50 protein-coding genes and 1 pseudogene (1 of these 51 running past the window's edge) are annotated in these 56555 nt (G+C 59.0%); 27 read left to right on the top strand and 24 right to left on the bottom strand.

Going from position 1 to position 56555, the window contains the following annotated elements:
- The 3 genes in view from AC07YV_RS11725 to AC07YV_RS11715 are tightly spaced (at most 27 nt apart) and all read right to left on the bottom strand, a layout consistent with a single transcriptional unit that may run on beyond the window.
- On the bottom strand, positions 1-108 hold the 5' end (the start) of the coding sequence (locus tag AC07YV_RS11725) for a RidA family protein (protein ID WP_102699557.1). Its footprint begins 243 nt before the window's first position; the window shows 108 of its 351 coding nt (coding positions 1-108); the start codon lies at positions 106-108; the stop codon falls past the left edge of the window.
- A gap of 27 nt (positions 109-135) precedes the next feature.
- Positions 136-1380, bottom strand: a complete 1245-nt coding sequence (locus AC07YV_RS11720; RefSeq protein ID WP_102699558.1) for an NAD(P)/FAD-dependent oxidoreductase — start codon at positions 1378-1380, stop codon at positions 136-138.
- A 4-nt stretch (positions 1381-1384) separates the two neighbouring features.
- Positions 1385-2803, bottom strand: a complete 1419-nt coding sequence (locus AC07YV_RS11715; protein WP_102699559.1) for an aminotransferase-like domain-containing protein — start codon at positions 2801-2803, stop codon at positions 1385-1387.
- Positions 2804-3153: 350 nt separating this feature from the next.
- Between AC07YV_RS11715 and AC07YV_RS11710 the strand changes: the two genes are divergently transcribed.
- From AC07YV_RS11710 to AC07YV_RS11690, 5 genes are all read left to right on the top strand, one after another.
- Positions 3154-4587, top strand: coding sequence for an amino acid permease (locus AC07YV_RS11710; RefSeq protein WP_102699560.1), 1434 nt, complete (start codon positions 3154-3156; stop codon positions 4585-4587).
- Between the two features lie 84 nt (positions 4588-4671).
- Positions 4672-5637, top strand: a complete 966-nt coding sequence (locus AC07YV_RS11705; RefSeq protein ID WP_102699561.1) for an ABC transporter substrate-binding protein — start codon at positions 4672-4674, stop codon at positions 5635-5637.
- 16 nt (positions 5638-5653) lie between these two features.
- Positions 5654-6430, top strand: a complete 777-nt coding sequence (locus AC07YV_RS11700) for an amino acid ABC transporter ATP-binding protein (protein ID WP_102699562.1) — start codon at positions 5654-5656, stop codon at positions 6428-6430.
- 3 nt (positions 6431-6433) lie between these two features.
- Positions 6434-7114 (top strand): amino acid ABC transporter permease, encoded by a 681-nt coding sequence (locus AC07YV_RS11695; protein ID WP_102699563.1) that lies wholly within the window; start codon positions 6434-6436, stop codon positions 7112-7114.
- A 1-nt stretch (position 7115) separates the two neighbouring features.
- A complete protein-coding gene (locus AC07YV_RS11690; protein ID WP_102699564.1) occupies positions 7116-7763 on the top strand; it encodes an amino acid ABC transporter permease in 648 nt (215 codons plus the stop codon).
- Positions 7764-7765: 2 nt separating this feature from the next.
- Here the strand turns inward: AC07YV_RS11690 and AC07YV_RS11685 are convergent, their stop codons facing one another.
- Positions 7766-9043, bottom strand: coding sequence for an MFS transporter (locus AC07YV_RS11685; protein WP_102699565.1), 1278 nt, complete (start codon positions 9041-9043; stop codon positions 7766-7768).
- Between the two features lie 134 nt (positions 9044-9177).
- Here AC07YV_RS11685 and AC07YV_RS11680 point away from each other — a divergent pair, with 134 nt between their 5' ends.
- Positions 9178-9636: a winged helix-turn-helix transcriptional regulator gene (locus AC07YV_RS11680; protein ID WP_102699566.1), complete on the top strand. Its 459-nt coding sequence runs from the start codon at positions 9178-9180 to the stop codon at positions 9634-9636.
- A gap of 98 nt (positions 9637-9734) precedes the next feature.
- Here AC07YV_RS11680 and AC07YV_RS11675 read toward each other — a convergent pair whose 3' ends face one another.
- The 3 genes from AC07YV_RS11675 to AC07YV_RS11665 all read right to left on the bottom strand — a co-directional run bounded on the left by AC07YV_RS11675 (position 9735) and on the right by AC07YV_RS11665 (position 11528).
- Positions 9735-10193, bottom strand: coding sequence for a metallophosphoesterase family protein (locus AC07YV_RS11675; RefSeq protein WP_102699603.1), 459 nt, complete (start codon positions 10191-10193; stop codon positions 9735-9737).
- Positions 10194-10230: 37 nt separating this feature from the next.
- A complete protein-coding gene (locus AC07YV_RS11670) occupies positions 10231-10686 on the bottom strand; it encodes a glycine zipper 2TM domain-containing protein (protein WP_102699567.1) in 456 nt (151 codons plus the stop codon).
- Positions 10687-10829: 143 nt separating this feature from the next.
- On the bottom strand, positions 10830-11528 hold the full coding sequence (locus AC07YV_RS11665) for a potassium channel family protein (protein WP_102699568.1): 699 nt from the start codon (positions 11526-11528) through the stop codon (positions 10830-10832).
- Positions 11529-11765: 237 nt separating this feature from the next.
- Between AC07YV_RS11665 and AC07YV_RS11660 the strand changes: the two genes are divergently transcribed.
- Entirely contained in the window at positions 11766-12539 is a 774-nt protein-coding gene (locus tag AC07YV_RS11660; protein ID WP_102699569.1) for a ParA family protein, read from the top strand.
- A 57-nt stretch (positions 12540-12596) separates the two neighbouring features.
- Here the strand turns inward: AC07YV_RS11660 and AC07YV_RS11655 are convergent, their stop codons facing one another.
- Entirely contained in the window at positions 12597-13769 is a 1173-nt protein-coding gene (locus AC07YV_RS11655; RefSeq protein ID WP_102699570.1) for an acetyltransferase domain-containing protein, read from the bottom strand.
- 218 nt (positions 13770-13987) lie between these two features.
- Between AC07YV_RS11655 and AC07YV_RS11650 the strand changes: the two genes are divergently transcribed.
- Genes AC07YV_RS11650 through AC07YV_RS11640 form a run of 3 tightly spaced genes read left to right on the top strand, consistent with a single transcriptional unit; the run spans position 13988 to position 17071 of the window.
- Positions 13988-14809 (top strand): ABC transporter substrate-binding protein, encoded by an 822-nt coding sequence (locus AC07YV_RS11650; protein WP_102699571.1) that lies wholly within the window; start codon positions 13988-13990, stop codon positions 14807-14809.
- A complete protein-coding gene (locus tag AC07YV_RS11645; RefSeq protein WP_102699572.1) occupies positions 14806-15651 on the top strand; it encodes an amino acid ABC transporter permease in 846 nt (281 codons plus the stop codon). The genes AC07YV_RS11650 and AC07YV_RS11645 overlap by 4 nt, the downstream gene beginning before the upstream one ends.
- A gap of 37 nt (positions 15652-15688) precedes the next feature.
- Positions 15689-17071 (top strand): LLM class flavin-dependent oxidoreductase, encoded by a 1383-nt coding sequence (locus AC07YV_RS11640; protein ID WP_102699573.1) that lies wholly within the window; start codon positions 15689-15691, stop codon positions 17069-17071.
- A gap of 299 nt (positions 17072-17370) precedes the next feature.
- Here AC07YV_RS11640 and AC07YV_RS11635 read toward each other — a convergent pair whose 3' ends face one another.
- The gene (locus tag AC07YV_RS11635) at positions 17371-18144 is read right to left on the bottom strand and encodes a substrate-binding periplasmic protein (RefSeq protein ID WP_102699575.1); all 774 of its coding nucleotides are present in this window, start codon (positions 18142-18144) and stop codon (positions 17371-17373) included.
- Positions 18145-18328: 184 nt separating this feature from the next.
- Between AC07YV_RS11635 and AC07YV_RS11630 the strand changes: the two genes are divergently transcribed.
- Positions 18329-19204, top strand: coding sequence for an MliC family protein (locus AC07YV_RS11630; RefSeq protein ID WP_494990287.1), 876 nt, complete (start codon positions 18329-18331; stop codon positions 19202-19204).
- A gap of 66 nt (positions 19205-19270) precedes the next feature.
- On the opposite strand, the gene AC07YV_RS11625 is transcribed toward AC07YV_RS11630, so the two are convergent.
- The 5 genes from AC07YV_RS11625 to AC07YV_RS11605 form a co-directional block, all read right to left on the bottom strand.
- Complete coding sequence (locus AC07YV_RS11625) at positions 19271-19453, bottom strand: DUF1289 domain-containing protein (protein WP_102699576.1); 183 nt, start codon at positions 19451-19453, stop codon at positions 19271-19273.
- 2 nt (positions 19454-19455) lie between these two features.
- On the bottom strand, positions 19456-19827 hold the full coding sequence (locus tag AC07YV_RS11620; protein ID WP_102699577.1) for a hypothetical protein: 372 nt from the start codon (positions 19825-19827) through the stop codon (positions 19456-19458).
- A 39-nt stretch (positions 19828-19866) separates the two neighbouring features.
- The gene (gene dmeF, locus AC07YV_RS11615; RefSeq protein ID WP_102699578.1) at positions 19867-20808 is read right to left on the bottom strand and encodes a CDF family Co(II)/Ni(II) efflux transporter DmeF; all 942 of its coding nucleotides are present in this window, start codon (positions 20806-20808) and stop codon (positions 19867-19869) included.
- 19 nt (positions 20809-20827) lie between these two features.
- Positions 20828-21103, bottom strand: a complete 276-nt coding sequence (locus tag AC07YV_RS11610) for a metal/formaldehyde-sensitive transcriptional repressor (RefSeq protein WP_007974809.1) — start codon at positions 21101-21103, stop codon at positions 20828-20830.
- A 241-nt stretch (positions 21104-21344) separates the two neighbouring features.
- Complete coding sequence (locus AC07YV_RS11605) at positions 21345-22616, bottom strand: MFS transporter (RefSeq protein ID WP_102699579.1); 1272 nt, start codon at positions 22614-22616, stop codon at positions 21345-21347.
- Positions 22617-22917: 301 nt separating this feature from the next.
- Between AC07YV_RS11605 and AC07YV_RS11600 the strand changes: the two genes are divergently transcribed.
- Entirely contained in the window at positions 22918-24045 is a 1128-nt protein-coding gene (locus tag AC07YV_RS11600; RefSeq protein ID WP_102699580.1) for an MFS transporter, read from the top strand.
- 62 nt (positions 24046-24107) lie between these two features.
- A complete protein-coding gene (locus AC07YV_RS11595) occupies positions 24108-25202 on the top strand; it encodes a LacI family DNA-binding transcriptional regulator (protein WP_102699581.1) in 1095 nt (364 codons plus the stop codon).
- Positions 25203-25269: 67 nt separating this feature from the next.
- On the opposite strand, the gene AC07YV_RS11590 is transcribed toward AC07YV_RS11595, so the two are convergent.
- The 3 genes from AC07YV_RS11590 to AC07YV_RS11580 are packed head-to-tail and all read right to left on the bottom strand — an operon-like array spanning position 25270 to position 29407.
- Positions 25270-26880 carry an FAD-dependent oxidoreductase gene (locus AC07YV_RS11590; protein ID WP_102699582.1) on the bottom strand — a complete coding sequence of 537 codons (1611 nt, stop codon included), beginning with the start codon at positions 26878-26880 and terminating at the stop codon, positions 25270-25272.
- A 17-nt stretch (positions 26881-26897) separates the two neighbouring features.
- Positions 26898-28685 carry a thiamine pyrophosphate-binding protein gene (locus AC07YV_RS11585; RefSeq protein ID WP_102699583.1) on the bottom strand — a complete coding sequence of 596 codons (1788 nt, stop codon included), beginning with the start codon at positions 28683-28685 and terminating at the stop codon, positions 26898-26900.
- Positions 28682-29407, bottom strand: coding sequence for a ThuA domain-containing protein (locus AC07YV_RS11580; RefSeq protein ID WP_102699584.1), 726 nt, complete (start codon positions 29405-29407; stop codon positions 28682-28684). The genes AC07YV_RS11585 and AC07YV_RS11580 overlap by 4 nt, the downstream gene beginning before the upstream one ends.
- 396 nt (positions 29408-29803) lie before the next feature.
- Here AC07YV_RS11580 and hisD point away from each other — a divergent pair, with 396 nt between their 5' ends.
- The gene (gene hisD / locus AC07YV_RS11575; protein WP_102699585.1) at positions 29804-31087 is read left to right on the top strand and encodes a histidinol dehydrogenase; all 1284 of its coding nucleotides are present in this window, start codon (positions 29804-29806) and stop codon (positions 31085-31087) included.
- Between the two features lie 667 nt (positions 31088-31754).
- On the opposite strand, the gene AC07YV_RS11570 is transcribed toward hisD, so the two are convergent.
- From AC07YV_RS11570 to AC07YV_RS11550, 5 genes are all read right to left on the bottom strand, one after another.
- Positions 31755-33350, bottom strand: coding sequence for a GMC family oxidoreductase (locus AC07YV_RS11570; protein WP_102699587.1), 1596 nt, complete (start codon positions 33348-33350; stop codon positions 31755-31757).
- Between the two features lie 127 nt (positions 33351-33477).
- Positions 33478-34557 carry an ABC transporter ATP-binding protein gene (locus AC07YV_RS11565; RefSeq protein WP_007974792.1) on the bottom strand — a complete coding sequence of 360 codons (1080 nt, stop codon included), beginning with the start codon at positions 34555-34557 and terminating at the stop codon, positions 33478-33480.
- Positions 34558-34562: 5 nt separating this feature from the next.
- On the bottom strand, positions 34563-35354 hold the full coding sequence (locus AC07YV_RS11560) for an ABC transporter permease (RefSeq protein WP_007974790.1): 792 nt from the start codon (positions 35352-35354) through the stop codon (positions 34563-34565).
- Positions 35355-35382: 28 nt separating this feature from the next.
- A complete protein-coding gene (locus tag AC07YV_RS11555) occupies positions 35383-36318 on the bottom strand; it encodes an ABC transporter permease (protein ID WP_102699588.1) in 936 nt (311 codons plus the stop codon).
- A 117-nt stretch (positions 36319-36435) separates the two neighbouring features.
- On the bottom strand, positions 36436-37596 hold the full coding sequence (locus AC07YV_RS11550) for an ABC transporter substrate-binding protein (RefSeq protein WP_007974786.1): 1161 nt from the start codon (positions 37594-37596) through the stop codon (positions 36436-36438).
- Positions 37597-38125: 529 nt separating this feature from the next.
- Here AC07YV_RS11550 and AC07YV_RS11545 point away from each other — a divergent pair.
- Positions 38126-39298, top strand: coding sequence for a thiamine pyrophosphate-dependent enzyme (locus AC07YV_RS11545; protein ID WP_494990286.1), 1173 nt, complete (start codon positions 38126-38128; stop codon positions 39296-39298).
- A 96-nt stretch (positions 39299-39394) separates the two neighbouring features.
- Here AC07YV_RS11545 and AC07YV_RS11540 read toward each other — a convergent pair whose 3' ends face one another.
- Positions 39395-40261, bottom strand: coding sequence for a transcriptional regulator (locus AC07YV_RS11540; protein ID WP_102699590.1), 867 nt, complete (start codon positions 40259-40261; stop codon positions 39395-39397).
- Positions 40262-40804: 543 nt separating this feature from the next.
- Here AC07YV_RS11540 and AC07YV_RS11535 point away from each other — a divergent pair.
- The 5 genes from AC07YV_RS11535 (at position 40805) to AC07YV_RS11515 (ending at position 47248) form a co-directional block, all read left to right on the top strand.
- Positions 40805-41920 (top strand): Gfo/Idh/MocA family protein, encoded by a 1116-nt coding sequence (locus AC07YV_RS11535; RefSeq protein WP_102699591.1) that lies wholly within the window; start codon positions 40805-40807, stop codon positions 41918-41920.
- Between the two features lie 114 nt (positions 41921-42034).
- Complete coding sequence (locus tag AC07YV_RS11530; RefSeq protein ID WP_102699592.1) at positions 42035-43075, top strand: glycoside hydrolase family 3 N-terminal domain-containing protein; 1041 nt, start codon at positions 42035-42037, stop codon at positions 43073-43075.
- 275 nt (positions 43076-43350) lie between these two features.
- The gene (locus AC07YV_RS11525; RefSeq protein WP_256358922.1) at positions 43351-44172 is read left to right on the top strand and encodes a sugar phosphate isomerase/epimerase family protein; all 822 of its coding nucleotides are present in this window, start codon (positions 43351-43353) and stop codon (positions 44170-44172) included.
- A 154-nt stretch (positions 44173-44326) separates the two neighbouring features.
- Complete coding sequence (locus AC07YV_RS11520) at positions 44327-45913, top strand: GMC family oxidoreductase (protein WP_007974772.1); 1587 nt, start codon at positions 44327-44329, stop codon at positions 45911-45913.
- 426 nt (positions 45914-46339) lie between these two features.
- Entirely contained in the window at positions 46340-47248 is a 909-nt protein-coding gene (locus AC07YV_RS11515) for a LysR substrate-binding domain-containing protein (protein WP_102699594.1), read from the top strand.
- A gap of 97 nt (positions 47249-47345) precedes the next feature.
- Here AC07YV_RS11515 and AC07YV_RS11510 read toward each other — a convergent pair whose 3' ends face one another.
- Positions 47346-49046: a BCCT family transporter gene (locus tag AC07YV_RS11510; RefSeq protein WP_102699595.1), complete on the bottom strand. Its 1701-nt coding sequence runs from the start codon at positions 49044-49046 to the stop codon at positions 47346-47348.
- A gap of 406 nt (positions 49047-49452) precedes the next feature.
- Between AC07YV_RS11510 and AC07YV_RS11505 the strand changes: the two genes are divergently transcribed.
- From AC07YV_RS11505 to AC07YV_RS11475, 7 genes and pseudogenes are all read left to right on the top strand, one after another.
- Entirely contained in the window at positions 49453-50643 is a 1191-nt protein-coding gene (locus AC07YV_RS11505) for an aromatic ring-hydroxylating oxygenase subunit alpha (protein ID WP_102699596.1), read from the top strand.
- Positions 50644-50653: 10 nt separating this feature from the next.
- The gene (locus AC07YV_RS11500; protein ID WP_102699597.1) at positions 50654-52099 is read left to right on the top strand and encodes an aldehyde dehydrogenase family protein; all 1446 of its coding nucleotides are present in this window, start codon (positions 50654-50656) and stop codon (positions 52097-52099) included.
- Positions 52100-52111: 12 nt separating this feature from the next.
- A pseudogene (locus AC07YV_RS11495) lies at positions 52112-52273 on the top strand (rubredoxin); the annotation flags it as partial.
- The gene (locus AC07YV_RS11490) at positions 52262-53497 is read left to right on the top strand and encodes an FAD-dependent oxidoreductase (RefSeq protein ID WP_494990293.1); all 1236 of its coding nucleotides are present in this window, start codon (positions 52262-52264) and stop codon (positions 53495-53497) included. The pseudogene AC07YV_RS11495 and the gene AC07YV_RS11490, both read left to right, overlap by 12 nt.
- Positions 53498-53507: 10 nt before the next feature.
- Positions 53508-54836, top strand: coding sequence for an NAD(P)/FAD-dependent oxidoreductase (locus AC07YV_RS11485; protein WP_102699599.1), 1329 nt, complete (start codon positions 53508-53510; stop codon positions 54834-54836).
- The gene (locus AC07YV_RS11480; RefSeq protein ID WP_102699600.1) at positions 54833-55204 is read left to right on the top strand and encodes an ethanolamine utilization protein EutQ; all 372 of its coding nucleotides are present in this window, start codon (positions 54833-54835) and stop codon (positions 55202-55204) included. The genes AC07YV_RS11485 and AC07YV_RS11480 overlap by 4 nt, the downstream gene beginning before the upstream one ends.
- Before the next feature lie 15 nt (positions 55205-55219).
- Positions 55220-56377 (top strand): MFS transporter, encoded by a 1158-nt coding sequence (locus tag AC07YV_RS11475; RefSeq protein ID WP_102699601.1) that lies wholly within the window; start codon positions 55220-55222, stop codon positions 56375-56377.
- The last annotated feature ends 178 nt before the right edge of the window (positions 56378-56555 follow it).

Here is a 56555-nt window from a genome sequence, read left to right as displayed (position 1 = left end):
GATGTCGTGACGCGCTTCCCCCACTTGCCCGGCCAGGTACACCGTATTGCCGTGGATGACGATCTGGCTCATGCGCTGGTTGGTCTGCTTGCGTTCGATTGTTTGCATCAATTGCACTCCTTTGGAAGGCATTGCTCAGAAGCGTTGCACGGAAAAGCTGTCCAGCCATTGGGGCGCCTTGCCGGCGATACAGTCAGCCACCAACTGGCCCGTCGCGCCGGCCAGGGTCAGGCCCAGATGCTGATGACCGAAGGCATAGATCAATCGCGGTTCGTTGGGTGACGGTCCAATGACCGGCAACGAGTCAGGCAGGGAAGGGCGGAACCCGAGCCACTTGCGCGCGACCGGCTGGGTCAGGCCCATGACCCGGCGTACGTGGCGCTCCAGGTAGTCGAAGCGCTGCGGATTGGCCGGGTCATTGATCGAGCCAAGTTCCACCGTGCCCGCGACCCTCAGGCGTCCCGCCATGGGCGTCATGTAGAACGCACTTTCCACCGGGCAGCAGGGGCGGTTGAGCAGGGTGTCCTGCAGATCGAATTCGATGTGGTAGCCGCGTTCGGTGTCCAGTGGAATGTGATCTCCCACCTGACGCGCCAGTGCCGCGGACCAGGCGCCGCCACACAGCACGACGCGATCGGCGCGCCAGCTTTTCCCTTCGGCGCTGCCCAGGTACAGGCCGTCACTCTTGCGCTGCACGGTGGTGATCGTCGCCTGATGCACTGCGCCTTCGGCGACCAGTGGCGCGGCCAGCGCTTCGATGAAGGCGCGCGGGTCATCCATGTGCGACGACTCGGGAAACAGAATGCCGCCGACCGCCTTGCCTGCCAGCGCAGGCTCCAGTTGTTCGACATCCGCCGCGTTCAGCACTTGCTGGGCAATGCCCAGGGCGCGGCGCAGTTCGATCGCCGGTCGCGCACCGGCCAGACCTTGCTCGGTGCCGTAGGCATAGATGCAACCGTTGTGACGCAAATGCCGGTCGGCCAGCGGAGCGTCGGCCAGCAGCGGCGCATAGCCGCTGTAGGTGTGCTGGAGAATCCTGCTCAGGGCCTGGGTGTTGGCCTCGCAGCGCGAAGCGCGACATTCATTGAGAAACCGCAGCAGCCAGGGCATCAACCTTGGCAGGCGTGCCCAGTTGATGACGAAGGGCGACTCCCTGGAAAACAGCAGTGACGGAATTGCCTTCAGCAGCGACGGCTGGGCAATCGGCATCACGCCGTAGGGTGCCAGGGTGCCGGCATTGCCATAGGACGCGCCGCCGGCAATCGCATCGCGCTCCAGCAACACGACCTGGTAACCCTGGCGGCGCAGCCAGAGTGCGGTGGCAACGCCGACAACGCCGGCACCGATAACGGCAATTTCGCAATGAACGGGCTGTGTCATGTCCTCAGATCCGGTTGTGCATGTGGAGGTGACCCTGACGTGCCAACTGGCTGATGATGGTCAGGGCTTTGATCAACTGTTCCCGTGACAGGGCCGCGGAGATATTGATGCGTACCGCTTGCGGCGAGAGTTCCGGACGCAAGGTGAAGGCGCCGCCAGCCAGCAGCACCACACCGCGGTCCTGACACAGGCGGGCGAAACGCGAGCCGGTCCAGGGCTCCGGCAGTACCAGCCAGGCGTGGGTGCCGGTGGCGCTGTGCTGGAACTCCAGGCCTTCAAGGTGCGTGGCCAGCAGCGCCTGGCGAATGCGCAGTTCTTCGCGCTGTTCCGCCACCAATTGCTCGGCATGACCGTCCTCGATCAACCGGGCGGCGATCAGCGCCGTCAGGGGTGACGTACTCCAGCAGTCGATGCGCTGCATGGCGGCGATGTCCTGCACCAGGGGTTGCGGCGCCATGACAAACCCCATGCGCAGCCCCGGCGCGATGCATTTGGACAGGGCCGAGATATAGATCGTGCGTTCCGGCAGCAGCGCGGCGAAAGGCGCCGGCGACTTGTCCAGCAGGGGACGATAGACATCGTCTTCGATGACCAGCAGGCTGGTTTCCCGAATGACTGTCGCCAGTTCTTTGCGGCGCTCGGCATCGAGGGTGATGGCGGTCGGGTTATGGATCGACGGCACCAGAAACAACAGGCGTGGCTGATGTTCGACACAGGCCAGGCGCAGGGCTTCGGGGGACATGCCGCGTTCATCGGCGTCGACCCCCACCAGAATCAGCCCCAGCGAACGGCACAAGGCATTGATGCCTTGATACGTCACGCTGTCGGCCAGCACGGTATCGCCGCTGTTGGTCAGGCTGCGCAAGGTGCTGGCGATCCCGTGCTGGGCGCCTTCGCAAATCAGCATCTGCGAGGCCTGGGCCTCGACGCCGGTGTGGCGCAGCCATTGCGCCGCCGCTTCACGGGCCCACAGCGGACCTTCGGACGGGTGATAGTCCTTCATGTCGGCAAAACGCGGATCGCTGGCAAGGCGCGGCAACAGCTGCGCCAACACCCGATTGAAGCCATGGGTGGCGGGGCGATTGACGCTCAGGTCGACGGTGCCCGGGTCATTGCTGGGGGCCGACTGAAACTGCGCCGCCGGATGCCGCGGCTGTGCAACTTGCGTTCCGCGTCCCGGGCGGCTTTCCACCAGGCCTTTTTGCTGCAGCACGGCCATGGCTTTGGTGACCGTGGTGATGTTCACCCCCAGTGCGCTGGCGAAATCGCGATGGGGTGGCAGGCGTTCGCCCGGTTTGAGCTTGCCGTTGCCGATCGCTTCGGCCAGCGATTCGGCCAGCTGGGCATAAAGGGTTTCTGCCTTGTCGCGTTGCAACGCCGCGCTGGCTTTGAGTTCGTCCAGCAGTTGTTCGAATTGACTCATGGTGCTTTATCCCTGCTTGTCATGCTCTGAGCCAGACAATAAGCGAATTTGTATTGCTTTTTATCCGATACAAAGCCCATTGACAAGCTAAAAAACCGTGATTAGTGTGTGAGTTGTAATGCTTGTCATGCAACACAATAAGAAAATGGCTGGCGATGACCAGCCCAAACGGGTAAGCACATGACTCATAAAACTTTCCAGCCGGGCTCAGGCCTGGCTACCCGACACCAAAGCCTCTTGCCCCCGAGAGTGGGCGGCACAGAGTATCCGGTGAGTTGTCCCCCTCGCGCAAAGTCTTCGATGAATTTATCCGGTCGATCGACCCTATCCACCGCAGCGGAGGTCCTCCGATGAGCAACGCCCAGCCAAGCAAGACAACACCCGGCCAGCAACGCCTCAGCGGGGCACTGCGTCAACGCCATATCACCATGATCTCCCTGGGCGGCATCATTGGTGCCGGCCTGTTTGTCGGCAGCAGCGCTACGATCCAGGCAATCGGGCCCGCCGCCTTTCTCAGTTATCTCGCTGCCGGCATCGTGGTGATGCTGGTGATGCGCATGCTCGGTGAAATGGCCGTGGCGCTGCCCGGCGTCGGCTCCTTTACCGAATACGCACGTATCGGCCTGGGTAATTGGGTCGGGTTCACCAGCGGCTGGTTGTACTGGTACTTCTGGGTGATCGTGGTGGCGGTGGAAGCGGTGGTCGGCGCCAATATCCTTGAACAGTGGATACCGCTGCCGGCCTGGATGATCGGGCTAAGCCTGCTGGCGATCATGACCGCCATCAACTGCCTCTCGGTGAAGTCCTATGGCGAGTTCGAGTACTGGTTCGCCTCATTGAAGGTTTTCGCGATCATCGTCTTCATCTTTGTGGTGGGCGCCTACCTGTTCGGGTTCGCACCGAGCACCAGCGCGCTGCTGGGCAATCTGGTGAATGACCGCGGCTTCATGCCTTACGGCGTGAGTGCGATCCTGGCTGGCGTGCCTACGGTGATCTTCGCTGTCGGAGGCGCCGAGATTGCGACGATTGCCGCCGCCGAGTCCGACGATCCGTCGAAGAACGTCGCGAACATGACCCGTTCGGTGATCTTCCGTGTCATCACCTTTTATGTCGGTTCGATCTTCCTGATTGTCTGTGTGGTGCCCTGGGGCCAGATCGTCGCCGGTCATTCGCCGTTCGTGGCGGCGCTGGAGGTCATGCGCATTCCAGGGGCGGCGATGATCATGCAGGCGGTGGTGCTGGTTGCGGTGCTGTCGGCGCTGAACTCCGGGCTGTACGTGTCTTCGCGGATTCTGTTCGGCCTCAGCCAGCGCGGTGACGCCCCGGCAAAACTGTCGGTGCTGACCGGGCGCAAAGTGCCCAGGGCCGCTGTACTGCTCAGCAGTGTGATCGGCTACATCGCCATCATGGCGGCGATCATTTCTCCGCAGGGCGTGTTCCTGTTCCTGGTCAACGCTTCCGGTGCGGTGATGCTGTTCGTGTACCTGGCGGTGGCGCTGGCGCAGATCAGGGTACGCCGCCAGGTCGAAGCCACCGCGCCGGCGCGGCTGACCCTCAGGATGTGGCTGTTCCCATGGCTGTCCTATGCTGTGGTGGCAGTGATTGCGGGTGTTTTGGTGGCGATGGCGTTCCAGGAATCCTTGCGTACACAGTTCCTGGCGAGCCTCGTCAGCCTCGCCGTGGTGTCTGTCGCTTACCTGGTCCTCAGGCGCCAACGGCAAACCGCCGCCACCCCCCACGTCAATGCCATCGACATCCTCGCGGGTCTGCCGACACGGTCATAAATCACGGGAAGCATCGCGCCACGGACGGCGGTTGAGTAGCAAGGCTTGTACCGGTCACAACAATAATTTGCCTATAGGTGATGTATGTCCGACTTCAAGTTCAATACCCAGGGTGTTTCCCGGCGCGCAGTGCTCAAGGCCGCAGGCTACGGTTCACTGGCGGCAATGGCTGCCAGTGCCACGGGCCCGATGTCGTTCGCGTTCGCTGCCGACAAACCGATCAAGACCGTACGTCCCGGTTACCTGACAGCGGCCTGCCTGGGCGACATGCCCCTGGGCGCGCTGCGCGAAGGCGTCCCGGTCGGTACCGATCTGGAGTTGCTCAAGCTGATTGCCGACCGCCTCGAACTCAAGCTCGACGTACTGACCATGGGCTTCCCGGCGGTGGTCGAAGCCGTGCGGTCCGGGCGTGCCGACTGGTTCGGCGGCAACTTCGCCTGGAACCCCATGCGCTCGAAAATCCTGCTGTTGACCGACCCGGTGTTCTACACCGGTGCCTACGTGATCATGCGCGACAGCGAACCGTTCGATACCTCGATCACGGTCAATGATGTGAAGGGCCGTACCATCGGCGCCATCACCGGTTATTTCACCATCCCCGACATGAAGAAAATCGAGGGGGTGAAGGAGGTCAAACTCTACGACAACACCGATTCCTGCTTGCGCGACGTGCGCGCCGGGCGCCTGGATTTTGCCGTGCTGGATGCGCCGACCATCGACTACATGATCCTTCAGGACCCCAGCCTCAAGCTCAAGCAGATCCCCATGGCCTACGACGAGAAATTCCCCAGCCTGACCGCCAAGTTCGAGGCGATCTGGGGTGTCCATCCGCAGAACCAGGACCTGTTCGATGGGGTGAACCAGGGGCTGCGCTGGTTGAAAGCCACGGATCAGATCAAGCCGGTGCTGGCCAAGTACGGCATCAAGAACCCGGACTACCTCGTACCGCCCGCCAAGGACCCGCGCATCGGTGTGGACCGCGACGAGAAGGGCAATGTCATTGGACCCTTCGAGCATCCAGCCCGTGATTTCAGTCAGGCCTTTGCCTGAATCGAGGACCTGACCCATGGCTGAATCCACTCCACTGGTGCGTATCGAAGGGCTGCACAAGTCCTTCGGTAGCCTGGACGTTCTCAAAGGCATCGACCTCAACGTGCAGCAGGGCCAGAAAATCTCGCTCATCGGCCCCAGCGGCTCGGGCAAGACCACCTTGCTGCGTTGCGTCAACTACCTGGAAGAGCCGACCAAAGGCGACATCTACATTGACAACGAACTGATCGGCCAGCGCCTGGTGGGCAGCCGAAAAGTGCCCATGAGCGATAAGGAACTGGCGCGGATGCGCGCCGAAATCGGCATGGTGTTCCAGCGCTTCAACCTGTTCCCGCACCTGTCGGTGCTGGAAAACATCATCCTCGGTCCGCTCAAGGTGCAGCAGCGCAATCGCGCCGAAGCGGTGGAGCTGGCCGAGGACCTGCTGAACAAGGTCGGCATGTTCGCCAAGCGCGATGCCTTTCCCGAGCAACTGTCGGGCGGGCAGCAGCAACGGATCGCCATTGCCCGGGCGCTGGCGATGAAGCCCAAGTTGATGCTGTTCGACGAGGCGACCTCGGCACTGGACCCGGAGTTGGTCGGGGAAGTGCTGGGCGTGATGCGCAGGCTGGCGGAAGAGGGCATGACGATGATCATCGTCACCCACGAAATGAGCTTCGCCGAAAGCGTTTCCGACCAGGTGATCTTCATGGCTGACGGCAATATCGTCGAACAGGGTCCGCCGCGACAGATTTTCCGCGAGAGCCAGATCGAACGTACCCGCTCCTTCATCCGCGCCGTGCAGGAGCATTGATCGATGTTCGATACCACTGCGCTGAACAAAGCCATCGAGATGCTGCCGTACTTTCTGAACGTACTGGGCGTCGGGGCGCTGACTACCATCGGCCTGACGGCTGCTGCGTTTGTAGTAGCGGCGTTGCTGGGTTTTTGCCTGGCGTTGATGCGGCTTTCGCGCAGCCGCCTCCTGAGTCTGATCGCCAGCGTTTACCTGGAGATCTTTCGCAACATACCGATCCTGACCCAGTTGTTCATTCTGTACTTTGGCCTGACCTATATCGGTATTACCTTGCCGGCCATCGGCGCGGCGATCATCGGTTTCGGCCTGAACGGTGCGGCCATTCTGTCGGAGGTTTTCCGGTCGAGCATCCGCACCATTGACCGTGGCCAAAGCGAAGCGGCGTTCTCCATCGGCATGACCCGGTCTCTGGCGATGCGCATTATCGTGCTGCCACAGGCGTTCAAGGTGGCGATTCCGGGGATGGCCAACTTCGCCATCGGCCTGCTCAAGGACACCTCCCTGGCGTCGGCGGCAGCGGTGCCGGAATTGACGTTCAAGGCGAAAATGCTGGTCAGCGAAACCTACCAGACCAACCTGATCTACTTCCTGCTGGCGATGATCTACCTGATCCTGAGCCTGGTGCTTTCCCACTGGGCGGCGCGCACCGAACGCCGTCTCAAAGTCGTCAAGGAGAATTGAGATGGGCTATGGCGAGTTGTGGGACGCGACCCATGTAGAATTGCTGGCGGCCGCCTGGGCCACACTCCAGTTGGCGTTCGGTGCGTTGGTCATCGGCTTGATCGTCGGTTTGCTGGTGGCGCTGGCACGGCTTTCCGGCAACCGCGCATTGCGGCGCGCCGCGCTCTATTACATCGAGCTGTTTCGTGGCACCCCGGCGCTGGTGCAGTTGTTCATCGTCTATTTCAGCCTGACCGAAATCGGCGTTCACTTCAGCTCGTTCCAGGCCGCGATGATTGGCCTGGGACTGAACGCTGCAGCGTATCTGGCAGAGATCTACCGTGCGGGGCTCGAGGCCGTGCCCAAGGGGCAGGTGGAAGCGGCGAAAGCGATTGGCATGGCACGCCACAACGTGCTGCGTTGGGTCGTGTTGCCCCAGGCCATCCGCATCGTGCTGGCGCCCATAGGCAACGTCGCGATCTCGCTGTTGAAGGATACGTCCGTGGCTTCGCTGATCGCGGCACCGGACTTGATGCTGCGGGCGCAGGATCTGAGCTCGGTGTATTTCATGCCGCTGGAAATCTACATTCTGGTCGGCGCGATCTACTTTGCCCTGTGTTATCCGCTTTCACTTGGCGTGCGCATGCTCGAGCGCAAAACCAGGCACTGAGGTTATCTGGCGTAGCGCTGCCTGTGCCAACGCCAGGTGATCAACCACAGCACCAGGGCCGTCGCACTGATCGAGGCACCCAGCAGGCTGACGGCGATCCAGCCCCATTGCGCATACACCTGGGTCGCGGCCGCGGCCCCCAGTGCGCTGCCCACCGAGTAAAAGCACATGTAGGCGCCCACCATGCGGCTTTGGGCGTCGGGGCGTGCGGCAAAAATGAGGCTCTGGTTGGTGACGTGTACGGCTTGTACCGCGAAGTCGAGCAGGACCACTGCGCACACCAGCGCGATCAGTGATGTCTGCGCAAACGCGATGGGCAACCAGGACAGCGTCAGGATCACCAGCGAAATGCCGGTCACGCGTTGCCCCAGCCCCTGGTCGGCCCAGCGACCGGCTCTTCTGGCGGCGAGGGCACCGGCGACGCCGGCCAGACCGAACAGGCCGATGGCTGTGTGCGACAGCGACAGCGGAGGCGCGCTCAATGGCAGCACCATGGATGTCCACAACACCGAAAACGCGGCAAAGATCAGCAAGGCCAGCAGGCCCCGGATGCGCAAGACCGGTTCGGTCATGAACAGCCTGAACATCGAACGGATGAGTGCCGGGTAGGTGTTTCGGTTGCGTGGAGACACTGTGGCGGGAAGCACCTTCCAGAACACCGCCGCGAGGGCCAGCATCAAGCCCGACGAAACGAAATACACGGCGCGCCAGCCCGCCAGGTCGGCGATCAGCCCAGAGGTGAACCGCGCCAGGAGAATGCCCAGGACAATGCCGCTGGTGACGGTGCCCACGGCCTGGCCCCGTTGTGACGGCGTTGCCAGCACGGCGGTATAGGCCACCAGCACTTGAACCATCACCGCCAGCAATCCCACGATGACCATGGCGCCCAACAGGGTCAGCCATTGCTGCGCTGCACCGACTCCTGCCAGTGCAACCGCAGACAGCAGCACTTGCGTCAGGATCAACCCCTTGCGGTTCAACAAGTCACCCAGCGGGACGATGAACAGCAATCCCAGCGCGTAACCGACCTGGGTAGCCGTCACCACGATCCCGATCATCGATGAGGCAACCCCCAGGCTCTGAGCCATTGAGTCGAGCAGGGGTTGGGCGAAATACACGTTGGCGACTGCTAGCGCGCAGGTGACGGAAAACAACAGCGTAAGTGACGGAGAAAGCCCCGCAGCGCTGTCTGCGCGGGCGCTTTTCCCATTATCCGCATCGGGCAGGCCCGAAGCCTGCGATGTGAAAGGGCAGGTGGCTGAATCGGCATCGGCTGTCACATGAGCCTCCGTGGCGCTAAACTGGTTTCAATTAAAAACTTGATTTAATTGTTATCGGATCAGGTTTTAAATTGCAACCACTTTGCTCGGGACTGCAAGGCAGGCCGGCAATCCTTATCCGGAAGGTCAATACGATGGTCGAAGACACTTCACCGCACAGCAGCGAATGCCCGGTAGCCAGAACACTGGAGGCCATTGGGGATCGATGGTCGCTGATGATCATCCGCGACGCATTCGACGGCATTCGTCGATTCAGCGAATTTCAGAAAAGCCTGGGCGTGGCCAAGAACATTCTGGCATCGCGCTTGAAAACCCTGGTTGAGGTCGGTGTGTTCGACGTACAACCCGCGTCAGACGGCAGTGCCTACAAGGAGTACGTCCTTACGGAAAAAGGACGGGAGATCTTTCCGGTGGTGGTCAGCCTGCGGCAGTGGGGGGAACGTTTCTTGTTCAAGCGCGAAGAGACGCGTTCTGTGCTGCTGGACAATGAGCGCGGCCAGACCCTGATGCCGATTGAAGTTCGTTCCTCGAGCGGCCAGAAACTGGGGCCGGCCGACTGCCACAGGGTCAGAGTGGTTGCCGACGAGTCGTGAATCGATGGCCCATGCGTTCGAGGGGGCAGTCATTGTTCAATGTTTCAATTTTTCGGTTTGGCGCTGTATGACCCGTGCGCAGGTGCCTGGCAGATGAATCAGTCGAGCAGTGACACCAGCCGAGGTTCGATGGACTGTGCAGACAGGTCCAGCAGTGCCAGGGTGACCGGCAACTTGAAGCGTCGACGCCCGGCGCTGCCCGGATTCAGGAACAGTCGTTCGCCGCGCCATTCGATGCCTGGTTTATGGGAGTGGCCGGTGATCACCAGGTCGATACGCTCATCTGGATGGAATGCAAGGTCGGCGATGTCATGCACCAGCAGGACCTTCCAGCCGTTGAGGTCCAGGCGCAGACAGTCGGGCAGCTCGCGCGCCCAGGGCGCGTCCAGGTCGTTGTTGCCACGCACCCCGTGCACCGGGGCAATGGCCGCCAATTGCTCGAGGATGTGCGCGCTGCCGATGTCGCCGGCGTGAATGATGCAATCGCAGCCCAGCAGGGCGGCGATGGCTTCGGGGCGGAGCAGGCCGTGGGTGTCGGAGATGACACCGACTTTCATCGCGGGCGGGTCGAGCGGCATTCGGACGGTGCCGCCACTAACTTTGCGGCACTACCCGCGCTTCGTTACCGCTGCCCTCGACATAAACCTTCAGGCCTTTTGTCAGCGCCGGATTGATTGGCTGGGTCACCTGAACCAGTACGCCGCTTTGGGTCCGAACGATGATCTGCTGAGCGTCCACGGGCTGATCATACTTTTTCTTTTCGACGTAATTGCCGCCAACCCCGCCGGCGAGGGCACCGGCAACCATCGCCACATCCCGACCGGTTCCCTGGCCGACCAGGCTTCCCAAGGCTAAACCGCCAAGGCCGCCCAAAATGGCGCCGACGCCGCTATCGTGATTGGTCTGCATCTGGGTGAGGGAAATCTGCTCGATTTTCCCCGAACGAATCTGCGTCTCGCCAGCGCCTCCGCTCCCGGCACCGACCGCGGAACAGCCGCCGAGCACCAGCCCAAGAAACGTAACCGACAGCCAGGAAGCGATAGTTTTCATCGTCGAACTCCATTTTCAGGGGAATAGATCATGCAAACGCTTCAATTCACGTTAGACGAAAAAGCCTGATGCATTCGGTTCTTTTACCGGGCAAGGTCGGTAGCGGGGCTTGCGCAAGGCAGAGTTGACAGCTTCAACAGGCGTCACTTGGCCTGGTTCGAGGGATAAAGACCGGCGAACCGCGCTATCACCACACCCACGTAAAAAACGCCTGAAAATTCTTCGACCATCACCAGTGAGCGGGCATGGTTGGTCATCGGGATAAAATCACCGTAACCGGTGGTTGTGAGCGTCGTGAAGCTGAAATAAATCAGTTTGAAGAACGTGCCGGGTTGTTCGAAGTCGAAGTGGCCGGGGCCGAATGAACCAGCGCTGGATATCTCGACCAGGGCATATACGAAGGACCAGACGAAGGCCAGCATGATGTAACCCGCAAGCGCGCCATGCAGCTTGTCGGCAGAAACTGGCCCGCGATTGAGAATATAGCGAAGCACTCCGCTGAACGAGACGGCAAGAGACGCCGTATAAGCTATCCCGGCAAGGTTGAGAATCGCGATACTCTGAGCCCACAACGCCGTCCATTGAAGGCCAACCCCAAGCAACGCCAGGCCCAGCTTGAGAATGAATCCCCGCCGAGTCTGCCTGGTGACGAAAGCACCCACGAGCAGCACGATTGAAAACAGAATGCCAAGCAACGTACGAGCAAACAGACCTTGCTCAAGAAAGGGAAACAGCAGGATCAATCCCAGCAAGAGCAGCAATAGATAGGTGCAGGGACCTTTCCCCATGAGCATCTGAGCTAAACCCTCGTCGAATTCGGCTTTATCTTGCGGATTTGTCATATCGGTTTCCCAGAGACCTGAGTAAAACTTCAGGCCAGACGTCGCGCGGTTGAAATCAGACTTGGCTTCAGAATAGTCGGCAGTACGATTCAAGTCGTGAATGGGAGTTGGAATGCTCTAGTCCGTGCCTTCCGGCAACCACTGTCGTGAAACTGTAATATTGCGGTCATAGAATTGACATGACTGCTTACATTTACTACAGATGGCCTTTGGCCTTTTCATGGATGAGCAAGCCTTATGCGTCGTGTCGTATTCAATCAAAAAGGCGGCGTTGGTAAATCCAGCATCGCCTGCAATCTTGCCGCTGTGAGTGCTGCCGAAGGGTACCGAACGCTGCTGGTTGATCTCGATCCCCAGGCCAACTCGACTCACTACCTCACGGGGCTGAGCGACGAGCTTATTCCTGCAGGCATAGCCGATTTCTTCAAGCAGACGTTGTCCGGCGGTTTCGAAGGCAGACGCAATCGGGTTTCCATCACCGAGACCCATTACAACAACCTCCACCTGGTGACGGCGAGTCCCGATCTGGCAGACCTGCAATCAAGACTCGAGAGCAAGTTCAAGATCAACAAGCTGCGCAAGTTGCTGGTTGAACTGTCCGAGGATTATGAGCGCATCTATATCGATACGCCGCCTTCGCTGAACTTCTACACCTTCAGCGCTTTGGTGGCGGCAGACCGGGTGCTGATTCCATTCGATTGCGACAGCTTTTCTCGCCAGGCGATGTACCGGGTCATCGCTCAAGTCGAAGAACTGCGACTCGATCACAATGAGTCACTTGAAGTGGAAGGGGTGGTGGTGAACCAGTTCACCGGGCACACCGGGTTTCACCAGAGTCTCGTCAATGAGCTGCTGGCCGAAGGCTTGCCAGTGCTGCCGGTTTATCTCAGCAGTTCCGTCAAGATGCGCGAGTCTCACGAAGTGTCTGTTCCCATCGTGCATCTGGCCCCGCGCCACAAGCTCTCGCTGGAGTACGCGGGCTTGCTGGATGCACTGGAGCGGGCCGCCTGACAGCGAGTCGCTGTCTTCGCGCTGTTACCGGCCGCCCGCGGCGAACCTGTACCCCGATCAGAAGTATTTGAGCCAGCCAATATCACGACGACGAGCCTTCAATGCGGCAAACCAGCGCACGGGTAGATACAGCGTTGTAGCCAAGAGCACTGCCGTCAGCCACACCATCCACATGCTGTCGAAACCGAAGTAGTTGCCCTGATTCAAACCGAACAACGCCACATGGGTCAGATACAGCATTTTCAGCGCGTAAAGATGGAGCAGGTAGAAGAACATCGGCGCCGCGCCAAATACCGCCAGAGTGCTGATCCACTTGCATTGCCGAGCCCGCTCAAAACCAGGCAGAAGCAACAGGCCCACCCCTAGCGTCAGCGAGAGGAACAGCAGGGAAGGCGGGTACTTTGTGATGTTGAAGAAACTCATGAGGGTGTGTGTGGCGCTTTCATAGTGCACCCAATGTGCCTCGCCATAACCGTTAACCAGGCGCAGTGCGATGAAACCGGTCAATGCGCCGGCCCCGGCCAGCAGCAGATAGCGCTGACGCACGGTGGCCGAGGCTGAGCGTGCGAACCAGGGGCCGATGCAGTAACCCAGGGCGATGACACCGATCCACGGCAGCAGGGGATAGGAAGTGCGCAGGCGCAAGCTGTCGGAGAATTCGATCCAGCCGCGGTCATGCAAGATTGCCCAGGGCAGGTGCATCGCTGATCCGACCGGGAAGTGCAGGGGATCGAGCAGGTTGTGCCCGGCGACGATGACCAGGCCCAGCACACACAGGAACGGCCGAGGCAGCCAGACCAGTGCAGCGAGGGCCGTCATGCTCAGGCCGATCGCCCAGATCACCTGCAGGTAGATCACATTGGGCGGGAACTGGAATGTCCAGGCGAAATTCACCAGGGTGAACTCCAGCAGAACCAGGAATAGACCGCGCTTGAACAGGAACATCGACACGGCTTTCTTGCCCTGGTGTTTTTCGCCGTACAGATAGGCAGACAATCCGGTGAGCAGAACGAACACCGGCGCACATAAATGGGCGAGAGTCCGGCTGAAAAACAGCGCCGGCTCGGTGGTATCGATGACCATCGGGTCGGCTACCTGGCGGTGTAGAAAGAACGTCTCGCGCACGTGATCGAGCAGCATCAACAGGATCACCAATCCCCTGAGGGCATCGATGGATAGCAGGCGTTGGCTTACGCTCGTGGTGGGCGGAATCTGATTGAAGTGTGTCATCGAAAGTCGCAGGCAGGGAGTGGAGAGCTCTGCCAGTAGCCACCGACAGAGTACGATTGGTTACTGTATAACATAATATAGGCCTGCCCCGTGAACGTTCCGGCCATTGATTCGATATAGCCTGAAGCGAGCCTTATATTCCATAAAGAAAGTACAAATGCGTTTTATAGTGCGTTTTAATCTATTCAGGTTTTTTGAATTGATTGGAGCATTTGTCTTTGAAAACTATGGCGCTTCTACCCCTTGGCTTGGCGTTGCTAGCTACCTGTTCAACGGCCTTCGCGGGTGCGACCCTGGATCGCGTGACACAAAAAGGCGAGCTGACCGGCGTCCTGATGGAAAGTTATCCGCCGTTCTCGTTTCTCAATGATCAGAACCAACTTGACGGGTTTGACGTGGATGTTGCCAAGGCTGTTGCGCAACGCCTCGGGGTCAAACTCAAATTGGAAACACCGTCCTGGGATGTGATTGCTGCTGGCCGCTGGAGCGGGCGCTATGACATCTGCGTCTGCTCGATGACCCCGAGCAAGGCACGGGCCGAGGTGTTCGATTTTCCGGTCGAGTATTACCAGTCGCCGGCAGTGATCGTGGTAAATGCCAAGGACAAAGACATCACGGCGGGCAAAGACTTGTCCGGTAAAAAAGTCGGTGTGATCAGCGCGTCGACTTACGAAGCCTACTTGAACAAGGATCTGGTGATCGAGGGTGCCGAGGACAAGCCGTTGAACTATCCGTTCGATAACGTCCAGGTGGCCCCTTATGACAATGAAACAGTGGCCTTCCAGGACCTGGCGCTGGGCACAGGCGTGCGCCTTGATGCCATGGTCACCAACCTCATCACCGCTCGCGAGCGGATTGCCCAGGATCCACGCTTCAAAATAGCCGGCGAAACGCTGTATGCCGAACCGAACGTCGTGGCCATTGAAAAGGGTGACCCGCAATGGAATGCCAAAGTCACCGAGGTCATTACTCAACTCAAGACTGACGGTACGCTGAGCAAGATTTCGCAGAAGTGGATCGGTGCCGACATCAGCCAATGACAGCCCTCAACCCACACCCGGCCAAGGCAACTGCCGCCCCCGAAATCGAGACGCGCCGCCTTAGCCAATTGTTTGGATTTCGCACTCGCCTGTATTTGACCTGGGCGGCGTTGTCTGGATTGTGCGTCCTGTTCTTCATGAGCTTCGATTTGAAGTTTTCGATCATCCTGGAGAAATGGCCCAATCTGGTCGGCCTGCATCTTGGGCCAAACGGTTTCCTGCAAGGCGCCGCGCTGACGTTGTTCCTGTGTTTCTGTTCGATCTGGCTTTCATTGCTCCTTGGTTTTGTGACGGCGCTGGCGCGACTGTCACGCAGCGCAGTGGCATTCGGTATTGCCAGTTTCTATGCGTCTTTTTTTCGCGGTACACCGCTGCTGATCCAGATCCTGCTGATCTATCTGGGCTTGCCGCAGTTGGGCGTTGTACCCGGGGCAATCAGCGCGGGGATCATTGCGCTTTCGCTTAACTATGGTGCCTATCTGAGCGAGATCTTTCGCGCCGGCATCCTGGCGGTAGCACCCGGGCAGCGCGAAGCGGCGAAGGCGCTGGGGCTTGGGCCGAGGGCGACCTTTGTGCACATCATCTTGCCGCAAGCCATGCGCACGATCATTCCGCCGACAACCAGCCAGTTCATTTCAATGCTCAAGGACTCATCCCTGATTTCGGTGATGGGCGTGTGGGAGGTCATGTTTCTGGCGCAGTCCTATGGGCGGTCTTCCTATCGCTACATCGAAATGCTCACCACCGCAGCGGTCATCTATTGGTTGCTTTCCATCGGGCTGGAATTGATACAGCACCGCCTTGAGCGCCACTACGGCAAAGGTTTCAACAATCAGCGGTGAACCGCCGCGTTTAATGACTTTATCTACAGGAACCACGATGTCCGATCCAACACCTCTTTTGTTTGCGCTCTATGAGCAAGCCAGTGTGGGCTGTGGCGGCGCGCCAAGCCTTTGGACGCATCCCGCTGACGAACGACTGGCGATCAATTCCCTGGGCTATTGGTCGAACCTGGCGCGCATTGCCGATCAGGCTCACCTCGACATGTTGTTTTTTGGTGATGTGCTGGGCTTCTACGATGTATTTGGTGGCAACGCCGATGCGGCGATGAAGTGGGCCGTGGAAGCCCCGGCGAACGATCCGCTGATGATCATTCCGGCATTGGCCGCCGTTACGGAAAACCTGGCCTTTGGCGTTACCGTGACCACCAGCTACGAACATCCCTTTACCCATGCCCGACGCTTCAGCACGCTGGATCACCTCACCAACGGTCGGGTCGGCTGGAACATCGTCACCTCCTACCTGTCCAGCGCCGCCCGGAACTTCGGCCTGGAGCAGATGATCAAGCACGATGACCGCTATGAACGTGCCGAAGAGTTTCTTGATGTGGTCTACAAACTCTGGGAGGGCAGTTGGGCCGACGACGCCGTGGTCGCGGACAAGTCACGCCAGCTCTACGCTCGGGGCGAGCGCGTACGCCCGATCAATCATGTGGGTGAGCATTACCGGGTGGCCGGGCCGCATTTGACGTCCCCCTCGCCACAACGGACGCCTTTGTTGATTCAGGCGGGCTGGTCGGGGCGCGGTCGTGAGTTCGCAGCCAAGCACGCCGAATTGATCTTCATTGCCAAGTCCAACCCGCAGGAAATTCGCCTGGGGCTGGAGGAAATCTGGGCCAAGGCTCAGGCACGTGGCCGTCAGCGTGAGGATGTGAAGTCCCTGACAGTGCTGCGAATCGTCACCGCGAAAACCGAGATTGAGGCTCAGCGCAAGTACGACGAACTGCAAAGCAACTATCACTTGCAGGCGCAACTGGTCAGTTACGCGGGCGACACCGGCATTGATATCGGCCGCTATGCCGACAGTGAGGCGCTTTCCACCTACACCGAGGGCATGACCTCCTATGTGATGCATCCCGATGGCAGTGGCAAACCGTTGACGGCAGGCGACGTCAAACAGCGTTTTGCCAACGTCACCCGAGGCAGTGATCTTATTCTCGTGGGCACCCCTCAACAGGTGGCCGAGCGCATTGAGGAACACGCCAGAATTTCCGGTACCAGCGGTTACATGATCAATCCGCTGATCAGCCCGGGCAGTCTTGAGGACTTCGTAGAACTGGTGATCCCTGAATTGCAGAAACGTGGGCTCTACCGGACCCAACCGCAAAGCGGTACCTTTCGCTCGCGGTTAAGGGGTGACGGTTCGAACCATTTGCCAGCGTCGGCTTATGGCGCTTCGTTCCGTTTCAATGAAGGTTTGTAGTGGCCAGGCCTGGAGGTCACTTGTAGGCGCTGGCGAAGCCTGCGATGGTCGTTAAGGATAACGCGTGTGATCTGGATGAGCGCGGCGCGCTTGAGTCCATCGCCAGCAGGCTGGCTCCTACAGTTTTTCAGCGTGGACGCGGTCCTTTGTGGGAGCTGGCCTGCCAGCGATGGTCGTTAACGATAACGCGGGCGAACTGGATGAACGCGGCGCACTGGAGTCCATCGCCAGCAGGCTGGCTCCTACAGTTTTCCGGGGATGCGTGAAGAACCTCATTCCATGAAACACGGGGCAATTCACTACTCAGGAAACCAGCGCCGGTGAAGCCTCTCAAGCACACCGTTGGCCTCGATGCGTCGATAGCCCTCGTCATACATTTCCAGTGCTCGCAATCCGTCTGGATGGGACAGGCTAAAACCTATCGTCGAGTTCACCAGACCGCAATTGAAGGCGAAGCGCACGGTATCTTCTGTCCCTGACTGCTGAGCCTTTCGGTTTCTGACCTCGAGGTCATTGCTCATGATCACGGCTGCCTGAAAGCGTCGAGCAGCGAGTTTCTGGAGGCTGGTCAAGTCTGAGAGGGAGTTCTCGAACACGACCCCTGAGGTCTGGAGCGCGATGACCTGGGCTGAGTATTCGTAATCTCTGGTGATGCCGACGACGGTGCCGGGCGGCAAAATACATTGACCGTCCGGGGGCTTCGGCAAGGGCGCCTTGATGGATTCAAAAACATCGTTACTGACCTTGAATATCGGTCGCGTCGCCAGTTTGATCTTGCCCTGGAATTCGGGTTGCCAGCTCATGTTGAAGCAAGCGGCGACCTGGCCGCTGAGCACCATGTACTTACAGCGTGAATAGGGCACCACTTTTAACCTGGCCTCCACGGCCATCTCTTTGAAGGCGGCGAGGACCACGTCGTTGGCGTACCCTGTACCGTCGCTGTTTGACCAGGGTGCGGCGGCATCTTCTACCATGATCGTCAGCGTTTCATGCGTCTGCTGTGCGGCGTTGGCGCTCGCTGCCAGCAGTTGGAGGATGCACGTCAGAAGGGTCGGAGCAAGATATGGCCACATTCCGCGATAAGTCCTTTTTAACCCTGGACGCTTCATTGAGTGCTTCATTCCAGCGCTGGCGGTCAGGTATTCAATTGTCGGGGTTCTGTTGGTTCTTGCTGATTATAACAAGCCCGTTGTGGTCGACCCGCCGGATGATCTGCGAAACTCGCAAAGATCTGCTCGTTGATGGAGTAACCGCCCTATGCCGTTGTTTGACGACTGCCCGGATCTAAAAGGACTGCACATGACCCAGTATCTTGCCTTGTTTCTTGTTGGCGCCACGGGATTTGCCCAGGCGCAATCCCTATGCTCCGACGCCTGGTACCAAGCGATCGACAAGAGACTGCAAACCGCCGATGCGCAAGGGCACGGGCCGGATATGGGCTCCGACGAATGGAAATCGGTGATCGAATTCAAGTTAGGGGTTCGCGGTGGGGCAAACGTCCCTGAACGAAGCTCCGAAGAGTGGTGCAGGTACATTGATCAGCAGACCAAGGCGATGGGGGCGAACGGGAGCGACGCCGGAAAACCCCTGACGGTCAATGTTCCACCTGGCCCTTCCTACGATTGCGGCAAGGTGGAGCCCGGCGGTATTGAAGCGATGATTTGTAAGGACAAGGACTTGTCCGCACTCGATCGCAAGCTGTCGCAAGTGTATGCCAGTGCGAGTATCAAGGCCGGCAACGAGCATCCTCCCACGCTGAAAGCAGAGCAACGTGGATGGATCAAGGGGCGCGATGACTGCTGGAAGAGCGATGACGTGGGTGCATGCGTACGCATGGAGTACCAGCGCCGCATCGCCGAGTTGCAGGCACGGTACCGACTGGTATCGGGCACAGGGCCTGTTTACTACGAGTGCGACGGCAACCCGGCTAATGAGGTTTCGGCCACGTTCTTCAAAACCGATCCGCCGACGCTCATCGCAGAGCGTGGCGATAGCGTATCGCTGATGTACCAGCAGCCAGGCGGCAGTGGCAAATACCTTGGGCGCAATGAGACCCTTTGGGAGCATCAGGCCGAGACGACGATCACGTGGGGATACGGTGCGCTCGAGTTACATTGCAAAAGAAAACCTTGAAACTGCGCGCTTGATCAAAGCGCGCATTCAAACGTTGAGATCAACGACACGCAATAGGCTTTTTGGTTAACCCAGTGCTTTCCTGAGCCCTTTCAAACGCACATTCGCCCGTTGCACAGCGGCCATTTTTTCAGGCCGCTTCATGCGTTTCCACTTTCTGATGTCTTCCTTGCTACGCCCGCAACTCACACACAGATCGCCACTGAGTTGGCAAACCGAGATGCAGGGGTTTTCGATTTCCTTAGCCATTGTCAGTCACCTTTGGCCACCCGTGATTGAGCCAGGCGATTTTTCCAGTCACCAGCGTGAGTGCGTTGGCACTCCTCCTCAGAGTCGAGGCGGACATTGCGGTCTGAAGGGGTCAGGTCGATGTTGGCCTCATTCAACGCGATGGCCGTCAACTCAAGGATGCGCGCCTTCGCCTGAACCTGGGCGAGCTGCCTGTCAGCCAGGGTTTCGAACACCCAGATGACCTTCAGGGTTTCAGTCAACGCATTCAGGTCAGCGGTGTGGGTGAGCCAGGCAAAGCCTTTGATTTCACCTTTTGCGGTTTCGCACGCTTCGGTGAGCGTGGTGATCAACCGGCGTTCGATCCGCGCCAGTTCACGTTTGCCTGGTGGCATTCGGGGTTCCTTTGGAGACAAGAGTGGGGAGGTGCGGGATCAGGCAGGTCGAAATTCGACCGTCAGGTGGCTGACTTCGTGCACTGGTTTAAGACGTTCACGAATGCTGTCGGCGCTCGCCGTGGCTTCGCCAAGGACGCTGACGATGGCTGCATGGGCTTGCGGTCCGACTCGCCAGACGTGCAAGTCCGTGATGGTGGCATCCCCCGGTTTTTCGACCCGTTCGCGGATTTCCTCGGCAACCTGCGCATCGGTCTGATCGAGCAGCACACCTGCGGTGGTCCCCATCAAGGTCCAGGCCCAACGCGCGATAACGATGGCGCCGACGATGCCCATCACCGGGTCCAGCCATACCCAGCCGAGATACCGGCCAGCGAGCAGTGCAACAATGGCCAGAACCGAAGTCAGCGCGTCTGCGATGACGTGGACGTAGGCGGATTTCAGGTTGTTGTCGTTGCTGTGATGGGCATGGGCATGGGCATGGCCGTGATCCTCATGATCGTGCTCATGACTGTGTCCATGACTGTGATCGTAGCCCAGCAGCAGCGCACTGACGACGTTGACGATCAGGCCGGCAATCGCGATGAGCGTCGCAGTGCCGAACTGAACCTCCGTGGGCTGCAAGAGGCGCATGACAGACTCAACGCCAATGCCCAGGGCGACCATGCCGAGGATCAGCGCCGAGGCGAACCCGCCCAGGTCGCCAACCTTTCCGGTACCGAAACTGTAGCGCTGGCTGTAGGCATGGCGCTTTGCGTATCCGTAAGCGGCCGCCGCGATGCCCAATGCGCCGGCATGGGTTGCCATGTGAAAGCCATCGGCCAGTAGCGCCATCGAGCCCGTGAGGTACCCGGCGGTAATCTCGCCAATCATCATCACAACGGTCAGTGCCACAACCCAAAGCGTACGCCTGGCATTTTCGTCGTGCGCCGGGCCAAGGAACACGTGGTCGTGCCTGTAGTTGATGGGGGGGCTGCTCATGATGTCTACCTGGATGCGTTCACTTGGAATAACGGCGAATGGCTTCAAGCAACTCTTCGACGCCCTTGTTGCGCTCTGCTTCGCTCAGCGCAGGGTTCGCGACATGCTCGCGTGCGTGGTCCTCGATGATTTCTTCCATCAAACCGTTGATGGCGCCGCGAGTGGCGGCCACAAGGTGCAGTGTCCTGGCGCAATCGAGATCCGATTCCAGTGCGCGTTCAACGGCCTGGATTTGTCCGGCGATGCGTTTTACACGCTTGAGAAGATCGTCTTTGTTGGCTGCGATATGGCCCATTGGATGGATACCCCCTTTACCTATGCTTTGCGCATGATAGGCATACCCCCTATACCTATGCACTATTTTTTCTGCGCGAGTTCTTCGGTCATGTGCATTAACAGTGCTTCCAATACCCCAGCCACGCATCGACTCGCAAACGCTGACGAGATTGATCCATCAACGAACGGGCCGAGGGCGGATTCACCATCACCTTCGATGCCTATGAAGGCCTGGCACTCGCGAGCAGTTCGCCGATGATCTAGGCGCTGGTGTTGCTGGCGACGGACTGTTTTACGCGCTTGTCGATTTTTGGCGCTCTCATCAGCAGTGGGCCCAATGTGGCTAACAGGCCCAGCATGATCAACGGGAAAAACATCAGCGAATCCAGACCGAAATGGCTGACGATCACGGTGATGGCGGCGGGTCCCACGAGCATGCCCGAGAAGCCGATGCAATTGACGATGCCGATGTTGCGGCCTGCATGTTGCGGGTCCCGGCGCCCGGCGGCGGAAATCATCAGTGGCGCGATGCAGGAAAGTCCGAGGCCGAACAACGCGAAGCCGAGGATGCCGGTAACGGCCGTGCCGCCGACGATGGTGAGGGTCATGCCGAGGACACAGACCGTCCCGCATGCGAAAACCACTTGAGCGTTACCAAAGGTCGCCGCCAGACGGTCTCCGAACAGGCGCCCGATGAAAGCCGCACCGACGAATATCGACACCGCCATGCCCGCGGTGGAAGTCGATGTTGAGAACTCGCGGCGAATGTACTCCTGGCCCCAGTCGGCAATCGCGTTTTCACCCATCATGCTGCCCAGCAGCAGAGCGCCGAGTGCAATCATCACCAGTAGCGTTTTGGTCGATGGACCCTTGCCGACTTCATCAGCGGACTGAGCGTCTGTTTGCCAGGCACCGGATGACGCGTCGGGAACGTCATGCCTGCCCAGCAGCCACCGGCTGAAAATACAGCCGACAATCAGCATGGCGATGCCCAGCACGGTAAATGGCACTTTTACGCTGTCGGTGTAGAAACCCGTCAGCCAACTGCACGCCATCCCGAGCAGAAAACCACCCAGCGAATAGAGCGCATGGAAGCCGGACATGATCGAGCGCTGGTAAAACCGCTCAACTTGAACGCCATGGGCATTCAATGCGGTATCCAGGGCGCCGCGCAGCAAGCCCAGCACAACGCCAAAACACATCGCAAACCAGAAACCGCTGACGAAACCCAGCGGGATAATGGACAGGGGGTAGGCGAGGGCGCACACGGTGATTACCGGTTTAGCGCCGAAGGTGTCCAGCAGGCGGCCTACCAGCAGCGCTCCCGCCGCTGAGCCGACGCCGACTCCGAGTGCGATCAGGCCGAAGTTCGCATCACCCAGTTCACCGGTAAAACCCAGTTGCGTCCTGAAGACACTCACCCCGGTTGACCAGATGTACATCATGGCGCCGATCATCATGAATCCGAGGAACGTCGCGATTCGCGCCTTGCGGATGCGAGTGGGGATCGGTGTTTTTTGAACGTTATTCATCACGCTGCATTGTCCCTGTTGTTTTTGTTGGGTGTTCATGCAAAAGCTGAGTAAGGCAAGAGTTATACGTATAACTCCATTCAAAAATAACATTGGTGGCAAGATTGATGTCAACTTTTTCGTGGCTATTCTCAATTCAGGCGACGTAAAGCATGTAGTCATGTGTGACGAGGCTGTTGGTTTTGAACGGATCCTGTGGCCGAACGGGTTATTATGGGTTATACGTATAACTCAAATTGATCCGAGCACAGGGGTTTCCGTGTCATCTCAGGAATTGCTACTGCCGTGCGCTACACCTCATATGCTGGCCTATCGATCGACGTTCCTGTTGTCGGGGTTATGCATGGGCGCCTGGGCTCCGTTGGTACCTTATGCCCGCACGCGAGCGGGGATCGACGACGCGGCCCTGGGGCTGTTGTTACTGTGCCTTGGCTTGGGTTCGCTGGTGATGATGCCGCTGGCGGGTATTCTCAATGCGCGCAAGGGTTGTCGCTTTACGATGCACGTGGGTATTGCGCTGGTGTTGCTGACCTTGCCCTTGTTGGCGACGACTCACTCCTTCGCCGGTTTGATTTTCGCCCTGACCGTTTTCGGGGCAGGGTGCGGGTCGGTCGACGTAACGATGAACGTTCAGGGCGTGATGGTGGAACGCGCGACGGGACGCTCACTGATGTCCGGTTTCCATGGGCTGTTCAGCCTCGGCGCGATTGTCAGTGCTGCCGGTATCACCGCCTTGTTGTGGCTGGGCGCCACGCCGTTGATGGCAAGCAGTGCGGTCATGGCGATCCTGGTCGCGTTCGTCCTGACGCATGGCCGACAGTTGCTGGGGCGCAGCGGTGACGAAGGCAGCCCGATATTTGTCAGGCCTACCCGAAAGGTTTTACTGCTGGGTATGCTTTGCCTGTTCGCCTTTCTTGCGGAGGGCGCGATTCTCGACTGGAGCGCGGTGTTCCTGGCTGACGAGCGAGGTGTCCAGCATTCCCTGGCCGGGCTGGGTTACGCAGTGTTTGCGGTGATGATGGCGCTGGGCCGATTGAACGGTGACCGGATACTGCTGAAACTGGGGCCACGGGTGGTGCTCATTGGCGGTGGAGTCGTGGTCATGTTGGGGTTCGCTTTGGTGGTGTTGGCGAATGATTGGCTGTTGAACCTGGTGGGGTTTGCGGTGATTGGCACAGGTCTGGCCAACATCGCTCCGGTTTACTTGTCGCTGGCAGGTGCCCAAAAGACAATGCCTGGTGAGCTGGCCATTGCCGCCGCCACCAGCCTGGGCTACCTCGGCATTTTGATGGGGCCGGCAGCCATTGGCTTCGTCGCCCATGCAAGCAGCCTGCCCTTGGCGTTGCTCGCTGTTGCCGCGTTGATGATCGCGATCATTTTCAGTGCCACTCGGCTGGTTCCGAAGGTTTCACCTCAACGGTTACACTGAGTGCATGGCGTTTTTTTTCACTGACCTCTCATGAGGTTTTCAAAAAGGTTGGGAAGCAAGCGATGGCATCCGTTTCAATGAAAGATGTAGCACTGGCGGCGGGGGTGTCCCAGCCCGCGGTGTCTTACGCTTACAATCGCCCATCCAAACTGTCCGAGGCCCAGCGTGAGCATATCCTTGCCGTAGCGGCGTCACTGGGTTACCCGGGACCCAATGTGCTTGGGCGTAGCCTTCGTTCAGGCAAGATCGGGGCGATCGGGTTGATGATGATGGACAAGTTGTCCCTGGCGTTCGCCGACCCTTGCACTGTTGCCCTGCTGCGCGGGATCAGTGAGGTAGGGGAACTGGAGAACGTCGCGCTGACGTTGTTCCCGCTCAACAACAACCGGTTTGTCGGCCGGACACAGGCAGCGAATCACGGCAGCCTTGCGCTGCGCGGGTTGGTCGATGGCTTGATTATCTCGACCCTGCCCGATGACCACCCGGCCGTGCTGGCCGTGGTGAAACAGAACATTCCGTTTGTGGTGATCGATTCGCCGTTGGTGGAAGGTTCTTTTTTTGTCGGGATTGATGACCGGGGTGCCGCACGTGCGCAGATGCGTCACTTGCTGGATCTGGGGCATCGCAAGATAGGGGTCATCATTGACCGTCTTAACCCGGACGGATACCGCGGCCCCATCGACCGGCACCGTTTCAAGAGTGCAAGTGAGCGTATCGTCAGGGAGCGGCTGACCGGCTACGTGGAAGAGGCAAGTGCAGCCGGCCTGGCATTCGAGGATTTGAGCATCATAGAGGCCGGCGGTCTTGACTCGACGTCCGGGCAAACCGCTGCCTTTACCTTGCTGACATCCAGCGACGTCACGGCGGTGGTGGCCTGTTCGGACGTCATGGCGATCGCTTGCATGAAAACCGCCCATGCGCTCAATCGCGAGGTTCCACAAACCCTTTCGGTGATTGGCTTCGACGATATTCCCGAGGCGGTGCAACTGGGCCTGACCACCATTGGCCAACCCATCGTCGAGAAAGGTGTCTACGCGGCAAGGCTTTTGACCGAGCAGTTGAATGCACCGGCCGATACTCCGCTGGAACCTGAACAGAAGATATTCGCCACCAAATTGATCGTGCGCAGTTCGACGCTCAAGGTGCAGGACGTTTAACGCCAATCGATGAATAAGGCTGCGGTGACCCAGCGCGACCGCAGCCTTCGGCTTCATGTCATGCCATTCATTGCACCAGTTGCTTGAAGTTCGCCGCGACCCGCAGGGCGTTGGCGGCGATGGTGAGTGCCGGATTGACCGCGGCCGATGACGGAAAGAAAGAACTGTCGACCACCCAGACATTGTCCAGGTCATGCATCTTGCAATTGAGGTCCAGCACGCTCGACACCGGGTCCTTACCCATGACCGCCGTACCGCATTGATGCGAGTTGGTGGCAATGCCCATGCGTGCTTTGAGGATCAGCGGGTAGCCTGCCGCCCGCATGACCTGGCTGGTCCTGGTCACCAGGCCTTCATGGGCTTTCAGGTTATTGGGTTTCCAATGGACCTTGATCGCACCGCGTTGCGCGTCATACGTGACCCGGTTTTCCCGGGTTGGCAGGTCCTCCGATGTCAGGTACAGGTCGACGCTGTGATCGGTGATGTAGCGCGAGGCGAACTTCGGCAGCCACGGACGCATGGAGGTGATCATGGGTTCGCGGATTTTTCCCAGCATCTGCACGTTACCCAAGGGAAACGAGTTGTTCGCACCGGCGCTGTACCAGTCGTTGATGGCCAGGGTCTTCTGGAAGATCACCTTGTTTTTGCGTCGAGGGTCGATCGCCAGCATGAACGTGCTGTTGTGCACCATGTAGTTGCGACCCACTTGCCCTGAACTGTTGCCCAGGCCTTCGGGGTGCTGTTCGTTTGCCGACTTGAGTAACAGCGCGGCGCTGTTTACCGCCCCGCAGGCCAGCACGAAGCGCTTGGCACGCAGCGTCACTGCGCGACCATCGATCAGACCGTGGGCTTGAGTGACTGTCCGCCCGTCTGCAGCAGTTTTCAGTTGCTGGATCGTGGTGCGGGTCAACAGCCTGACGGTTGCACTGCGCAAGGCGGGCCTTAATGCGCAAACCTCGGCGTCAGCCTTGGCGTCCAGCAGGCAAGGGTAACCGTCGCACGTTGAGCACAGTACGCAGTCACCGCCATTGCCATAGTCCACGGCCGCAGGCATCACGAAAGGCTTGAGCCCGGACCGGCGCATGCTCTGCTCCAGGGAAGCCAGGGCAGGGTCATGTTTGAGCGCCGGTTGTGGGTAGGGGCCTGAGCGCCAGGGTTCGCTGGGATCGACGCCTGCCTGGCCATGTACCCGGTAGAGTTTTTCCGCCTCGGCGTACCAGGGTTCCAGATCCGCATAGCTGATCGGCCAAGCCGGAGAGACGCCTTCGGCGTGCTGGATTTCGGCAAAGTCTTCTTCGCGAAACCGCGGCAGCATCGCGCCATAGAATTTGGTGTTTCCACCCACGTAATAAAACACGCCGGGCGAAAAGGGTTGGTTTGACTCGTCCAGCCATTGCTCGGCATTGCGATAACGGCCTTGCCCGAAGACGGATTCGGTGCTCCAGTTCTGTATTTCTCGTGGCAGAAAATCACCGCGCTCGACGATCACAACGTCCAGCCCGCTATCTCGCAGCGCATGGGCAAAGGTCGAACCACCCATGCCCGAGCCGATAATCACCACATCACAATTGATATTGCCATCAGCATCAGGTGTCACCACGTCGAGGGCGCGCGGTTCGCGCGACGCCCCCGATTGTGGATTCAGCTCTGCATGATGCGAAATCAATGCATCACTCATTTGAGCCGCTCCAGTTCTTATAGGTGTTGTTCGGAGTTCCGGATTTCCCAGTACTCGTCCTGACGTTCGTCAGTGATGTATTCGGGAATCGGGAAGTCCCACCAACCCGGTACCCAAGGGCCAGCAGCGTCGCGGTCAGTCGGGATTTCGATCAACACCGGCGCGTTCAAGTCCAGGGCTTCCTGCAGGATCGGTTCGAGGTCTTCCGGGCGCTCCACACGATAGGACTTCAGGCCAAAGGCTTCGCCCACCGCTTTGAAGTCCGGGCTATAGGGCGTGCCGTCCGGATGGTTGAACTCGGTGCCGATATGGCGGCTGGTTTGCTTGCGCTGGCCACCGCGAATCGACATGTACCCGGCGTTGTTCTGGATCATGAACACGACCGGAATATTGTTGGTCACGCAGATCGCAATTTCCTGCGACGTCATCAGGAAGTCACCGTCGCCCAGAATGCAGACCACCGGCTGGTTCGGTGCTGCCAGTTTGGCACCGATGGCGGCAGGCACGGCCCAACCCATGGAGGAGAACCCGCCGGAGGTCAGGTGGGTGCGAGGGGTGTAGACCGGGAAGGTCTGCTTGACCGCGCCCTGGGTGTTGCCGGAGCCGACCACCACGATGGTGTCCCGCGGGAAAATCTTGCGCAACGCGCCCAATGGACGTTGCGAGGTGAACGGGAAGCGGTCGGAGTCACGACGACCGGCCAGCTTGCTTTCCCATTCGTCCTGATAGCCGCGCAGATCGCTGAGATACGCTTCGCGATCGGCAGTCTGGCCTTTCAGGCCTTCGACGATGTGAGCCAGCGCGTGCTTGGCGTCTGCACAGATACCGACAGTTACAGGGTAATTCTTGCCGATTTCGTGCGGGTCGATGTCGATGTGGATCAACTTCGACGGCGGAATGGCGAAGGTCACGCCCTTGGCATAGCTGGACGACGACCAGTCGGTGAAACGACAACCTACGGCGATGATCACATCGGCCGTCGAGGCCACTTTGTTGCCGCACATCGTGCCGGTCTGGCCGACGCTACCTGCGAACAACGGGTGGTCTTCCGGGAAGCCGCTTTTGCCGTTCCAGGTGGTGACTACCGGAATTTGCCAGGCCTCGGCCAAGGCGAGCACTTCAGCGCTGGCTTCGCCCGTGATGACACCGCCACCGATGACCAGCACCGGCCGTTTGCAGGATTGCAATTCTTCAACGGCGCGAGCAGTGGCCGCCGGATCCGGGAAGCATTTGCCGATCGGCGTACGTTCTTCCAGGGCGTGGAGGGTCACTTCCGCGGCCTCGGCCTGGACGTCCATCGGGATTTCCAGATGGACCGGACCTGGGCGACCGGTGACCATCGAGCTCCAGGCCCGATGCATCATGAACGGCAACTCTTCAACGCGCGTCGCGACCCAGTGCCGCTTGGTCACGGCCTCGGCGATTTTAGGGAAGTCGTTGTCGGTGTAGCGTTCCAGTTCCTGCAGCAGACCGTGGCCACGCATGTGCGTGGGTGGCCCGCCAGTGATCAGCATCAGGCTGGTGGAGTCGGTGAACGCGGTGGCCATGCCGATCACGGTGTTGGCGGCCCCGGCGCCGATGGAGGTTACCGCAGCCATCGGCTTTCCGGCCACGCGGTAGTAACCATCTGCCAAATGCACGGCGCTCTGTTCGTGGAAGACCTGGATGAACTTGAGTTTCGAGTCTTCTTCGAGGAAGGCGTCGGTGAGTGTCCAGATGCCGTGGCCGGGAATGCCGGCGACATACTCTACGCCGTAGTTTTTCAGGGTTTGTGCCACGATCTGGCTGCCGGTCAATTTGCTCATGACAGGACTCCTTGGGTTGATGAAAGCGGGGTGGATGCGGTGGTTTTGCCTTGATTTTCAGCTCGGCCGCGCGTAGCCCAGTTCAGGCCCTGCTTGGTCAGGCGGCGGATATTCGGGTCGGCGAGGTTGCTGGTGTCGTGTCCGATCGAGTGATAGAACACGCGTCCCTGGCCCCACTGGCGAACCCAGGCGACCGGGCTGCGATGGCCCTTGATCCACGGGAACGGGTTTCCGTCGAAGGTGGTTTCGGCGAGCACATGGATGTTCGGGTCGACCTGCATGTAGTACTGCTCGGAGCGCACCTCGAAATCCTCGACACCTTGAGTGACTTCGTGGGTGCGGTCGATGACGTTGACCTGGTACGGATGGGGAAAGCCTTCGCCCATCGGATGCTCGAGAAAGGAACCGCCTAGTACCCAGTGGTACTTGAGGCTTGCGCGAAAGGCCGCGCCCGCACCGTGCCAACCCACCAGGCCGGTGCCGCTTTCGATCGCTTCGAGTAGGCGATTTTCCTGCGAGGTGGTCAGCGTTTCAGTGGTGACCGCGTTGTTCCAGCCGATCACGATCAGGTCATAACCGGTCAAATCCCTGTCCAATGTGAAGATGTCTGTCGACTCTTCGACGTCGAAATCCAGCTCCTGGAAAACGGTCCGGGCCCACCCGGCGATTTCATAGGGGAAATGGCCGGGCCAGCCACCGTATAGATACAAGACTCGACTCACGGTTGGTCACCTCTTAGGTTGGGTGTGATTATTAGGTTATACGTATAACCGCTTATTTAAGCTATCACTCAAAACCGTACTGTCAATGCCTTGATCGGATTTTTAATGAAATGACCCAGTAGAATAGGAGTGGTGTCGAGATGGTGTGCATTGCTACAGGCTGCGGAACAGTTTTGCTCACCTCGTTTTTGAGAATAAAAGGTTATACGAATAAGTGTGATTGCCCGTGGCAGAGGGGCGGGGCTGTCAGGAGTGCTTCAACTTTGCGTCTGTGCTGCGTCAGATCGCGTCAGCAATAAGACGGCTGCGAAATTGCCCGGAGCAGGGGGGTGAGAAAAGATGTTTGCCAATGCTGAGTGCATGTTGCGTGCATCAAGAACCACCTGGAGCATATTGATGATTCGTTATCTGAAAAAAAGTAAGCCCGTCGAAGCCCAAGCCGAAATCGCTTTGCAAGTGCGCGATACGGTCGAGCAGATCATTGCCAATGTCGCCAAGAACGGCGATGCAGCCGTTCGGGAGTATTCGAAGAAATTTGATAAGTGGGAGCCTGCGACCTTCCGCCTGACCGACGAAGAAATCGCCGCGTGCGTTGCCAGTCTTTCGGAACAGGAAATCGGCGACATCAAGTTTGCGCAGGCACAGGTCCGTCGGTTTGCCGAGGTACAGAAAGCCTCGATGCACGATGTCGAAGTCGAAACCCTCCCGGGTGTGATCCTTGGGCATCGCAACATTCCGGTGAACTCGGTGGGCTGCTACATCCCCGGAGGCAAATATCCGTTGCTGGCATCGGCACACATGAGTGTCCTGACGGCTAAAGTCGCCGGCGTGAAGCGTGTGGTTGCAGCCGCGCCGCCCTTCGACGGCAAGCCTCATCCGGCCATCGTGACGGCCATGTACCTCGCCGGCGCCGATGAAATCTATTGTGTCGGCGGCGTTCAGGCGATTGCTGCCCTGGCGTTGGGGACCGATGACTTCAAGCCGGTCGATATGATCGTCGGGCCTGGCAACGCATTTGTCGCCGAAGCCAAGCGCCAGCTGTTCGGCAAAATCGGCATCGACTTGATTGCCGGCCCGACCGAAACACTGGTGATAGCCGATGACAGTTCCGACGTAGAAATCATTGCCGCAGACTTGCTGGGCCAGGCCGAACACGGCGTCAACTCGCCAGCGGTGTTTTTGACCAACAGCGCCGAACTGGCAGAAACCCTGCCGGCGGAAATCGAGCGTCAACTGGCCATTCTGTCGACCGCACCCGTCGCCTCCGTCGCCTGGCGTGACTATGGCGAGATCATCCTGTGCGACACCGTGGATGAACTGGTCCAGGAAGCCGACCGCATTGCCTCCGAACACGTCCAGGTCATGACCCGAGACCCGTTGTACTTCCTGGAGCATATGACCAACTACGGCGCGCTGTTCCTCGGGCAGCGGACCAATGTCTCCTACGGCGACAAGGTGATCGGCACCAACCACACATTGCCGACCACCGGGACTGCGCGTTACACCGGCGGCCTGTGGGTTGGCAAGTTCATCAAGACCTGCACCTATCAGCGTGTCCTGACTGATGAAGCCTCTGTGCTGGTCGGCGAGTATTGCTCCCGCCTGTGCGGCATGGAAGGTTTTGCCGGGCACAAGGAACAGGCGGATATCCGCATTCGCCGTTACAAGCAGGCTGTCTGATTTCTCCCGTTTATAGAGCGCAACCTTTGTCGGCGTGACAGCGCTCTTTTTTGAACATCGAACCGGCGGATCTCACCAGGCCGCCTGGTTAGTTGCAGCACTTGGCAAGCGGGTAGCGGGAGAAAGGGTCGTTTCTCGGTACTGCTGGTCACTCTTACCGCTTTTCCAAGTGTTTTCAGGCTCCCCGATTGGGGGGCTTTTTTTTGGGGCTTCCACTGGTTTGAGCGTGGGCACGACCCCTTGTAGGAGCCAGCTTGCTGGCGATGGTCGTTAACGATAACGCGTATAAACTGGATAAACGCAGCGAACTTGAGTCCATCGCCAGCAAGCTGGCTCCTACAGTTTCCCGGGAATGCGTGAAGAACCTTTTTTTCTTCACGGAATTCTGGGAAACACGTGCACCACCAAGGTCGAGCGTTAGCTCGCCTCGCGGTGCTGTTGCGGTGCACGCCCCTCAAGAGGTCGAGCGCAGGATCTGCGCCGTCGGCAGCCCGGCATGGATGCCGGGATGGCCAATGGCGGGGCGATCTGATCCCGCGACACAGCGTTGAACGACGGGACGAAATGGGCGTGCTGGCGGGTTGATTCAATCGATTCTACGGGTCTGAGCCACCGGCAGGAAATTGGCCGCGATGGCGTCGACTGTGCCGACATCGCGCCCAGGCTCCTACAGAGACTGATCAGCACGCTGAATGTGATCAGCCGCTTTCTCGCCGATCATGATTGCCAGTGCATTGGTGTTGCTGGAGCACAAGCTCGGCGCGATGGAGTTGTCGGCGATCCGCAGGCCATCGATCCCGTGTACACGCAGATCGTTGTTCACCACCGCCATGGCGTCCGTACCCATCTTGCAGGTGCCTACCGGATGCAGTGCAGCGTGGGCGTGTCGGCGCACGAATCGCCGATAGTCATCACCTGTGCGTAACGGTTCTGCGGGCACATGCTCGCGCTGAATGTGGCCGGCCAATGCGGCCTGGGACATGATGTGCCGACCAAACTCGGTGGCCTGGGCCATGCACTCCACATCGACTGGGTCGGTCAGGTAGTTGGGCTCGATGCGGGGCAAGTCCATGGGATCTGCGCTGTGCAGTTGCAGGAAACCGCTTGAACGGGGGCGGGTCTGACACACATTCAAGGTGCATCCGTTGCCACCAGGGACGGAACCTACACCGTCCTCGACCCCAGCCCCGGCCATGAAACAGTACTGGGCGTCCGCACGATTTTCGGCCAGGGAAGTACGCCAGAACGCGCCACCTTCGACCACGTTGGAGGTTACCGGGCCTTGCCGAAACAATGCGTACTGCAAGCCGGCGGCGATCTTCCAGTGAGGTTTTTTGTACTTGTCGTAGCTCAATGGGCGACGCAATTCATTGATCAGCGACACTTCGATGTGGTCCTGCAGATTCTGCCCGACCCCTGGCAGGTCATGGATTACCTTGACGCCTTTGTCGTGCAGGTGACTGGCCGGCCCGATACCCGACAGCATCAACAACTTTGGTGTGTTGATTGCCCCGGCACTGACAATCACTTCACGATCGGCCCTCAAGACATGGCGACGGTTTTTCTCAAGGTACTCAACGCCCGTGGCGCGACCGTTCTCGACCAGGATTCGCAAGACCCGGCAGTGGGTTCTCACCGTCAGATTGGGGCGCCGGCGCGCCGGCTTCAAATAGGCGACCGAGGTGCTCGATCGCAAGCCGTTGCGGGCATTGATTTGATACAACCCGCAACCGTCCTGCACACCGGAGTTGAAATCGGCATTGTAGGCCAACCCTGCCTGCTGGCAGGCCTGTAGCCAGAGTTTGGTCAAAGGATGGGTAAATCGTTGATCGCAGACACCGAGCGGGCCATCGGTGCCATGGGCGTCGTTGCTGAAGCGGTCATTGCTTTCGCATTTTTTGAAAAACGGTAGTACGTCCTTGTAGGCCCAACCCCGGGCACCGCCATCGGCCCAACTGTCGTAGTCGGCAGGTTGCCCGCGCAAGTACACCATGGCGTTGACTGAACTCCCACCGCCGAGCACCCGGGCTTGCACCATGGTCGGATTCGGCGCGCCGATATAACCGGCTGGGGGCTCCCAGGGGTAGCGTTCAACCAGATTTCCCTGGCTGGTTTTATAGAATCCCACCGGGAGATGGATAAACGGATGGGTGTCCCTCGGCCCTTCTTCCAGCAGCACGACTGACGCTTGGGTATCTTCGCTCAGGCGCGCGGCAATGACGCATCCGGCTGACCCACCCCCGACCACGATATATTGGACCATTATTGTTCACCGTGCAGGTCAAAAAAAACGCCGGATCAGGCTCTTGGTGAAGAGCTGATCCAGCGTTGAGGCTACTGTCAGACCCTGCGCGAAATGCCGCAGGGATCGTCGTTCAACCGAAAGCTGTTCAGGCAGGTATCACCACGAAACTGTCCGGTTTACAGGTCAGGGCGACATCCGCCCCGGGCGGCAGCGTGAGGCTGCCGGGGGTGGGCAACTGCTGGCATTTGAGGTCGAGGGTACCGCCGGCTACGGCGACACGGTAAATGACCCGGTTGCCGATAAACGACGTGTCTTTGACTTTCCCGGCAAAGGCCCCGTTGGCCAGCGGGTTGCCCAGTGCAGGCTCAAGGCCGATGGTTTCGGGACGGATCGAGACATTGACCGGTCCGGCACTCAGGCTGTTCTTGGCCGTGTGTGCGTAGCGTCCGAACGGTAGCTCGACATAACCACTGCTGGTATCACCCAGTCCATAGGTGCCGTTGACGATATTGGTGTCGCCGAAAAATTTCGCGGCGAACAACGTGCGCGGCGACCAGTACATCTCTTGTGGTCCACCGATCTGCTCGATGCCACCCTTGTTCAGCAGCACCACCCGGTCGGAGAGGATCATCGCTTCGTCCTGGTCATGGGTGACGTAAACGAAAGTGGTCGAGGTCTCTTCGTGGATCCGTTTGATCTCGTTGAGCATGTGGTGGCGAATCTTCAGGTCCAGTGCCGCCAGCGGCTCGTCGAGCAACAGCACGGCGGGGCGGTTGACCAGGGCTCGAGCCAGGGCGACGCGTTGTGCCTGGCCGCCACTGAGCTCGGAGATCCAGCGATTCTTGAAGTTTTCCAGTTGCACCAGCTCCAGTGCCTTGGTCACTTCGCGCTTGATTTCGTCCCGCGGTTTCTTTTTCAGGCGCAACCCGAAAGCCACGTTGTCGAAGACATCGAGATGCGGGAACAGGGCGTACTTCTGAAACACCATGTTGACGGGGCGATGTTCCGGCGCCAGCGCCGTGGAGTCCTTGCCGTCGATCACGACTTTGCCGGTGGTCGGCTCTTCGAAGCCCGCGATGATGCGCATCAGTGTGGTTTTGCCACAGCCACTGGGACCCAGCAAAGTCAGGATTTCGTTGCGCTTTACGGTCAGGTCGACTTTGCCCAGGGCAGTCAGATTGCCGTAGCTCTTGGATATTCCGGTCAGTTCGATACTGTTGGTCATGGCGATTACTCTGCAGTTTCTGCACGTTCAAGTTCGAGACGACGACGGCGCAGGGTCATGACCAGGCCGGCAATGACAATGATGGCAATGGTCACGACCAGCATGAACACCGAGGCGGCATTGATGGTTGGGCTGACGGCGCGGCGCATCATCGAAAGAATCATGAGTGGCAACGTGGTGTCGCTGCCGGTGACGAATACGGTGATCAGGAATTCGTCCAGGGAGAGGGCAATCGCCAGGATCGCCGCACCCGCAATCGTCGGGCCGATAATGGGCAGCGTCACCAGCCAGAACGCCTTGAGCGGTGACGCGCCCAAGTCACGTGCAGCTTCTTCGAACGAGAGATCGAAGTACTCAAGACGTGAACGTACGGACTCGACGAAGAATGGAAAGGTGAACAATGTATGGCCGATGATCACCGTCAGCAGTGATCGTGGCAGGCCAATCAGCGAGAAGAAAATCACCAGTGCAATTCCCAGGAATAAACCGGGCAAGGCGATGGGGGCGAAGTTCATGAAGGCAAAGACGGATTTGAACCGGCCCTTCATGCGCATCAGCGCCAGGGCCGAGAACGTTCCCAGCAAGGTGGTCAGAATGGCCGAGCCCGCGGCGACGATTGCGCTGTTGGTCAAAGCCGTCATGAAGTCCGAACTGCTGAACAGCGCCTCGTACCATTGGGTCGAGAAGCCCTCGAACGGGAATGACAGCGAGGCCGACGAATGAAAGCTGAACAGCGCGATGATCGCGATGGGCGCATAAAGAAACAGCATGTAGACGTAAGTGAAGAGCCTGATCATGGCGAGTTACCTTTTTTATGGGCGGTCATCAGTCGTGGTAACGCTTGCCGGGTGCCAGGTTTGCAGCCCGCAACACTCCCAGCAACAGCGCATAGACCAGCATGAAAACCAGCAGCAGCAAGTACGCCATCGCAGCCCCCAGTGGCCAGTTACCGACCGAGCGAAACTGATTGGCGATCACCAGGCCTGTGGTCATGGCGTCTCGGCCGCCCAGGAGCTGGGGCGTGACGTAGTCGCTGGCGGCAAGGACGAAGGTGAACATGAACGAGCTGACGATGCTCTTGTGCGCCATCGGCATGATCACCCGCCACAGGATAGTGGCGCCGCCGGCACCCAGATCCGCAGCAGCTTCCAGATAGTCCCTCTTGATATCGCGCAAGCCCGACACCAGTAGCAGCAGGGTGAAGGGCAGCATGATGTGCACCAGGGTCAACACCACTGCGAACTTGCTGAAGACCAGCCACTCCAGCGGCTGATCGATCAGCCCCATGTGCATCAGCGTGGAATTGATCACACCGTTGGTGCCCAGGATCGAGCGCCAGGCGTAAACCCGCACCAGGTAGCTGGAGAACCAGGAGACCAGGGCCAGGTACAGCACGGCATTGGAGCGCGTGCGGTAAACAATGTAGTAGGCGACCGGGGCGCTGATGACCGTCGACAGCACCGCGGTCCAGAAGCCATTCTGCAAGGCGATCCATAACGAGTCGTAGAACCCGGTGGCACTCAATGCCTTGGCGTAGTTGGCCAGGGTTGCCGCAGGTTCCATGCTGAAGGTCTTGGAGGTCCAGAAACTCGCGACCAGGAGCAGCAGCGACGGAATGAGGAAGAACACCACCAGGAAGAACAGCGGAGGCGACGCCAGCAAATACCCGCTGAGGGTTTTCTTGTCGATTTTCACGTGTTTGCCAGCCTTTGAATCCCTGTCATCGAGGAGGATTGGCTCGCTGTTGTTGACTACGTTCATGATTATTGTGCCTTTGCTTTTTGTTTCGATAACGAGCAGAGGAGTGAGTGCCCGCAAGCACCCGCTCTCTCGTACACACTCAAGCCGTTCTTTCACCTCACCGGATAGCCGAGGTGGTTAGAACGAGCCTTTGAAGTTCGCCCACTGATCGATCCATTCAGCATAGGTCACGTACTTGTCGGAGCTCAGGGGCGGCTGGCCGTAGAGCTTCGACTTCTCGAAAAAGCTGTCCAGGTTCGCGTAGTCGAAGGTGTTTCTCAGCTCTTCGGGGAGTAGCGGCACAGCCTTGCTGTTGACCACGCCAGAGAACATCGTGGTTGCCATTTTCGCCTGGGTATCGGCCTCGAGCGTCTTGTTGATGAATTCCAGCGCGAGCGGTACGTCCTTGGCGGTCTTGGGTATGAACAGGGCGTCACACCAGAGGGCAGCACCTTCCTTGGGCACTGATAGTTCTGTGACTACGCCGCGCTTCTTGGTCTCGCTTGGGGTGTTGGCCGACGCCGAAAATACCGCGTCGACTTCGCCCGACACCAACAGCGAAACCGCATCGCCCGAGGAGGCAGCAAAGACTCGGCATTGATCACGATACGGTTTGAGTTTTTCGAAGGCGTCGTCGAATTCGGCGCGGGTCAGGTTAGGGAACTTGTCCCCGTAACCGGCAATGATCGCGATGAGTGACCAGTTGGAAGTGCCGTCATCGACAAAGGTCAGCCGGCCCTTCAATTTCGGGTCGAGCAGGTCTTTGTACTCGGTGGGTTTCTTCACGTTCTTAGGGTTGTAGACGATGGTGTTCATGCCCCACAACAGCGGGATGCCCCATTGTTTGCCATCCCAGTACCAGCGGCTGCCTTTATAGAAAAGCGGGACGGTATTTTCGGCGGAGTAGTTGGGGATTTTCGAGGTATCGATCGCCTTGAGCAGGCCCATTTCCTGATAGATGGTCTCGTAGCCCAGTGCGTACATGGTCAGGTCGAGCTGGACGGGGTCGGAGCCGGCCAGCCGCGCGGTGATGTCGTCCTGGTTGCTGGCATAGCTGGAACGTACGGTAATGCCACGTTGTTTGCGCCATTCGGCCAGCTCCGCATCACCGGTTTCACCTTCCCACCCAAGAATCTCCAAATGGCCGGAGGACGCGGCAAATGCACTGGGTACGAACGAACTGATGTACAACCCCGCGGCAGATGCAGCAGCCCCCAGCATAAAGGTGCGCCGGTTCAGGCTGATCGAATCCAGCTTGATGCCAGTTGATCCATAACCCGTCTCTCTTTCTTTTTTCATTTTGAGTTCCTGCCTAGGGTGGTTGTTTGCTAACAATTGGCGACCTGCATTGGCGTGGGCGCGGCGGGTTTAGCCGGACACGTCCCTATGCATGCGGTCATGTAAATCGGCAGAGTTATGGCCAGCATTGTTTCCATGCAGCTGGGGAGGTTGTGGCGCTGTGCCGCCTGGTAAACAGAGCATTGCGCAGTTGGCCTCCACTGGTCCGATCGACTCTTCCTTGGCTGGTTGCGCGCCACTTCCCTCGGATATCAAGGTGAAGCCTTTACGTGGCGCGCCCAGCGCTTGATAGGCTCGGCTTGTTGTTTTCATGGATCGAGTATTGGCCTGGCGGGCAGGGCACTCAATTTCGCAGCCCCTTTAAAAGCGACGCACTCTGACGCATCAAAGTGACCTAATCGGCGCAGCAGGCTCCTGATAACGATAGTCCCGCCATAGCGGGGGATGGGCGGCATTCACCTGCGTCAATGTGCGTCTCTTTTGCGGGGGGTGCGAAATTGAGCGGTGTTTGTTCCAGGGGAATACTCCGATGAAGGTCTTGAGACGACGCAAGGTGCATCCGCCCTTGCGCCAGCGTCTATTCGATGGGAGTTTTTCTGTGAAGCTCACGGGTGGTCAGATTGTTGCGAAAGCGCTGAAAGCGAACGGTGTCGACTATGTTGCCGGCATGCCGGGTGATGGTTCGTGGGCCTTGGTGGAAGCATTGCTGAAGACTGGCTCCGACATCCCGTTCATTCATGTCATACAGGAGCAAAGTGCAGTCCATCTTGCCGACGGCTACTTTCGTGCCTGCGGTCGTCCGATGGCTGTTCTCCTGCCGGCTCCGTTGGGTCTTTCGAAAGCCTTGGGCGGGATCGCGGTTGCTTTGGTGGATCGCTCGGCCATGCTGGTGATCAGTGGGGGGAACCCCGATCGCGGCGATGACCGGCCTGAATTCGCCGCCACTGGCATCACAAAAGAGCATGTGCGGGTTTCGGCGATTGAACAATTGCCACAGACCCTGCGTCAGGCCTTCGACACGATGTTCAGTGGTCGCATCGGCCCTGTAAGCCTGGACATCCCGGCGGCTGTTCAGAGCGCCTCGGTTGACGCCAGTTTGTCACCTGCCACCTTGCGAGCGAACAGCGCCAGCGACATCCCGCCTCTGATGGTTCACCGACCTATGGCGGAGTTGAGATCGGGCCTGGAAGAGGATGCGATTCTGATGGTCGGGACGCAGAGTCTCCAGGAAATAGTCGGCGAGATGTTCCCGGATTATCAGCACCGAGGTCATTTTTGCACCGCTGGCGTCGGTGCGGTGGGTTGGGCAGTTCCGGCAGCCATTGGCGCGAAGCTCGCCATGCCGGCACGTCAAGTGGTGTGCGCCGTAAGTGACGGGGATTTTTTGCAGTCGATGCAGGAGATGGCGGTGTGCGTGATGCACAGTCTTCCCGTGGTGTTCCTGGTGTTCAACAACAGCGGGCCTGAGTCGTTGAGCGATGTGCAGGTTTCGCTTGCGGGGCAGCATCGGGCCGGGGAATTCAATTTGCCGGACGGCAAGCCTTACTCGCCTGACTTCGCGGGCATCGCCAGAAACTTTGGTCTTGAAGCGTGGAGAGTCGAGCATGCTTCGCAACTCAATCCCGCCTTCATCAAGGCGCTGAACAGCAAGGGGCCTTCGCTGGTGGAAATTATTACTGCGCGCAGTTCGCGTGAAACCTGATTAAACCTTCATGAGTGTAGTCACGCCATCCTGCGCCGCTGTCGACGCCCCGCCGATCATCGACGGGCACATCGAGGGGACCGCCTTTCAACCGTCTTAATCCTGACCGCCCCAGACGATAGTGGCGTTATCGCCCGTCATGTATTCGCGCACTTCCAGCGGTAATGACTGATCGCTGGGAAGCACAGCGGTTGCATTGCGCAGGTGGTGTTTACGGATCCTGCCTTTGTCCACCAGCCCCAAGGCCATTCGGGTAGAGAAGGGCTGGCGGAAGGAAGATGACGCCACCCCGGTGACCAATCCGTAGAGAAAGCGGATCGGTCGGCGATGCTGCGGCGTGAGAATCGAAAACGTCATTTCGTTACGTTGCTTGCCCTCGAAATCGACCATGAACAGGCGATCGCCCAGCAGCAGGCAGAAACCGTGATAAGTGAACGAGTAGCCGATCTTTCCGCTGCCATCGAGCAAGGGGAAGCGTTCTACGGTGACGTACTGGACCATTGAGTCGGCCCGGTACAGGCAGGTGACCGAACGCAGGATGCGGCCTTTATAGATGGACGAGTTGTGGTACCGGTAATAGACGCCCAGATAGTCTTCAAGCAGATCCGCCGACTGCTTCGCCAGGGGCAGGAAATGATTGAATTGCGCCGAGGCCCGCAAGTCTGTCGGTAGTTCGTTTTCGTAGCCCTCATAAAATTTCTTGAACTCGGCGGGCGGCCGGAAAAGGTCTTCGGCCTCCATCATGAAATACCGGCCGATCTTCTGCAGGATTTTCTGTGAGGGTACGTGCTGGCCCACCAGGTACTTGTTGAACTGCTGGCGATTGACATCAACTTTGCGGCACATGTCTGCAACCGAGCGGCAAGACTCGACCAGCGTACTCAGGTTCTTTTGCACGTTGGCTTGCAAGTCGCTGCGAACCTGTTGTCGCTCAGGATGCGAGGTGGCAGAACTTAACGACATGGGGGGTGAATCTCCTCGGCTGGGCATTTTTTATCTCGATGTAGGCCTGGGGTTAAGAGCAGAAGGTTATATAGGTTATAAATCAGTTATCGAAATAATCGGTCGTATAACTTCGTGCTAGCTTAAATACTTGAATTATCAGCGATTTAATCAAGCATGTTCCATGCCCGCTCAGGGTATTTAAGTTCAACCCGTCAATATCAGTCAATGCGTCAGATTGTAAGCGCTTAGCGGCGTGTCCCTGTACTGAGGGCGGGAAAAGCCACACCTCTGGGGGCCCAGGATGATGTGTCAGAACCACCATTGGGTACGCGCAAGCCCGATAAGTAACACTTCACCAGGCCCTCGGTAACAGGTATTGGCCGTCGGGTTTGAAAGGGCACTCCAGATGACAAACAAAACCCCGGCTTGCCTGTGCAATGGCGAGTGCTTCAGTCCGCGTCATGTATCGATAGTGTGCGAAATGGTGCAAAGAAAGTTCGCAATCGATACTTCACTCCGCGCATTCGCAAAGTCAGTGTCAATTATTGGAGTCTTTAAGCGATGGCAAGGTTAACCGGCGACATTCCAGGGCAAAGGCGATTTAAGGTAGGCATGGTTGGCGGCGGGCAGGGCGCTTACTTCGCCAGTTATCACCGGGCGGCCATGCGTCTTTGCAATCGCTTCGAGATCGTCGCCGGTGCCTTCTCCTCGGATGCCGACAAATGCCGGGAGGCGGGCGAGGCACTTGGACTCCAGCCGGAGCGGACTTACCTGTCATTCGAGGACATGGCCGCTGCCGAGTCACGTCGACCCGATCCCATAGAGGCGGTCGTCATCGTCACGCCCAACCACCTGCACTTTGAACCTTGCCGGTTGTTTTTGCGGGCGGGTATCCCGGTGATTTGCGACAAACCGTTGGTCAACAGCCCCCAGCAAGCCATTGAGTTGGCGAGTATTGCCGATCAGCACGATACGTTTTTCGCGCTGACCTATACCTATCAAGGCTATCCCATGGTCAGGGATGCCCGCAGCCGTATACAGGCCGGGGAGCTTGGCGACATTCGCTTCATGTATGTCGAGTACCTGCTGGAGTGGTTGGCGCCGGGTGTCTCGACGTTGAGCAAAAGCCTTGCCTGGCGCGGTGATCCAGAGAAGGCCGGCCCGACCGGTGTCGTGGGGGATATCGGCACACATGCCTTCAACATGCTTGAGTTTCTGTGCGGGCGTCGCTGCACAAGCCTGAATGCCAAGTTGACCACGGTCGTACCCGGCTGGGGACTGGACGATACCTGTGTGGTGCAGTTGGAGTATGAAGGCGGCGTGGACGGTTTGCTGTGGGCCAGTTTCGCGGCCCCCGGCCACCGTAATGGTCTGCGCTTCAAGATCATCGGCAGCAAGGCGTCGATCGAATGGTGCCAGGAGACTCCGGAAACACTTCGGTTTGCGCCAATTGACGGCGCAGAGCGAATCTACCGCCGAGGCCAGAGCGACAATGCCGCCCAGACGCTGAACTTCAGCAGTTTGCCCGCCGGCAATACCGAGGGTTACCTGGAAGCACTTGCCGTTCTCTACGCCGACTTCGCCGAGGCACTCGATGCCGGCGCAGGTTGGCGCACCGCGACCAGCATCCCGCTACCCGACATCCATGAAGGCGTACGCGGCGTCGGCCTGTCCTAGGCGTGCGTCGAGTCCAGCCGACGGCGCGCCTGGGTGCCTTTTCCACACAACTGACACCTGCACGCTTTTTAAAAACAAGCGCTCCGCTCAACACTACGGAACTGAGGAAAATCGATGTCTGGCGAACTCTATAGAGCTGCATATTCGGTACTGCTGCCCGCGTTCGGGGATTTGCACCTGGACGACAACGTCCATCGTTATCTGAGCCGAGGTGGCGTTTCCCTTTTGCTCGGGGAGACACGGGAGGAGTACGTGGGCAGAGCCATGAGCGAGGTGCGAAAGAGTGCGGAAACCCAGGCAGACTTCGTCAACATCGCGCGGCAAGCGGCGTCATTGGCTGGGGCGCCGGTACTGATTGCGGTGGACCAGGAACTCGGCGGCATCGAACGCCTTCATCAATTGGTTCCTGCCATTGCGTCGAGAGCGCAGCTCAAGGCGCTGAGTTCGCAGGATATCGAACAGCGATGCTTCGAGATGGCCCAGGCGGCACGAAGCCTGGGGGTTAACCTGTTTCTGGCACCGATTGTCGACGTGGTGACCGGCGCCAATCCATGGCTACTCAATCGACACCTGGGCGCCGACCCGGTCGAGGTCAGCCGGGTTTCCTGTGCCTTTATCCGCGGGGTTCAACGGGCCGGCGTGATTGCGACGGCCAAGCATTTTCCTGGCCATTACGTCACTGAAGAGGACCCGGCGATTGCCCAAGCCACGGTTCCCGGGCCACTGGAGTTGCTGCATGACAACCTTGAGGTCTTCAAGGAGGTCATTGCCACTGGTGTCAAAGCGGTGATGCCGGGCCCCGCGGTGTTTCCGGCGCTCGACCCGGAACATTCGGCCTCCACCTCGTCAACAGTCATCGGCATTTTGCGCGACACCCTTGGTTTCGAAGGCTTGATCATTTCCGATGACCTCGATGCGGTGTCCATCCTCCGGGGAAATTCCATCACGGACACAGCCGTTGCGTCACTGTCGGCAGGCGCGCATCTATTGCTGGTGTCGAGTGAATCCGGCCTTGATGCCATCGCCGAGGCGATTGTTGGGGCCGTCCATGAGGGTGTACTGGACCGCGGGGCGCTATTGGCAGCCGCGGTCAAGGTTCGGGCGTTGGCCAATGCAACAACCGACCAGAACGCTTCGAGCCAGGACAAGTCATGAGTGCAAATGAAAGCAAGGCATTGAGCGTGCTGTTTCCAGTGTTGCTTGATCTGGTCATCAGGCCTTGGCCAATCGGCTTTCAAACACTTGAGTGGTCGACAATCGGAACCTGACGCATTGACTGCGTCAGTTTGCGCCGGATTTTGCGTAGCTGCGAAATCTCTACCTGAATCCGATCGCTCTACAATGAATGACAACGGTAGGAGCGTCATATGCAAACCCAAAACAATATCCTGGCCCTGCATTCCACAGTTGCAAAGCACTCGACCCTGGCGATGGACATCGACATCGCAAAAACCGTGGGTTTCGATGCGCTGGAGATCAACAGCGCAAAACTGGAAGCCTGGCTGCAGGCCGGTTACACCGAAGCGGAACTGAAAAACCTGCTCAAGGACGTGCCTGTCACAGGCATTGGTTACCTGAGGGATATCGAGCGCCAGGGAGCCGAACGCGAAGACTTGCTGAAAGAGGCTGAGCGACTTTTTCAATTGGCCAACCTGGCAGGTGCAAAAGGTGTGCAGGTGCTCACCGGGCCAATCAATGTTCAGGCCGTGATCGATTTTCAGCATCATGGCAAGAGCACGTATTACTCCGGCTTGCTGGGTTTTGATGAAGCGACTCAGTATGACTTGACTGCCAAGAACCTCACCTTGCTGGCTGACCTGGCAAAGCAGTATGACGTGCTTCTTTATCTTGAAGCGCTGTCCTGGACCCCCTTGAACAGCCTGGACCATCAACTTCAGCTGATTGATCGCACCGAGCGCGATAACGTCAAGATGGTCATCGACTACTGGCATTGCTTTACCTCAGGCGTGAAACCGCAAGACATTGCCAGGATGAACAAAGACGTGATCTACGGCGTGCATGTTTGTGACTCGCTGCCGTTCGAAGGTGGCATTGCGAACGAAGCAATCCTCAGGGATGTGCCAACGGGAAGCGGGGTCTTGAACCTTGCCGAGTGGACTGCCGCAGTGAAGGCAACCGGGTACCAGGGCTGGTGGAGTTGTGAGTTGTTTTGCAAGAAGCAGCAACAACAGAACAGCTACGAAGTCGCCAAAGAGTTGAAGTCACTATTGACCCGGCTTGTGGGTCGATAAACAGCTTTCTTCAACAAGATCCAAAAAAACTTTTTCAAGTTTGATTTCGGCCTGCTCGTGATTGAGCAGGGGCAAGTCAACGCTTGCCAGTCTCTATTGGCTGCCACCGCTCCCGGCAGCCTTGTTCTCAATACTAAAAAGATCTGAGGTCGTAATGGTGGATTTTATCGTAATCGGAGGCGGATCGACAGGTTGCACCGTGGCTTCGAGGCTGAGCGAAGACGCAACAGCATCCGTCGTCCTTTTCGAAGAGGGGCCGCGCGATCGCAACCCCTATATCCATATTCCCGGTGCCTACTACAAGACTGCGCAAGGTCCGCTGCTCAAACGCTATGCATGGGAGCCTACCGAAGATCAACGCCGGACCGAGACGCCGACGATGGTCCAGGCCAGCGTGCTGGGCGGCGGAAGTTCGGTCAATGCGATGATCTACATCCGCGGTGTCCCGGCCGACTACGATGGTTGGGCGGAGCAGGGCGCCACCGGCTGGTCCTACAATGATGTACTCCCATACTTCAAAAAGGCCGAAGACAACGAGCGCTTCTGCAATGAAGCCCACGGCGTTGGTGGGCCGCTGGGCGTTTCCGATCCGATCAATGTCCATCCATTGACCAAAGTATGGCTTCGCGCTTGCCAGCAGCACGGATTGCCGTACAACGAAGATTTCAATTCGGGCAAGCCTGAGGGGTGCGGGCTGTATCAAATCACCGCCAAAAACGGCTTTCGCAGCAGTGCCGCAGTGGCGTACCTGGCACCCGCCAAATCGCGCAAGAACCTGACGGTGAAGACGGGGTGTCGCGTCATCCGTATCTTGACGCAAGGCAGCAAAGCCATTGGTGTTGAATACATAGAAAAGGGCGTGCGCCATGTAATGCACGCCGACAAGGAAATCATTTTATCGTCCGGCGCCATCAACTCGCCGCGACTGTTGATGTTGTCCGGTATTGGTCCGGCCGCACAGTTGGATAAACATGGCATCAAAGTGATCAAAGACTTGCCCGGTGTCGGCCAGAACCTTCAGGACCATATTGAAGTGTCTCTGGTGTATGAACTGACGGGCCCGCATAGCTACGACAAGTACAAGAAGCCGCTTTGGAAAATGATGGCCGGTTTGCAATACGCGTTGTTCAGACAAGGTCCGGCGGCGTCAAACCTGATCGAAGGCGGGGCCTTCTGGTGGGGTGACAAGGCGGCAACCCATCCCGATATCCAGTACTTCATGGTGGTGGGTGCAGGCATCGAGGAGGGCGTTGACTCTGTTCCCGGTGGCAATGGATGCACGCTGAACCTGGGGCAGATACGTCCACGGTCCAGAGGCTATGTCGAGCTCTATTCAGCCGACCCGATGTCACCTCCGCGGATCGTGCCTAACTATTTCTCCGACCCTTACGATATTGAAAGCCTGGTGGATGGTTGCCTGGTGGGTGAGCAAATCATGTCCCAGGCCGCCTTCAAACCCTTCATTGCCAGGCGGCATGTACCGGACGTGGCGGTCCGGTCCCGGGAAGAGATGAAAAAATTCTGTCACGAACAAGCGCACGCCGCGCTGCACCCATCCGGCACTTGCCGCATGGGAGTGGATGAGCTTTCGGTAGTGGGCCCGGATCTCCGGGTGCATGGTATGGAAGGGTTGCGCGTTGCCGACGCATCGGTCATGCCAACGCTGATCTCGGGGAACCCTAACTCGGTGTGCATCATGATCGGCGAAAAGGCCGCGGACATGATCAAAAACGGGCACTAAGCTGGCACGCCGCAAAGCGTGGCAGTCATGGGGCAACCATTGCTTGCTGTGCTTTGCGGGGGCGGGTCTAGCTGCCGAGTAACCACAGCAAGAACGAAACGCCCATCGCGAAAAGCAGAAGCCCTCCGCAAATACCTGCCTGGCGTTCGAGGGGGGATGCCTGTGCAGCACGAGGGGGCTCCAGCCAATCAACAGGGCGTACGCGAACTCTGGTCAACTGGGCTGTTGCATAAAACAAGCTGTGCATGGCGTGTACCCCTTGGGTCGTTTTTGCTCAATCGAAGGTACAAATCCCCCCCGACCTCTACGAAGCGAAAAAACACAGCGTAAATATAGCGGTCTACGCATAAAACCTGCGCCTGACCGCGTGCGAATCACTAGAATGGCGCGACTCGGTAAAAACAAGAATATGTGGGTGTAAACGCCTTGAAAATTCAGCCTCTTCCGCCCCTCAACAGCTTGATTGCCTTTGAGGCTGCAGCCCGCCACTTGAGTTTTACGTTCGCTGCCAAAGAGCTGAATGTCACGCAGGGCGCGATCAGTCGTCAGGTTCGGTTGCTGGAGGATTATCTCGGCAAGACATTGTTCGAGAGGACAACCCGTACCATCAACCTCACGCCGACCGGTGCTCAATACCACGAGACGGTTCGCGACTGTCTGCAGAGTCTGGCTCGGTCCACGGGGGAAATCCGGCAATGGCGCGGGGATCAGCAGGTGACCGTTGCCACCAGCACGGCCATGGCATCGCTCTGGCTTTTACCCAAGGTTGCCGAGTTTCAACGCCAGCATGAAGAGATCGATCTACGGATCATTGCGATCGATCATGTGAAGGACTACGCCAAGCTCGATTGCGATCTGGCGATGTATTACTGCAGTGCCTCACCGAAAGGCCTGGACGTTACGCCGTTGTTCTCGGAAGAGATTTTCATGGTGTGCAGTCCGTCGTACCTGGCCAAGCATCCCCAGCTGTTTTCGATTGAAGGGCTGGCTTCCTGCACCTGGCTATGGCTTGAGGATTCCCAGCGGGACTGGATCGGCTGGCCGGAATGGTTCAAGCGCCTGGAGCGTGCTCCCGTTGCCCCGAAACACCGGATCAACATCAATAGCTACAGCATGCTGATCCAGTCGGCCATCAGCGGGCAGGGTGTGGCTCTGGCCTGGAACAATCTGGTCGACGAACCACTGAGCACAGGCGCGCTGGTTCGACCAAACGATCTGGTGCTGCAGACAAACGCCCAGTTTTGTTTGCTGGAACCACTCAGTACCCGTGGCCCACGACACAGTGTGAAGCTGTTTCGCGACTGGCTGATGGGACTCCCTTCCGTCCAGGGATAAGGCAAGGTCCTGAAAAAAACGCCGTCAGCTGTTGGCTGACGGCGTTTTTCATTCAGTAGCCGCCGTGGCCTGTCTCCACAGGCCACAGCGACTGGTTTCAGCTGGCTTTTCTGGCGGTCAGCAAGGATTCCCCGGAACCGTCCGGCAAGGGGCCGCCACGTTGCGAGAACGCTTCCCGGGCATGTTCGTGAATGGGCAGGCGAGCGGGAGGCAAGTGGGGCAGCTCGCTGAAGGTTTCCGCCCGCAAACTGCGAATCAGTGTGTAGCTCATGACCATCATCAGGATTGCAATGGGCAGACCTGCGGCGATACTCGCCATCTGAATGGCCTTGAGCCCTCCCGCCAGGAGCAGTCCCGCCGCGACACCACCTTCCAGCACACACCAGAGCAACCTGATCCAGTTAGGTGGATTGGTGCTTCCCATCGCGTTCAGCGTACAGAGGACCTGGGTTCCTGCATCGGCCGTGGTCACGAAGTGCACGGCGAGCAGCAGGCAAACGAAGATGGAGAGCGCGCCACCGATCACGGGGCCGTCCAGTTTTCCGAGCAGGGTAAACATGGCCGCCGTGGGTTCCTTCTTGGTCGCCAGCAGAATCGTGCCGCCTTCGAAGGTGGTCTGTTCCTGCACCTGCTCAGTGGCTGCGGCTGTTTTCTGGAATTGCTGGCGTTCGGTTTGCTCGCTCTTCAACGCGGCGCCACCGAAGACGGACATCCACAGGATGGTGACCAGGGTAGGCACCACCAAAGCACCGACGATGAGTTCGCGAATGGTCCGCCCCTTGGAAATCCGCGCGATGAACAACCCCACGAATGGCCCCCAGGTCATCCACCATGGCCAATAGAAGGCGGTCCACCAGTTTTGCCATTGGGTGTCTTTCTGCGTGTCCATCCACAGGCTCAAACCGACCAGGTTCTGGACATAGTCCCCGGTGGATTCGAACATCAGGTTAAGGATGTAACGGGTCGGCCCGATCACCAGGACAATCAGCATCAACAGGATCGACATGTACATGTTGAGTGTCGAAATCCGTTTCATTCCCTTGGACAGGCCTGCCAGGAGTGAGATGGAGGCGATGATCGTGACCACCAGGATGATCGAAAGCTGCAGGCCGATACTGACCGGCACGCCAAACACCTGGTGCAGGCCGGTGTTGATTTGCGCAACGCCCAGGCCGAGGGATTGGGACACGCCGAAGGCGGTAATCGCCACGCCCATGATATCCACGACATGCCCGATCCAGCCGTAGATCCGGTCGCCAATCAGTGGGTAGAGCAGGGACCGAAGCGCCAGGGGCAGACCCTTGCGATAGGCGAAGTACGCCAGGCTCAGGCCGATCAAGGTGAAGATCGCCCATGGATGCAGGCCCCAATGGAACAGGGTGATACGCATGGCCATGCTCGCGGCCTCATCCGTCAACCCCTTGGAGAACGGGTTGTCGGCGTAGTGCAGCATGGGTTCGGCGACCGACCAGAAAATCAGGCCGATGCCCATGCCCGCACTGAACAGCATGGCGATCCAGGAACCAAAACTGAATTCTGGCTGGTCGTCGTGGGCGCCCAGTTTCAGGGTGCCGAACCGGCTGACGGAAATGTACAGCAGCAGGCACAGCACAGCGCTCAGCAGTGCCAGGTAGTACCACTTGAAGTTGGTCAGGATGAAGGTCGACGCGGTTTCAAACGCTTTGGCCGCCTGCTCGTTCATGAACGCACAGAACAGCACAAACAGGACCACGGTTGTGATCGAAGCCAGGGTTACATTCGGGTTGAGACCTTTGAGAAGGCCCGATTCTGCACGCATTTTTTTCCCCTTTTATTATTGTTCAAGGGTTGAGGGTTTCGCCGGGTGAGGGGAAGGGCGGCCATTGGCAGATGCCAGCGGCCGGTCATCGACTCCTCAGGGTGATCTCGAGGCAGGCTCGGGATGTGGCAACAAAATGGTGGAGACAGGGGCCGCCGACAACTCATTTATCCTCATCAATATATGACTTCTGGTCATTAATGCCGAGGCGCGCAAAAACACTCAAAACCCCATCTTTTACTGAACCGTATCAGCAAAGCATGCCGAGCATATTGATGATCAATAGTCATTAATGCGTGCAACAAAAATCGTTTGTCGAGGCTTCCTCTTCTTGCCGAAACTCGCCGTCATGCAGCAGGCCAGACCTGCCGTGCATTTCCTTTCGTGCCAGCAAGAGAAAACAATAATGACTTCCACGACCGCGCCCCGCCTCATCCCGACACACGCCCTTGAGACTGTCCTGGCTCCGATCCACGAGGCCCATGGCCTGACCAATGAGTTTTATACCGAGCAACGTTATTTCGACCTGGAGCGCGATCACGTGCTCGGTCGCAACTGGGCGTGCGTCGGTTTCGCCAGCGACCTGCCGGGCAACAGCTACGTCAAGCCGGTGGACTTCATGGGACTGCCCCTGTTGCTGATGCGTAACCGCGAAGGCCTGGTCCAGGTGTTCCACAACGTGTGCAGTCACCGTGGCGTGAAGCTGGTGCAGCAGGCGGGTGAAGTGCAGGGCGTGATTCGCTGCCCCTACCACTCCTGGACCTACGATCTGAACGGTGGCCTCAAAGGCACGCCCCATGTGGGCGGCATCAATCAGCACAAGGACGAGCGCTTCGCCTGCGAGAAGCATGGCCTGAAAGCCTTGCGCAGTGCGATCTGGATGGACATGGTGTTCATCAACCTGTCGGCTGACGCGCCGGACCTGCAAGAGCAGCTCGCGCCGCTCACCGAGCGCTGGACCCAATTCCTCGGCACCGACGGCATGGACCTGATGCGCCGCGAGCCCAACAGTGGTGCGGTCAGCATCGAGGTCAACTGCAACTGGAAACTGGCGGTGGAAAACTACTGCGAGGCTTACCACTTGCCATGGGTACACCCGAGCCTGAACAGCTATTCGCGCCTGGAAGACCACTACAACATCATCTTCGATCAGTTCGCCGGCCAGGGCAGCCATGCCTATAACCTGTCCGACGTCGCCGGCACTCACTTGCCCATGTTCCCGTCCTGGCCGCGGGATCGCCTGCGCACCGCAGAATACGTAGCGTTCTTCCCCAATGTCTTGCTGGGCATTCAGGCCGACCATGCTTTCGCCATGATGCTGGAGCCGATTGCCCCCGGAAAAACCGTCGAACACCTGCGTCTTTTCTACGTCGGCGACGAGGCCCTCGATGACCGTTTCGAAGCGGCGCGTGACGCTGTCATGCAGTCCTGGCGCGTGGTGTTTGCCGAGGACATCGCTTCCGTCGAAGGCATGCAGAAGGGCCGTCACTCTCCCGGCTATGGCGGTGGTGCGTTCTCTCCGGAAATGGATTTGCCGACGCATTTCTTCCACCAGTGGGCGGCGCGTCAGCTGCTCGACTGCGCCGAGAGCGTGTGAGGAGATGAGCATGCATTCGATCCAACCGCACTGGCTGAACTTCATTGACGGCACCTGGACCGACAGTGAGCAGCACATTACCGTCAACAACCCCGGTACGGCGGAACCTGTCGCCACCATCGCCCAGGCTGGAGTGGCCGACGCAGAGCGCGCGCTGCAAGCGGCGCGACGCTGTGCCGACAGTGGTGAGCTGACCCGCGCGCGTCCTGCGCAACGGGTGACCTGGCTGCTGGAAATCGCCGCGCAAATTCGCGCGGTGACTGAAGAGGGCGCGTGGGTCCTGTGTCAGGAAAATGGAAAGAGCCTGCGCGATGCCCGTGACGAATTCGTCGAGGCGGCGCGTTACTTCGAGTATTACGCCGGCATGGCCGACAAGATCGAAGGCACATCCATTCCCCTGGGTAACGGCTATATGGACTTCACGGTCTACGACCCGATGGGCGTGTCGCTGCAGATCGTGCCGTGGAATTTTCCGGTGTCCATCTGCGCCCGTTCGCTGGCGCCGGCCCTGGCGGCCGGTAACGCGGTGGTGATCAAGTCGCCGGAGATTTCGCCGCTGGGGCTGTGTGTGCTGTTGCAGGCCATCGAACGTGCGGGCTTGCCACGGGGGGCGGTCAATCTGATCTGTGGCCGCGGCCGGGAAGTGGGGGCCTACATGGCCGGGCATCGTGAGGTCGACCAGATTGTCTTCACCGGCTCTGTCGCCACGGGGCAGAGCATCCTGCGGGCCGCCGCCGAGCACGCGACTCCCAGCGTCATGGAACTGGGTGGCAAGTCTGCTGCGCTGGTGTTCCCCGATGCTGATCGCGAGCAACTGCTGGCCAGCGTGCGCAACGGCATCTTCTTCAATGCCGGTCAGGTGTGCTCGGCGATGTCGCGCCTGCTGGTGCATCGTTCGCTGTATGAGGAGGTGGTCGCTGATGTGGTGGCGATGGCCGAGGGCCTGAGCATCGGCCTTGGCCAGGACAACCCGGACCTGACGCCGGTGATTTGCGCCAGTCAGCTTCAGGGGATCCAGGCCATCTGCCGGCGTGCCGAGGAGGAGGGGGCCGTGGTCGCCACCGGCGGTGAGGCGATCAGCGGGCTGCGGGGGCATTTCATGGCGCCGACGGTGTTCCGCGACGTCACCGCGCACATGGATATTGCCCAGACCGAAGTCTTCGGCCCGGTCCTGGCGGTCATTGCCTTCGATACCGAGGAGGAGGCCATTCGCATTGCCAATGGCACCGAATTCGGCCTGGTCGCCGGTGTGTTCACTCAAGACCTCAATCGCGCCCTGCGTTGTGCGCGGCGACTGTGTGCGGGTCAGGTGTTCATCAACGAGTGGTACGCCGGCGGCATCGAAACGCCGTTTGGCGGTGTAGGTCTCTCCGGTTTCGGTCGGGAGAAAGGCCAGGAAGCGCTCTACAGCTACGTCAGGACCAAGAACCTGGCCGTGCGCATCTCGGGCGAGTGAGGAGGCATCAGCATGAAAAAGTGGCTCTGCATTATCTGTGGCCTGATTTATGACGAAGCCCTGGGTTGGCCCGACGACGGCATCGCTGCCGGGACCCGCTGGGAAGATGTGCCGCAAGACTGGCTGTGCCCCGAGTGCAAGGTGGGCAAGTCCGATTTCGAGATGATCGAAATCAGCGAGCCGGTCAAGGTCGCGGCCGTTGCCCCGGTTGTTGTGAAGCAGGCCATGGCTGAGGTTTCACCGGCCCAGCCAGTGGTCATCATCGGCAGCGGACATGCCGGCTATGGCCTGGCCCAGGCGCTGCGCAAAGCCAACCCGCAACTCGATGTCCGGGTACTGACCCAGGACTGTGGGCATCTCTATTCCAAGCCGGCGCTGTCCATCGCGCTGGCCCAAGGTCGCAGCGCCGAGGCCCTGGCGACGGAAAGTCCGATGGCGCTGGAACAGCGATTGGGCATCCGGATTCATAGCCACTGCCGGGTCGAACGAATCGACGTTGTGGCGCGACGACTTCATACCAATCTGGGCGAGATGCAGTACGGCCAGCTGGTATTGGCCAGCGGGGCTTCGCCGCTGCGCCTGCCCATCGAGGGTTGTGCCGATGCGTTGCTGAGCGTCAACAACCTGCAGGATTACCGGGCGTTCCGTGAGCGCCTCGACGGTGTGCGCAGCGTTGCGGTGCTGGGGGACGGTTTGATTGGCTGTGAGTTCGCCAACGACCTGGCGAGCAGCGGCTATCAGGTTCGGGTCATCGGTCTGGGCAAATGGCCGATGGAGCGTCTGTTGCCGGAACCGGCGGGCCTGCAACTGCAACAGGCGTTGTCCGGTCTTGGCGTGCAATGGCATTTGCGCACGACCTTGCAACGTATCGAACAGGGCGCGAACGGCTATCGACTGGAACTGGCCGATGGTCAGCACTTCGATGCGGACCTGGTGGTGTCGGCAGTCGGCCTGCGGCCTAACGTGGAGCTGGCGCAAGCCGCGGGCCTTGAGTGCGGGCGAGGCATCAAGGTGGATGCGCACCTGCAGACTTCGCAAAGCGGCATCTATGCCTTGGGCGATTGTATCGAGGTGGATGGGCAGTTGCTGCCCTACCTTGCGCCGATCAATGAGGGCATACGCGCCCTGGCCAGGACCTTGTCCGGACAGCCAACGCCAGTGACCTATCCACTCGCGCCGGTGACGGTGAAGACACCGGCGGCACCTTTGTGTTTGCTCCCGCCACCCGTCGATTGTGCGGGGCAATGGCACTGCGACGCGACGGGGGACGGACTGAGCGCAGCCTTCCGTGACAACGATGGCGCCTTGCGCGGCTTCGTCCTGCTCGGGCGGCAAGCCCAACAAAAACGCAATGCCTGGCTGCAGAACTGCCAGGACACCCCACAGCATGTGGCTTGAGAATTGACCCATGAACAGTATCGTTAACCTGCCTCATGATGACCACAGTTGTGGCTGGTACGCCGCACTGCCCGAACCGCGTCCGGCCAAGCGCCTGACCGGTGAACAAAAGGCCGACTATGTGGTGATCGGCGCCGGCTTCGCCGGTCTCGCCGCCGCACGCCGGTTGGCCGAGCACATGCCACAGTCGCGCATTCTCCTGGTCGATGCCCAGCGAGTCGGTTATGGGGCATCGGGGCGTAACTCCGGGTTCGTCATCGATCTGCCGCACAAGTTTGCCCTGGAGCATCCTGACCCACAGCACAAGCAACGCCTGCTGGGGCTTAACCGCGCGGCCATCGATCAACTGCAAACCCTGGTCGGTCGCCACGCCATCGATTGTCAGTGGTCCCATGCCGGCAAGTACCAAGGGGCGGTGGGTGAGCGTGGTCTGGCCTACCTCGACCATTTCGAGAAACTGCTGGCCGACCTGGGCGAGCCTTATCGCCAGGTTGAACGCCAGGAACTGGCCGGTGTACTCGGGACCGGCTACTACAGCCGCGCCATCTTCACCCCCGGTTGCTACCTCATGCAGCCGGCGGCACTGGTGCGCGGCTTGGGCGCGTCACTGCCGCAGAACGTAGAAGTCCTCGAGGAGTCGCCCATCCAGCGCCTGGAGAAGGACGCCGGCGGGAACTGGATCCTGGACGGTAAAGAGGGTTTGATCCGCACGCCGAAGGTGCTGCTGGGTACCAGCATCTTCACCCAGGAATTCGGTTACTTGCGCAATCGGCTGTTGCCGGTGATGACATTTGCCAGTTGGACGCGCCCGCTCACCGACGCCGAGATGGCCTCTGTTGGCGTTCAGGCCGACTGGGGGCTGACGCCTGCCGACCACGCCGGCACCACGGTGAGGATGACCCAGGATCGTCGTCTCATCATCCGCAATACCTACAAGCACGTGCCACGCTACGGGCGCAGCATCAATGATTCGATCCGCCTCAAAGTCCGCGAGGATCATTGCGCGGCTTTTCACGCCCGTTATCCGCAACTTGCGCATGTTCCCTTCACACACACCTGGGGCGGGGTCTATGCGATTTCGCGCAACTTCACCAACTTCTTCGGCAAGCTCGACGACGGCGTTTTCGCGACGGCTTGTGACAACGGAGTAGGGGCTGCGTGGGGCACCATATCCGGGACATTGCTGGCGGATAAAGTGGTGGGTGCCGACTCTCAGCGTCTGGATGACATCCAGTCCGTGACGGGCATGCCTTCGCGCAATCCGCCGGAACCCTTCCTGGGGCTGGGCGTGCGCTCACGTATCCGCTGGGCGGCGTGGAACAGCAGGCGCGAACTATGACCCAGGCGCCTGCTGACAGAAAGCCGGTGATGCTGGTCGACCACCGGAACCTGGACTTTGTGCATCGCGGTGGCCCCCCAGGGGGCGCCAGCGTTGCCCGTGCCCTGAGCAATGACGTGTCGCCTCATCTGGGGATTGGCTTTGCGCGGTGGGAGGGCGCCGAGGTTGCCTGGACGCTGCTTTATGACGAGGTCATTTTCGTCATTGAAGGCTGTTTCGAACTGAGAGCGAACGGTGAACTGTACCGGGTTGCGCCAGGGCAATTGCTCTGGATTCCCGAAGGCACCGAGCTCGTCTATGGCGGACACGCACTGTTTGGCTATGTCGTGCATCCCGGTGACTGGAAGCAACGTCACGGCCTCGTCTGATCCGGAAAACTGAACATGTTTGCGCTCACCAAGGTTTTTGCAACGATTTACGCTGCAGCTCTGCTGATGCAGTTGGGGTCCAGCCTGCTGATGACGTATCTGGCCTTGCGCCTGGACGCCGCCGGTGTCGCAGAGTTCTGGGGCGGTGCACTCATGGCGGCCAATGCGCTGGGAATGGTGCTCGGGGGGCGGATCGGGTACTGGCTGATTGGCCGGATTTCGCATGTGCGGGCCTTCGTGGTCAGTGCGGGGGTGATTGTCACGGCGGTACTGAGCCACCAATTGAGCGACTCGCTGACGCTATGGTTGGCGCTGAGGTTTGTGGTCGGTGTAGCGATGATGTGCCAACTGATGGTTATCGAAAGCTGGCTCAACGACTGTGCGCCGGGTGACCGTCGTGGCGGCGCCATGTCGCTGTACATGGTGGCCAGCTACGTGGGGATGATGCTGGGACAACTGCTGCTGGGCCTGGGCAATGGTCTCGACACCCTGGTGTTGTCCGGTGTGGCCATCGCGTTTGCCATCGGCCTGGTGCCGATGGCCATGCACCGGGGCATGCAGCCCAGTCCGATCAGCCAGGACAGGGTCAGCTTCATGCGATATGTCCGTCGTCTACCGCAGTCGTTGGGCACTGTCCTGGCGTCGGGATTGCTCAATGGCTGCTTCTATGGATTGACCCCGATCTTCGCAGCGCAATCGGGATTCCCCCCCGCACAGGTTGGCCTGTTCATGGCCCTGAGCATTGCGGCCGGACTGTTTGCGCAATTGCCGCTGGGCAAGCTGTCGGACCGCTTTTCCCGCGTTGGCCTGATTCGCCTCACCGCCGTTTTGCTGTGCATCGCTTACCTGCCCTTGGCTTTTTTGCAGGCACCGGGACAGGGCTGGGTCATGCTGGCGGGCGCCGTCATAGGTTTCCTGCAGTTCTGCCTGTACCCATTGGGCGTTGTTCATGCCAATGACAATCTGGAGCCCCAACTGCGTGTATCGGTAGCTGGAGTGTTATTGGTGACGTTCGGTATCGGCGCAACCATCGGGCCATTGGTGGCAGGCGCATTGATGGAGCATTTGGGACGGCAAGCCCTTTATCTGTTTGCCATTGGCGTGGCGGCGCTGGTTGCTTGCCTGGTCAGTGACAGGCAACGCGTTCCAGTGGCTGTCGTGCAAGTACCGTGAGGGGGAGGTGAACGGCGATTGTTCATTGAGGATCTCCCAACCCTGCCGTTGGATAAACAGGCAAAGCCCGGCTGTACCGTAATACTGTTCAGTTAAGGATTCTGTAGGAGCGAGCTTGCTCGCGATGGACTCAAGAGCGCCGCGTTTAGTCAGTAAACACGCGGCATCGTTAACGACC

The organism is Pseudomonas sp. GW456-E7, from assembly GCF_059424105.1.
This window is presented reverse-complemented; position numbering and strand designations above follow the sequence as displayed.

What these genes read in the sequence shown, in the direction of transcription:
- AC07YV_RS11720 (WP_102699558.1), bottom strand. Translation starts at nt 1,380, where the DNA reads ATGACACAGCCCGTTCATTGCGAAATTGCCGTTATCGGTGCCGGCGTT.
- AC07YV_RS11715 (WP_102699559.1), bottom strand. Translation starts at nt 2,803, where the DNA reads ATGAGTCAATTCGAACAACTGCTGGACGAACTCAAAGCCAGCGCGGCG.
- AC07YV_RS11710 (WP_102699560.1), top strand. Translation starts at nt 3,154, where the DNA reads ATGAGCAACGCCCAGCCAAGCAAGACAACACCCGGCCAGCAACGCCTC.
- AC07YV_RS11705 (WP_102699561.1), top strand. Translation starts at nt 4,672, where the DNA reads ATGTCCGACTTCAAGTTCAATACCCAGGGTGTTTCCCGGCGCGCAGTG.
- AC07YV_RS11700 (WP_102699562.1), top strand. Translation starts at nt 5,654, where the DNA reads ATGGCTGAATCCACTCCACTGGTGCGTATCGAAGGGCTGCACAAGTCC.
- AC07YV_RS11695 (WP_102699563.1), top strand. Translation starts at nt 6,434, where the DNA reads ATGTTCGATACCACTGCGCTGAACAAAGCCATCGAGATGCTGCCGTAC.
- AC07YV_RS11690 (WP_102699564.1), top strand. Translation starts at nt 7,116, where the DNA reads ATGGGCTATGGCGAGTTGTGGGACGCGACCCATGTAGAATTGCTGGCG.
- AC07YV_RS11680 (WP_102699566.1), top strand. Translation starts at nt 9,178, where the DNA reads ATGGTCGAAGACACTTCACCGCACAGCAGCGAATGCCCGGTAGCCAGA.
- AC07YV_RS11675 (WP_102699603.1), bottom strand. Translation starts at nt 10,193, where the DNA reads ATGAAAGTCGGTGTCATCTCCGACACCCACGGCCTGCTCCGCCCCGAA.
- AC07YV_RS11670 (WP_102699567.1), bottom strand. Translation starts at nt 10,686, where the DNA reads ATGAAAACTATCGCTTCCTGGCTGTCGGTTACGTTTCTTGGGCTGGTG.
- AC07YV_RS11665 (WP_102699568.1), bottom strand. Translation starts at nt 11,528, where the DNA reads ATGACAAATCCGCAAGATAAAGCCGAATTCGACGAGGGTTTAGCTCAG.
- AC07YV_RS11660 (WP_102699569.1), top strand. Translation starts at nt 11,766, where the DNA reads ATGCGTCGTGTCGTATTCAATCAAAAAGGCGGCGTTGGTAAATCCAGC.
- AC07YV_RS11655 (WP_102699570.1), bottom strand. Translation starts at nt 13,769, where the DNA reads ATGACACACTTCAATCAGATTCCGCCCACCACGAGCGTAAGCCAACGC.
- AC07YV_RS11645 (WP_102699572.1), top strand. Translation starts at nt 14,806, where the DNA reads ATGACAGCCCTCAACCCACACCCGGCCAAGGCAACTGCCGCCCCCGAA.
- AC07YV_RS11640 (WP_102699573.1), top strand. Translation starts at nt 15,689, where the DNA reads ATGTCCGATCCAACACCTCTTTTGTTTGCGCTCTATGAGCAAGCCAGT.
- AC07YV_RS11635 (WP_102699575.1), bottom strand. Translation starts at nt 18,144, where the DNA reads ATGTGGCCATATCTTGCTCCGACCCTTCTGACGTGCATCCTCCAACTG.
- AC07YV_RS11630 (WP_494990287.1), top strand. Translation starts at nt 18,329, where the DNA reads ATGCCGTTGTTTGACGACTGCCCGGATCTAAAAGGACTGCACATGACC.
- AC07YV_RS11625 (WP_102699576.1), bottom strand. Translation starts at nt 19,453, where the DNA reads ATGGCTAAGGAAATCGAAAACCCCTGCATCTCGGTTTGCCAACTCAGT.
- AC07YV_RS11620 (WP_102699577.1), bottom strand. Translation starts at nt 19,827, where the DNA reads ATGCCACCAGGCAAACGTGAACTGGCGCGGATCGAACGCCGGTTGATC.
- dmeF (WP_102699578.1), bottom strand. Translation starts at nt 20,808, where the DNA reads ATGAGCAGCCCCCCCATCAACTACAGGCACGACCACGTGTTCCTTGGC.
- AC07YV_RS11610 (WP_007974809.1), bottom strand. Translation starts at nt 21,103, where the DNA reads ATGGGCCATATCGCAGCCAACAAAGACGATCTTCTCAAGCGTGTAAAA.
- AC07YV_RS11605 (WP_102699579.1), bottom strand. Translation starts at nt 22,616, where the DNA reads ATGAATAACGTTCAAAAAACACCGATCCCCACTCGCATCCGCAAGGCG.
- AC07YV_RS11600 (WP_102699580.1), top strand. Translation starts at nt 22,918, where the DNA reads ATGCTGGCCTATCGATCGACGTTCCTGTTGTCGGGGTTATGCATGGGC.
- AC07YV_RS11595 (WP_102699581.1), top strand. Translation starts at nt 24,108, where the DNA reads ATGGCATCCGTTTCAATGAAAGATGTAGCACTGGCGGCGGGGGTGTCC.
- AC07YV_RS11590 (WP_102699582.1), bottom strand. Translation starts at nt 26,880, where the DNA reads ATGAGTGATGCATTGATTTCGCATCATGCAGAGCTGAATCCACAATCG.
- AC07YV_RS11585 (WP_102699583.1), bottom strand. Translation starts at nt 28,685, where the DNA reads ATGAGCAAATTGACCGGCAGCCAGATCGTGGCACAAACCCTGAAAAAC.
- hisD (WP_102699585.1), top strand. Translation starts at nt 29,804, where the DNA reads ATGATTCGTTATCTGAAAAAAAGTAAGCCCGTCGAAGCCCAAGCCGAA.
- AC07YV_RS11570 (WP_102699587.1), bottom strand. Translation starts at nt 33,350, where the DNA reads ATGGTCCAATATATCGTGGTCGGGGGTGGGTCAGCCGGATGCGTCATT.
- AC07YV_RS11565 (WP_007974792.1), bottom strand. Translation starts at nt 34,557, where the DNA reads ATGACCAACAGTATCGAACTGACCGGAATATCCAAGAGCTACGGCAAT.
- AC07YV_RS11560 (WP_007974790.1), bottom strand. Translation starts at nt 35,354, where the DNA reads ATGATCAGGCTCTTCACTTACGTCTACATGCTGTTTCTTTATGCGCCC.
- AC07YV_RS11555 (WP_102699588.1), bottom strand. Translation starts at nt 36,318, where the DNA reads ATGAACGTAGTCAACAACAGCGAGCCAATCCTCCTCGATGACAGGGAT.
- AC07YV_RS11550 (WP_007974786.1), bottom strand. Translation starts at nt 37,596, where the DNA reads ATGAAAAAAGAAAGAGAGACGGGTTATGGATCAACTGGCATCAAGCTG.
- AC07YV_RS11545 (WP_494990286.1), top strand. Translation starts at nt 38,126, where the DNA reads ATGAAGGTCTTGAGACGACGCAAGGTGCATCCGCCCTTGCGCCAGCGT.
- AC07YV_RS11540 (WP_102699590.1), bottom strand. Translation starts at nt 40,261, where the DNA reads ATGTCGTTAAGTTCTGCCACCTCGCATCCTGAGCGACAACAGGTTCGC.
- AC07YV_RS11535 (WP_102699591.1), top strand. Translation starts at nt 40,805, where the DNA reads ATGGCAAGGTTAACCGGCGACATTCCAGGGCAAAGGCGATTTAAGGTA.
- AC07YV_RS11530 (WP_102699592.1), top strand. Translation starts at nt 42,035, where the DNA reads ATGTCTGGCGAACTCTATAGAGCTGCATATTCGGTACTGCTGCCCGCG.
- AC07YV_RS11525 (WP_256358922.1), top strand. Translation starts at nt 43,351, where the DNA reads ATGGACATCGACATCGCAAAAACCGTGGGTTTCGATGCGCTGGAGATC.
- AC07YV_RS11520 (WP_007974772.1), top strand. Translation starts at nt 44,327, where the DNA reads ATGGTGGATTTTATCGTAATCGGAGGCGGATCGACAGGTTGCACCGTG.
- AC07YV_RS11510 (WP_102699595.1), bottom strand. Translation starts at nt 49,046, where the DNA reads ATGCGTGCAGAATCGGGCCTTCTCAAAGGTCTCAACCCGAATGTAACC.
- AC07YV_RS11505 (WP_102699596.1), top strand. Translation starts at nt 49,453, where the DNA reads ATGACTTCCACGACCGCGCCCCGCCTCATCCCGACACACGCCCTTGAG.
- AC07YV_RS11500 (WP_102699597.1), top strand. Translation starts at nt 50,654, where the DNA reads ATGCATTCGATCCAACCGCACTGGCTGAACTTCATTGACGGCACCTGG.
- AC07YV_RS11490 (WP_494990293.1), top strand. Translation starts at nt 52,262, where the DNA reads ATGATCGAAATCAGCGAGCCGGTCAAGGTCGCGGCCGTTGCCCCGGTT.
- AC07YV_RS11485 (WP_102699599.1), top strand. Translation starts at nt 53,508, where the DNA reads ATGAACAGTATCGTTAACCTGCCTCATGATGACCACAGTTGTGGCTGG.
- AC07YV_RS11480 (WP_102699600.1), top strand. Translation starts at nt 54,833, where the DNA reads ATGACCCAGGCGCCTGCTGACAGAAAGCCGGTGATGCTGGTCGACCAC.
- AC07YV_RS11475 (WP_102699601.1), top strand. Translation starts at nt 55,220, where the DNA reads ATGTTTGCGCTCACCAAGGTTTTTGCAACGATTTACGCTGCAGCTCTG.